This window comes from Parabacteroides sp. CH2-D42-20 (assembly GCF_003670185.1).
Classification (GTDB): domain Bacteria; phylum Bacteroidota; class Bacteroidia; order Bacteroidales; family Tannerellaceae; genus Parabacteroides; species Parabacteroides distasonis.
This window is the reverse complement of record NZ_RAYG01000038.1, coordinates 1-46,812: the sequence shown is the minus strand read 5'-3', so window position 1 is coordinate 46,812 and position 46,812 is coordinate 1. Positions and strand designations below refer to the sequence as shown.

Sequence of the window (46,812 nt, the reverse complement as noted above, 5' to 3'; positions counted from 1 at the left end):
TTAGTCCTATCTGAACTCAATCCATCTTAATGTCTTTTATCAAGAATAAGGAAGTTGAACGAATAAATATAAGAATATGGAAATAAAGACGATAATCTCAAGTATCTGCTTGTTACTGCTGGCGGTCTCGTGCTCAATGGATGATGATGCGCTGAGGGATATAGAGAAAGGACATTCGGGGAGTGTTGTGATAGAGGAGGGAGAGGTTGCCCTTTCTATGAAAGTTTCTCTTTTTTCTTTGGAGACAAAATCCTTGTCTGGCGCAGGGACATTGCCTGCTTCCATGGACGAGGCAAAGATTGATAATTGTACATTGATTTTTTTTGAGGGTGGGCAAGTCAATTCGATAATGGAAGGGCTGTTTGTAAATAGCGAGAATTATATCGTTAAAAAGAAAAACGGCACGGAAGATGACTGGGCAAAAGTAATCGTGAAAGTGAAAAAGCCTAGCCCTTACTCCGTAATGGTAATCGCTAATAGCTCTAAATCGTTTGCGGGTTGTCAATCGGAAAGTGATATAAACGATATAATACAGGATAATAAGGATGCTTTAGTTAAAGTAGGGAAAATGAATATCAATTTTGATTCCAACTTTGCCGGTTATGCGACAATTAGGGAAGCATTGGAAAAACCTTTAGAAGTTGGTCCAGTCCCTCTTTCTCAGCTAACCGCTCGTATAGAACTTGCGGAATTTAATGTTTCTGGTTTTCAAGGAGCATCTGTTCAAGAGAAGATTACTGTTACAGGAGTGGATCTGTTGAACTTGAATCCTGAGAGTTATACGACAAATGAGCAAACTCATAAAAATGCGACTTATTTGCAGGAGAATAAGACGTGTAATGTGGAGGTATATGATGGAGTATCGGAGCTTCCGTCAACTTATTCTTTTGTAGAGAATAAAAATGTATTGTCTTTTTACTCGTTCCGGAATCTGGCGGCAGCAGAAAGTGATCAAGTGAAAATACAAGTCCGGTTTAAGGTCGGAAATAGCGAGGAAAGAACGACAAGGCAGTTTGTGATCAATAAGGAGGGGAATATTTTGCATGGTGTAAAATCCGGATATGTTTATCGCTTGGTTGTCAATATGACTATTATTGGAGATAAGGTCGAGACAGAACTACTTTGCTATACAAGAGATTGGTTGAATAATACCATATCCATTCCTATGGAAGATAATTAAAGTGTAAACGGGTAAAATAAAAATACAAGATTATGAAAATAAGGAATATATTATCAGTGCTGTTTGTCGGACTGCTTTTCACGAGCTGTAACTCGGAAGAAGAAGTTCAGCGAGGAAATGAGGACGGGCGGGATATCTCATTCTCTATGACTCTTACTTTGGGAGAAGTGACAGCGATGACGAAAGCTGGAGGGGATATCGCTGAAGGGTATACATATTCGACGGAGGATGAGGTAAAAGTGAATAATGTTGTGGTCGCTATATTCAATGAGGCGAATGGAACTGTGGGTGAGTGCTTGGAGTACAAGTCTGTAGCGTTTGACGGGGGAATTTCCAATTCTACCGTAACGATTGATGGAAAAACATTGATTGCTTATAAAATTGATAATATACAAGCAAAGACAGGTAAGGTTCGTATCGTAGCGATTGCGAATTCAACGCATTATGAGGACTTGGCTAGATTGGAAACGACTACTTATGAGAACCTGAAAGGTTTGTCGGAAACCGTTTCAGGTGGAACTTTTGATGCTTCAAATTTGGTAAAGGTCGGAGAGTTGCCTTCGTATGAGCTGAATACGACTGTGACAAGTATACGTGTTCCGATGACGCAATTAGCGGCACGCATCGATATGAAGTTTACGGTAGATGAAGAGCCGGAGACTATTTCTGGGACAAGTAATACAAAAGTAACCAACCAATGGTTCTATTCCGTAACTAAACTTACGGTCAATAATATTAATCAGAAATCAGATTTGCTTTTGCTTGATCGAAATAACCGATATGATAATGCTCTCTCTACAGGTAAAGTGGTTACCTTGCAAAACGGGGTTGCACTACCTTTCTATACCTATGAGAAGTTGAATACGACAACAAGCCCATTGTCTATATATGTGACGGGTGATTTACAAAAGATACAAGTTACGACAACTTTTAATGAGGATATGACCATTCAAAACGTAACAAAAGGGGATATAATCGAGGAAGAAAAAGACCGTTCATATAAATATGAGGATTTTAATCCGACAAAAGAGCTTGAAGGATGTACGACAAATGGTATCATACATGGTAATAGATATGAGCTTACAGGTAAAATATCCATGAAGACACAACGAATCAACTTTACGGTATCTACAACACCGTGGGAAGGCGTGGAAAAGTTTGTCGTGGATGTGGTTATTGCAGATTTGAAGTATTTGTTCGTGAGGGAGACTAAGGTGGTGATGGCGAATATCAGTGAGTATAAGATTGAGTTTGCTTCTAGCTCGAATATTACGATTGATCAACCATCTTATGCGACTTATGAAAAGTATGAGTTAAAAGGAAATGTTATTACTAAAGGTACAGGATACTATGATAATAGAGATAAGCAGTATCCGTCTATAATAGGAGATTTAGGAAAGAGTGGATATATCAAAATTACGAGTAAATTACCAGAGAATTATTTCCCAAAGCAATTTGTTTTTGGAGTTCATAATGCAGAGGGTTTGAAAGTATTAGGAATTGCAGTGGATCAGTATCCGCCTCAATATCTGACAGGACAAAAATCAGAAGGTGGTAATCATGATTCAAGTGCAGACTATTCTAAAAATCCTAATTTATTTACAATTACAACTATTGCTGCAGGAGATTGGATTATTGGTGATCCTTCTCATATCGTAAATGGAAAAGTGGAGACAAAGAATGATGAACTTTCTAATAATATGATCTCTCCTCGTTTTATTGCGGCATCAAGGTATGCGGCAGTTTCGGCAGGTACGTATACATGGCAAATGGCACATGATAGATGTCTTACATATTGGGAGACTTTAGATCCGAAGAAGACAGGGAAGAGCGCGACTTATCCTCCCGGCAAATGGAGAATGCCGACATTAGCAGAACTTAAATTTATGGATGTAATACAAGAAGCTTCTCCTGCAATCGATTATTTGTTTAATCAAAGTAGTCAATATTGGGGAGCAAGAAAGCCTTGGTATTATGATTTTGGGAAAAATACATCTAATAGCGCTAGTAATGCAAATACAGTACTTAGCGGTAATGGTGGAGCTCGCTGTGTTTATGATATATACTAATTTAATATAACTCTAATTATGATAAAAAGATTATATACTCTATTTTCTGTATTGCTGTTGCTCGCTTCATGTGCGACAGAGGAAATAGAACAAATAGAAATTCAGCCGACAGATGGATCAATGGTTTCTCTTTCATTCTCTGTAGATGCTCCGAATGCTCTTGAGATTACGAAAGCGACCGGGGATGTGGAGAAAGGCGTTGAGTCCTTATATCTATATACGTTTAAGGAGAACGGAGAGTTTATATCTCCAGTCGTAAAGGCAGAGGTTTCTGGCAATGGATATACGGCTACTATCTCAAAAGAAACCCGTACCATCCATTTTGTCGCCAATGACGGAACGTTAACCCCTTCCCAAGAAAGCGGAATGGCCTCGTTAGCGACAGATAAGCAAATCTTTTGGGGAAAGAGAACTTTTAGTGAAATTCCTGCGAAAAATATAAGCAATAATCTAGAAGATGCTGGTAACAACAATGTTGAACTACTACGAAACTGGGCCAAAATAACGCTGAATCTCTCATCGGAGGCAGCTGTGAAATTGAAAAATGTTTCTTATCTCATTTATAATGAATCACAGTTGGCATCTATCGGTTATAAAGATGCGGGAAAGTTGAATATTCCAAATCAAGATTTTTATGCGCCCCAGAATGAGCCAGATGCTAGTAAATATGCGAAGTCGGGTGAATCTGTGTATACTTTTGAACATTACAACCAAGATAAGAAAGCGACTTTTGTTATTATTAAGGCGCAATTTGCTGGTAACGATACCTATACATATTATAAGATTGACCTTGCCGTAAAGGATGAGAATGATAAGGTAACTCGTGTTTATGATGTCGTTCGTAATTATGCCTTTAATATAACGGTCAAGAGCGTTTCCAGAAAAGGAGCTACGTGGGCTGAGGTTATAGATGAAAATGTGATAGCGGATAATAATATCACGGCCTCGGCTATTATGGAAAAGTATCCGAATATAACTTATGATGGCGAGGCCTTGAATGTTACAAAGACGACATTCGTTTTTACGGGGGCTTCTAACACATTGTCGATGACTGCGACATATGCGGGAGCAGGGCAGTTGAGTGTGGTTCCGGATGAGGGAATGTCGGATGTCGTAGATGGCAACTTAAGTTATCCTTCTTGGATACCTTCTGGCAATCAGACGATAACGATTACAGCCAATATAAAGCCGGCTCCTGGCTCCGGTGAGAAAATAGCGTATTTCTACGTGGTAGGAGGTAATTTGCAGCGTAAGATTAAATTGGTCTTACGTCCCCCTTATGACTTTATAAATCCGAGATTTGAAAATGTGAAAGTTGGTACTGGAACAAATGAGATCAGTGCCGGTCAGCAAGAAGATGTTTATCTGAAATTTTCGATACCGGAAGATGTTGATGAGTCTTTATTCCCAATAGAATATAAGATATACACTAAAAAACTGTATGCGGTAGAATCTGGTGTTCGTTTGGAAACAACTGGAAAAGGTGATTGGTATTATGTCTATACGGATCAAGTGTTTAATACCGACGAGAAGATTATCCGATTTAAGACGAATACATCGAATGAAGCGGAGAGTGACGTGATTTTGAAGTCTGAGTTGTTTGACCCGGTTACTGATTTGACATATACTAGAATCAGTCCTAGATCTATTACGGGAACAATCAAATTTGGTACAACAAGCAATAATTGGAATATTCGTAAGGGTGAGTCCGTAAGCTATACGGCAGGATCTAAGGTGGGAACATTCATAGTTGGAGATAATGGAGCCTATTCTTTGGAGATACCTAGGAATTACAGTGGAAATATAGCTTTTTCTTATACGGTTAATGGAATGATATTTGAGGGATCTGGATCTGTGGATCAACAGTCCTCCGGTTTGGATATCATACTCTCTGCAAATGGCATGAGTCTGATTACAGGAAAAATGTATTATGAAGGTTCTTATGGAAATGGGACAATAGAAATACCAGAGTCTGGAGAAATTTCTGTAAGTAATAATAACGTGAGAGTAATGATAACAGGGAAGGGTGGATATGTTTTGTTCTACAACAATACATTTAACTCAAATACTAATTTTAATTTGACTTATGATCCCGGTTCTGGCTGGAGTGAAAGAAAGAAAACAATGAATATTAATACCTTAAAAACTAATACTAAGATTATTCTAGAGAGATAATAGGGTCCCATCCATCATGTGAATGACGGATTCGGGGAGCGTGTAGCACACAATGGATTGAATTAGTTTTACACGTAGGCTACACCTCCTCCCCGGCCTTTACATCATATACCATTTGCGCATTAGCGATGAAGATGCCCAAAAGCTATCTGTTTCTCCTATTGGGGGAGATTTGCATGGTAAAAAAGTAAGTTAACTCCGTTGGGCGTTGAAGTTAACTTACTTCGGCATTTTAATTAACTAACTTGTCTGATAAAGCTAGTTGCGATCATTGGTACGAATTTGAAGGGCGATGGTCTTATTGGATGTGGCGAAAGATGGATAATGAAAAGTACTGGCTTGACGATTCAAGAGATAGAGAATTTGTAAAAAATTGCGCAACCCTTTGTTTATTAAAAAAAAGGCTCTATCTTTGCAGCCCGAATAAGTATGCGAATAATAATAAATAATATAGAAAGATGAAAAGAACATTCCAACCTTCCAACAGAAAAAGAAAGAACAAGCATGGCTTCCGTTCTAGAATGGCTACCGCTAATGGCCGTAGAGTATTAGCTTCTCGTCGTGCTAAAGGCAGAGCTAAATTAACGGTATCTGACGAATACAACGGATAATTAGTCACGTTCTAAAGATTTATAAAGAAAGTAGAGGTTTTTTCCTAAAAAGCCTTTACTTTCTTTGTTTTTGTAGTATTGTTCTGGTGGGTATTGGTCTATATGCCGTTTTTTTTCTACTTTTGAACCGCCTACAAATACATACGTGAAATGAGTAACTTTTTTGTAAAACTGATAAAGAATCCGTTTGTCATCAATCTCTTGTTGGTGATAGTCGTGTCGTGCGGCGTTGTTTATGGCGTACTGGCGTGGCTGGATTCTTATACCCGCCATAATCAAGCGGTGGTCGTCCCGGACGTGAAAGGAATGAAGCTAGAGGACGCCGCCGAGTTTTTCGGGAATAATAAGCTACGCTATAACGTGATCGATTCCGTATTCTCGAAAGATGTGGCTCCGGGCTCCATCGTGGAGTTGGTTCCCGGTGTCGGATCGAAGGTGAAAGAGGGGCGGATCGTCTTTGTTACGATTAACGCGTTGACCTCCCAGATGGCCGTGATACCGGAGGTGGAAGACTTATCTTTCCGTCAGGCGTATGCCTTGCTGCGGGCCCGTGGCTTCTCGTCGGTCGAGATAGAGTATGTGCCGGGCGATTATAAAGATTTGGCGATGGGGGTGGAGTTAAACGGGCGTACCTTGCTCAAAGGGGAACATGTACCGTTGACCGCTCATCTGGTATTGAAAGTAAGCAGTGGCGATCCGAATATGCTTCCCGACTCATTGGCTTTGGATAGTATTCCGGTAGAACCATTGGATAGTGATATAGAAAACTGGTTTTAAGGGAATGGACGAGTTTTTGGACGATATGGATGATGAACAGGTAGACGACCTGTTGATGCCGGAAGAAGACGAAACATCGTCGAGCCAGATGTATGAGCATTTCCGCTTCGTAGCGGACAAGGGGCAATCCCTGCTCCGGGTGGATAAGTTCTTGGTAGACCGTATGATGGGCGCTACCCGTAATCGCATCCAATTGGCGGCTGAGGCGGGTTGCATCTTGGTGAACGATAAGCCGGTGAAAAGTAATTACCGGGTGAAACCTTTGGATGTGGTTTCTATCGTGATGGATCGCCCACGCCGGGAACTGGAGATTATCCCCGAAGATATCCCTTTGAATATAGTATATGAGGACGATGATTTGCTGGTGGTGAATAAGCCGGCAGGCTTGGTCGTACATCCCGGTCATGGTAATTATACCGGTACGTTGGTGAATGCCTTGGCTTATTATTTGAAGGATGATCCCTATTATGATCCTTCCGATCCTCGTTTAGGCTTGGTACACCGTATCGATAAGGATACGTCGGGCTTATTGGTGGTGGCTAAACGCCCGGAGGCCAAGAGTAACCTAAGCCTGCAGTTCTTCAACAAGACAACCAAACGTAAATACCGTGCCTTGGTATGGGGCATCGTTCAAGAGGATGAGGGGCGTATCGAGGGAAATATCGGTCGTGATCCTCGTGACCGTATGCAAATGACCGTCTTCCCGGAAGGCGATCAAGGCAAGACTGCCGTCACCCATTACACCGTATTGGAACGTTTGGGCTACGTGAGTTTGGTGGAGTGCCGTCTGGAGACGGGGCGCACGCACCAGATCCGTGTACATATGAAATATATCGGTCATACGCTTTTCAACGATGAGCGGTATGGCGGACATGATATCTTGAAAGGAACAACTTTTACTAAATATAAACAGTTCGTGCAAAACTGTTTCGCTATTTGTCCACGTCAGGCCTTGCATGCTAAGACGTTGGGGTTCGTTCATCCTACTACGGGAGAGGAGATGTTTTTCGATTCCGAGATTCCTTCCGATATGCAGCAGCTGATCGACAGATGGCGTGTATACGCGAACACTAAAGAACTATAAAAATGAAAAAGAACATCGCTATCGTAGCAGGGGGAGATTCCTCCGAGATCGTTATTTCATTAAAAAGTGCGGACGGAATCTACTCTTTTATTGATAAAGACAAATATAATTTATATATTGCCATCGTTAAGAGGGATGAGTGGGCGGTTATACTTCCTAGCGGGGAACATACACCAATTGATAAGAATGATTTTAGCTTCAAGGAGAATGGCGTGACGAGGCATTTTGACTTCGCTTATATAACGATACACGGTACTCCGGGCGAGGACGGACGTTTACAAGGATATTTCGATATGATCGGTATGCCTTACTCGTCTTGCGGGATGCTGGTGAGCGCTTTGACATTCAATAAATACGTATGCAATCATTACTTGAAAGACTTTGGTGTAAAAATTGCCGCATCCATTCATTTATTCAAGGGAGAGACTATTACGGACGAAGAAGTCGTGACTCGTTTGGGTTTGCCTATTTTCGTGAAACCAAACGATGGGGGTAGTAGTTTCGGCGTGACGAAGGTGAAAGAGCTCTCCGCTATCCAACCCGCTATCGCTAAGGCGTTTGGGGAAGGACGTGAGGTGATTCTCGAGCGCTTTATCGATGGAACGGAAGTAACATGCGGTTGCTATAAGGTGGAGGGTAAAGAGGTTGTCTTTCCTTTGACCGAGGTGGTTACGGATAACGAATTCTTCGATTTCGACGCAAAGTATAACGGACAGGTGGACGAGATCACTCCGGCCCGTATCTCCGCCGAGTTGACGGAGTTGATACAGCGCAAGACATCAAGGATCTACGATATATTGGGCGCCAAAGGACTGATTCGTGTGGATTATATTATTCCGGCAGACGGGGAGCCTGTCTTACTGGAAATAAACACGACACCGGGAATGACGGCTACCAGCTTTATCCCACAGCAAGTACGTGCGGCGGGATTGGATATAAAGGATGTCATGACAGACATTATTGAAGACGAACTCAAAAACAGAAAAACAAAATGAATAGATATGGATACAGAAACAGTTTCCCCTAATTTCGACGACATCCGTCCGCTGAACAACAGTGAGGTGAAGGACGCGATTGAAAAATTGGTCGCCAATGAGGATTTCGAGCGGGCTTTACGTTACATAAAGCCGAATTTGAATTGGGAGGAATTCTCAGTTGCCATGCGTGCTTGCAAGACGAAGGAGGAGTTTAAATCTACTCTGGCCTATGATGCTGTAATGACGGTGGCGAAAAATACTACTTTCTCGCTTACTATCTCAGGGCGTAGCCGTCTGCCGAAAGATAAGGCGGCCTGTACGTTTATCTCGAACCATAGGGATATCGTATTGGATGCCTCCTTCTTGAATGTCATGTTATATGATGTGGGGTATGGTATGACGCAGGTCGCTATCGGCGACAATCTTTTAATCCGTCCGTGGATCGAGACATTGGTACGCTTGAACAATAGTTTTATTGTGAAGCGTGGCGTTTCTGTTCGTCAGATGTTGGAGGTCAGCAAGACGCTTTCCGCCTATATCCATCATGCGATCAAGAATGTGAACGAGTCTGTATGGATCGCCCAGCGTGAGGGACGTGCTAAGGATTCGGACGATCGTACGCAGGGCAGCGTATTAAAAATGTTGAGTATCGGCGGTGATAAGGATAATCTGTTGTTGAATTTGATGGATTTGAATATCGTGCCGGTCGCTATCTCCTACGAGTTTGATCCTTGCGATTTCTTGAAGGCGAAAGAATTTCAGATGAAGCGGGATGATCCGGATTTCGTGAAATGCCAGCGGGATGATCTATTGAGCATGGAAACGGGTATCTTGAACAATAAGGGTCGTGTCCACTTTACGATTACTTCCCCGATCAATGATTCCTTGGCTAAACTGGACAAGGATATGGAGAAGAATGAGCTGGTAAGCGCTATCGCATCCGTTATCGACCGGGAGATCTATAAGAACTATCGTTTCTATCCTTGTAATTACGTAGCTTATGATTGGCTGAACGGTACTCGCCGTTTCCACGAGCATTACGGACCGAAGGATAAGAAGCAGTTCGAGGAGTATATACAAGGACAGTTGGACAAGATCGTCCTTCCGAATAAGGATGAGGCGTTCTTACGTAAGAAACTATTGGAGATGTACTCCAATCCGTTGAAGAACTATTTGACAACTTTATAAGTTCCAATTGATTTTGATAGAGAGGTGTTGTAAAAGAGCGGAAGAAGCCTTTTACAACACCTTTTTGGTTAACCGACGTATCTACGTTCATAAATACCTGCATGAATGTATGTTTCTTAACATACGCTTTCGGTGACATATTGTAATCCCCTATTTCGTATCTTTGGCATATACGGTAAGAAACGCTTACAGTATGCTAATCATTTAAATCAGTAGCAGTATGAAACCGGAAGATTACATCACCCGTGAGGAGAAGTATGGTGCCCACAACTATCATCCCCTGCCGGTCGTTCTCAGAAGAGGCGAAGGCGTGTTCGTGTGGGACGTGGAAGGAAAACGTTATTTTGATTTCTTGTCCGGATATTCGGCGTTAAGCCAAGGACATTGCCATCCTAAGATCGTAAAGGCCCTGATGGAGCAAGCGGAGAGGCTTACGCTCGTGTCTCGTGCCTTTCATGCTGATATACTTGGTGAATACATGGAATTTACTTGCAAATTCTTCGGCTATGACAAACTTCTGCCGATGAATACGGGAGCCGAGGCGGTAGAGACGGCCTTGAAGCTTTGCCGTCGGTGGGGATATCGTCGGAAAGGGGTTGCCCCGGAACGTGCGAAGATCGTGGTTTGTAGCGAGAATTTCCATGGACGTACGATTACGATTATTTCCATGAGTACGGACCCTAGCTCATACGCCGATTTCGGCCCTTATACACCCGGGTTTATAAAGATACCCTATAATAATGTGGATGCGTTGGCCGAGGCCCTGAAAGATCCTGATGTAGTAGGCTTCTTGGTGGAACCGATCCAAGGTGAGGCTGGGGTAGTGGTGCCCGACGATGGTTATCTGCGGGCTTGCTATGATCTTTGTCATCAAAAGAATGTGTTGTTTATCGCGGACGAGATACAGACGGGTATCGGCCGTACCGGTAAGTTATTGGCTTGCGATTACGAGGGGATTCGTCCGGACATCTTGATCTTGGGAAAGGCGTTGTCCGGTGGGGTCAGTCCGGTCTCGGCGGTATTGGCGGACGATGAGATCATGCTTACGATCGCTCCGGGAGAGCACGGTTCTACGTATGGTGGAAATCCGTTGGCGGCGAAAGTCGCTATCGCAGCCTTGGAGGTGGTACGTGACGAGCATTTGTCGGAGAATGCGTTTAAGATGGGTGAGCTGTTCCGTGGTGAGATGGAGCGGATTAATAATCCTATGATAAAGAAAGTACGGGGTAAGGGCTTGCTGAACGCTGTCGTGACGGAACCTAAAGATGGGAAGACGGCATGGGACATCTGTTTGGCGTTGAAGGAAAACGGTTTGATAGCCAAGCCTACCCACGATCATATCATCCGCTTCACGCCTCCTTTGGTGATTACGGAGGAGCAAATGATGGAAGCGATTGGCATTATACGAGATACGTTCGCTAAATTCTAGTGTATGAAGATAAATGTAATAGGTGTTCCCTTGAATCTGGGATGTGACCGGGCTGGCGTAGAGCGTGCCCCGAACCACCTTCGGGAACGGGGATTGATGGGGGTGATCCGGAAGAACGGGCATAAAGCCTTTGACTTGGGTAATTTGTATGTACCCCCTGTTAGCGAGGCGGATAAGTTCGTACGGGGTAACAGCATGAAATATCTGGATGCGATCGTGGAGGTAAATACGAATCTGGCGGAGTTGGTTTATGATACATTGCGTGGAGGAGCGTTCCCCTTGGTGATTGGCGGGGATCATTCGCTGGGTTTAGGTAGCGCCTCGGGCGTGGGTAAATGTTATGATGATTTCGGTATTATCTGGCTGGACGCTCATGGGGATATCAATACCAGCGAGACTTCTCCCAGTGGTAATATCCACGGGATGCCTTTGAGTGCGTTGATGGGGATGGGAAGCGAGGAACTGGTGAATATCTACGCTCCCGGGAATAAGGTGAATCCGCAGAACGTATTCTTGGTCGGGACCCGCAGTCTGGATGAGGGCGAGTGGGATTTGATCGAGCGGGAGAAGCTGAGTGTCTATACGATGGAGACGATCCATCTGAAAGGCATCGGCTTCGTAGCTGAGGATATCAAGCGGAAATTGAAGGAACGGAAGATCCGCAACGTGCATTTCAGCATAGACGTGGATAGCATAGACCCCCGTTTCGCTCCGGGCACGGGAACCCGTGTGTGTGAGGGACTGATGCCGGATGAGTTTAATAACTTCGTGGATCATATGTTGTCTACGAATCTGGTTAAGTCGATGGATTTGGTAGAGCTGAATCCGGAACTGGACGTGAACGAGCAGACCACAAACCTTTGTCTGCAGATCATTGATTATATTACCGCCCGTCTATAAGGAATCTAAATTCCATGGTTTATGATAAGAGTGTGAAAAGGAAGTCCCCTTGTCCCGGTTCAGACCGGATACGAGGGGACTTGAAAATACGATATGTCTATTGGTTTATTTCATTCTTCGGATATTGGCGTAATTGAAGCTATCGCTCAAGAAATCGTCCTCGCTGAATTTATAGCCTTGCGGTCCCCAGTTGCCCATAGCGAGCATGGCGATCATCTTCATCGGGTTGAAACCGCTCATATCGCCGCCGGCGGCCGCTAGAGGAACGGACTCCATCAGCTTGCGCATGGAATGTGGATAATTCTCGTTGATCACCATGTTGCGGTATAAGGCAAGGATTCCATCTCCTTGCTCCTTACGGTTCCAAGTCAGTATATATGTACCGTCGTTGGCTTCCGCCTTCGCTTGGAGATCGGGCAGTTTGGCGGAGTTGGCGTCCGCTATGATAAAGGTTACGAAACCTTCCTTGTCCACTTTAGGCATTTCTTTGTCGTAAATAGAGGCATACGAGTAGGTCTCGGCTGACCCAAGGCATATGGACCAGTATCGTACATCGGCGGTGGCGTATTCGCTTACGCTTTTAGGAGCCGTAGGAGGGATGAAACGGAAAGTTGCTACCTCCCCTTCGTTCAGTTTGATGCGGGCGAATAGGTATTCTGCCGGGCTGTTCGGGTACATTAGGCTCAGCGGGGCACGCATGAACGGGAGTTGCGGCAGGTCGGCGGAGAAATCCATCGGCGGCAAGTTCAACGATTCGTGGATGTTGCAGACCTCACGCTTCGGGAAATCCACTTCCTCACCTGTAGTCACATCGAAAGCTTGGATAGCAGGCATGTCCACGCCGCCATACTCATCGCCGCTATATTGTTTCGCCAAGTAAAGACGCATGAAAATGGAGACCATATTGACATCTTCCGGAAACTCGCATATGTTCTTCATCGAGGCACGTGCGCTGGCGGGGGTGTTAGCGGGAATGATGTAAATCGTATAGCCATTTGCTCCGTAGTCGTCTGTTTCCTTTACATAGGGGTTGATGGAGCTGTCATCGGGTTGGATATTTACGTCTTCAATGCTGGATACGTCTATTTGGGTCTCGTCGTTATAAACCGTGAAATTGAAGAAGCGTGACTTCGGGAACTTTCCAGTCAGACGAAGGCCGATGTTTGGATTATCTTTGTAAGAATAGGTGTATTCCCAATAATCGGCATAGATATCAGGAAAGGCCAGTAGGGTTTGATTGTCGCCCCGGAGCGTCTTGCCCCATTGTTCCTTGGGTTCCGGGTTGTTGATTTGAGGGGTATTCTCATCATCGTCGTCGCAAGCGGTGAACATACCCATAGTAAGGGCTACCAACATTAAGTAAAAAATCTTCTTCATGATTCTGTTCGTTAATTAATCTGTTTGTTATTAAAATGAGAGCGCAAAAGTATCTCATTTCCAATTAGGGTTGAGCTATTGGAAATGAAATACCTTGGATAAGACCACAGAATCCTAGGAATGGAACAGCTAGAAGGGATATCCGATGGCGAAATGGTAGCCCATGCCGTCCTTGAATTTTGGGATATTGTAATAGCCTTTCTTTCCGGTATCGTAAGGGAGATGCAGACCGATACCCACGTCGAAACGGATGACGATAAAGGTGAGGTCGTAACGCAGGCCGAAGCCGGTTCCCAAGGCTAGATCCTTCAGGAAGCTACCCCATTTCAGTTGTCCGCCGGGACGATCCGGATCGTTTCGGATCAACCAGATGTTGCCGCTGTCGAGGAAGGTAGCCCCATGCAGGTCGCCAAGGATCGGGAAGCGGTATTCGAGGTTGGCCTCGAATTTAAGATCACCCGTACGGTCGATGTAAGCGTATTTATTGTTGTCGCTGTTCTGGTAGTAGCGTCCGGGACCGATGCTGCGGATCGTAAAAGCACGGATGCTATTCGCTCCGCCGATGTAGAATTGCTCGTTATAAGGGGAGGTACGGGCGTTGCCGTAGCTATAAATAGCGCCGGCCATTAATCGGCCTACGAGATATTGCTTATGCCCGAGGGCGTAATTATAACGTATCTCGGCGGTTCCCTTGATGAATTGGGCGAAGGGGTTGCCGAGTAATTCCTTATCCTCTTTATTGAATTTCTTCCCGGCTAACGCATAAATCCCATCCAAGACAAGACCCGCTTGGGTAACGGATGCCTGCCACCAAAGATGGTTCCGGCGACTGGTAATCGGGGAATCATCATAGGTATAGGTATAGTTCATGGCCGGGATGAATTGATTTTGCAAACTCTTTTTTAGGGCCTTATTCACGTTGGTAATGCTGTCGAACTCGTGCGTGGTATGCTGGAGCAAGTTGAACGTCAGCTTGAAAGGGGTGATGGAATGATGAGACGTGGCGGTAGGCTGGAACTCATACGAGGCGTCACCACCGAATGCCAGCAACTTGAAGAAACGGGCCCGGTTCATCTGGTCCGCATAGAGGCGGAAGGTGGTACTGGCCGGGAAATTCATGTCCCGTTTGCTGAATGTAGGGAACAATACCCGTGGGAAAGTCAGCGTGGTAGTCAAGCCTAACTCATAACTGTTGATCTTGGAGTTGCTACCATCCAGCTTGTTGCCGGTCTGCCATTCGTAAGAGCCGCGGAGTTTCACGCCGAAGGTCTCGCCCCCTCCGAAGACATTCCGTTTGGTCACGCTGAAAATGGCGCCCGGACCCACTTGGTCGTTGCTCTTGGCGGTAACGTTCAACTCGAGCTCGCCGTCCAATGGAAGATCGTAGACCGTATTGATCCGCAGATCCAGCGTATCTTGACGGCGCATGGTATCACGGGGGGAATATTGCAACTCGGCATAACGGAAGATACCCAAGCGGGACAGGGCCGTTTGCGTCCGTTCCTGCGCCCGCTGGTTATAAAGTTCCCCCGGCTTGAAATATAAACGGTTGTAAATGACCGAGGGGCGAACCCTTAGCTTACCCTCATAATGGATCGTAAGGTCCTTATAGCGGATCGAGTCCGTGGGAGTCTCATTCTGATAGCCGTTTAGCCAGACGGATATATTCCCGAGTTTCCAAGGGCGGAGGGCCGAGGGGGGCAGGCTTTCCTTCGGGGCCACCCGTAAGGCCACTTTCCCGGGGTTCAACAAGGTATCCGCTTGATAGGTGATGAAATCGGGACGGAAATAGTAATATCCGTTGTTACGGAGCAAGGACGAGATGCGTTCCCGCTCGGCTTGCAATTGGACGACATTGAAATTCTCTCCTTTGTGGAGGATACGATCGCCGATCGTGGCATCGATCAATGAGTCGGCACGGTGACGGATATGGACGTATTGGATGCTGTCCAGCGTATACGGATCGTTCATGGTGACACTGTATTCCAGCTTCGCCTTCCGGGGATTCTTGGGATCGGGTATGACCTCGAAAGAAGTCTCTCCGTTGAAATAACCGTATTCGTTCAATAGGTTCCGGGCTACCTTGACGCGGACATCCGGGTTCACGGTGGTGATCAGCACCGGTTTCGACGCTAGTTTGTTGAAGATCCACTTGCCGACCTTCCCTTTCTTGTTCACGAAAGCGTTGTAGACCCACAGGCCGAAAGGAAAAGGCACCCGGATCGAGGAGCTTCCCAGCAAGGCGTTGTTGGGAGGATAGGCTAGGGCGGCCTCGACCTCTTCCAAGGCGGCTTCGCCGGGTTTGGTCTTATCCTCGTTCTTCACCTCTATTTTCTTGATACCGGTATATAGGACCGCTCCCTCGGGAAGGTTCTTCGTGGTGGAGCAAGAGGAGAGAAGAAGTACGGATAGGAGGATGCTCCCGGTGGCGATGTGCCATCCCCCGCTCGGGTTAGACGCTCTCCCTCGCCCGAGGGAGACATCCTCCCCTGCCCGAGGGAGACACTCTCCCCTGCCCGAGGGAGACATCCTCCCCCGCCCGAGGGAGTCGTCCCACCTAAAATATATTAAAATGCTTTTCATTCCTTTTCATCATTTATGGGTTTCACTTTCGTTTTCTTGAAGTTGAATAACTCCCTGAGGTGCATCATTTTCTTGCGGAGCACGATACCGGCTCCGGTCTCCGTGATCTCGCCTTCCAGCAGGCTCTCGTAGTTCTTGTCGTGGAAGAGCTTGACGTAGCGGGAACCGCTGCTGTCCAGCCGGTATTCGACGGATACGTTGTCGATGAACGGCTGCGCCTGCCCGTTGTTAATGTTCTCGCCGGTAGAGATACGGCCGCCTAGAACCACACGGATACGGTCATTATAGAATCGCTTGGCGAAGCGGAAGGAGTAGTCGGTACGGGTACCGCCTCCGGCGTCGCCATTATCGTCGTATGTCTCCATGCCGAAACTGATATCCACGGACTTCAAGGCGCTTCCGGCGATGTTGTTGATCTCGCTTTGCAAGAAGCTGGTCAAGGCGTCTCTCATATTCATGTTCACTTTGCCGCCACCACCGCCACCGCCGAGGTACATACCGGTCACGAGCATGCTGACTGCCAGCTTCGCCCGTTCCTCCGGACCTTTCGAGGTTAGTTCCTCTTGCATCGCCATGTCTTCCGGGGCGGTGAGGGTAAATTGCAACCCTAGGTTCTCCAGTTGTTGGGTCAGTTCGATGCCTACGTCGAAATTCACCAAGCGGGGCGATGATTGCCCGGTTAGGGTGACGGACGTACGGACTCGCTCGGTAGCCGTAAGGTTCAAGGTCGGGTCCATGGGGTTGCCCGTCCATTGCACGTAGCTACCCTCCTGTACGTTGAACTCCTTCAGCGGGATGACCGGGATGGAGTACTTGATGGTTCCGCCCGTCAGCGTGTAGCGTCCGTTCAAGAACATATCGCCTTGCGGGGTATACTGGAAGGAAAGGTCGCCGCCACCCTCCAAATTGATATGGTTGGACTGGTCGGGACTTAAATCCACGTTCGCTTGTACGGCGGGATCGATGTGGATCGTCATCAACATGTCCATGCCTCCCATCGGCAACGGGGGTTTACGAGGCATGCGCCGACGTAAGGTATCCGTGAAAGAGGTGAAGGTTACCATGTCCGACATACGGTCTTGCACGGTCAACGGGGAGTCTTTCAGCACGTAGGTGATATTCGTCCCGCCCAATAACTGCAAGTCCCCTCGCATGGTCAAGGCATCCAACGGCCCGCGTACGGTAGAATTCAGGTTGACGAACAGCTTTCCGTAGACAAGGCTTTCCTCGTTTTTCTTAACGTTCAGCAGTTGCAAGTTATTCGCCGTTAGTTTAAGATTGGCGGTCATGCGGGATAAATCGTTGAAATCCACTTCTCCGTTGATGATAAACGGATTCTTGTTGTATGCGTAAATACCATATTGGTTGAACAAGATTCGGTTGTTCTTTATCTCTATCTTCTTATCGTCGAAACGGAAGGTAGAACCTGCGGCGCCTACATAAACGGAAGCGGTATCGAGAATCAGATATCCCTCGGCCATGGGTTTATCGCTTTGTCCGCTGATAGCGAGTGTACCATCGAGGTCTCCGCCCATTTTCGCCATATCATCCGGGATGAACGGGTTGGCGATATCCAAGGGGAAGTGCATGAACTCGATATTACCGCTGATATGGTCGGTCTCGCCCATCTGGTATAAGGCGGTAATGGCACTCACCTCTTTCCGGTCCCGGAAAAGGTGCATATCCACTTGATGGTTCCCCTGCTCTAAAGGTAGATAGACTGCGTTGAACATGAGTTCGCCGACCCGCTCGTTCTCATAATACAGATCATCAATGTTCATATCCGCCACGACCATGAAGGCCGAGTCGGAAGGAGCGTACTGGAAATCGGCGTTCAATATACCTTTCATCGGCGGGATATAACTGAATGCGTTGGAGATAACCCCAAGGTCGATCTGGTTCAACTCGGCGTGGACTTCCTCCATCTCGTCACTTTCCGCTTGGGAGTGTATCCAGAGGGCGGCGTTATTATCTCCGCTGAGTCGTAGGTTCGCCTCGATATCCTTCATGCTGCGTACCACGACGTAATTATCCGGATTCAGCTTGAAAGGGCGGAACGCTATGATCGGGTCATCGGGGAAGAGATGGAACTTGACCCCGTTCTGTATCTTATCGGCCCGGATTCCGAGCAACAAGCCGGTCTCGCCTTTCCCGTCCTTGAAATAGAGGCGGGCGTCGCCGAAGCCATAACGTATTTGCCCGTCCAGCCCGGCGCTGAAAGGTTGTTGCTGCCTGTATTTATTCTTGATCACTTGGGCGCTATAGAGTAGTCCGAGCGAATCTTGGTGCATCTCCGCCCGGATGGTATCGATCTGCATCGTATCCCGTGCCAGATCGTAAATGGAGGCATCCATGCGTATACCCGTTTCCGGTGAGGTATAGGCGTTCATGGCGATGCTCTTGAAATCTACGTAATAGGTTTGGAGATAGTTGTAGATCGGATTGTCCTGTCCTGCCCGTACCTCGAGGTACATATCGGGGAGGAGCGGGCGAAGGATCTCCAGATTGACAGTCGAGTCCCGTTCCAATTGGAGGGTGATATCGTTCGATACCTTAGTCAACTTATCCGTGATGTGGTGTATGCAATCATTACCCGTGAGGATGATCCCTAAATCCCCGGCGTGGAAAGACACACGGGTGGTATCGATATCCGTCCGGGCATGCAAGGTCAGCGTTTTCGGCTTGAAACTTTGTTTTGGGGTGACGACCTCCCAGTTTCCTAACGTAACGTCGATCGTGTTATCTTCATCCAGATTACTTTCTGCCTCGGCGAAGAGCTGGAAAGAGGTGGCGAAGGGATTTGCCATTAAGTGCATACCCTGTAAATCCATGTTCTCTACATCCGCTATCAACATCGCTTTCACCTCGTGCTTGTGGAGGGTCGCGTTTAAGGAGACATCCATTTTCGCCAACGGGTATTTGCTAAGCAGATTCACTTTCAGTAAGTTCTTTTCCAGAGAGCCATCGATGGATACGTCTGATACCGATGAGGCGCCGTAGCGTATATCCGATATCTTACCGTCCAGTTTGGCCCATGTACGTTCAGAGAAAGGATCTGTGCCCCGGCCTTCTGCTTTAACAGAGGCGGTCAGCCAAAATAGAGAGTCTTTGGGCATGAAATGAGTAGGTTCCAGACTGTCTATCCGTAAATTAGCCTCATAAGCCAGTTTTACCGGATTATAGCGGGCGGTCAGACCTAATTTACCTTTATCTTGAGTAAGAACAAGCTCGGTGCGGTATTCTTGATTTGCGACTGTAGCTTCCCCCTTCAACTGAATTCCTGCCGGAATGGCAAATTGATCCCGTTGGGAGGCGGGAAGCATCGCCAGCAAAAAGTCCAGATTACCGGATCGAGCCTTTAACTGAATCTCACCGGTTCGCCGGATGCTATCCGTCACGGACTCCATGCTACCCGTGACGTTCATCTGAAACGCTCCCGGCAGCATGATATCGCCTTGTGTGATACGTATACTGGAGAGGTTGCCTTCTACGCCAGCCGTAATAGCGAGAGGCTTGTCCGGGTAGGCTTTCTTGAAATCCTCCGGAAGAGAACCTGCCGCTATCAATAAATCCTCTTTCCCCAACGAGGCGTTTAACAGGGCTTTCATGCTACCTTGCGGATGATCCTCGAGGGAGCTCCAAGGGATAGTCGCTGTCAATCTCACTTCGGAATTTGGTGTCTGGAGAAGTAGGTCCGGTACGTCTATCTGTTCATGGTCACTCCGGACATTTCCTGCCAATGCCGAAACCTTGAGGCCGGAACGTTCTTCCACGAAGAATTCCTTGATGTGGGCGTTTATTTCTTTTCCTTGATATAAGATGGAATCGATAGAAGTGTTCAGGTTCGTTAAACTGATATGGGAGAAATCGAGTCCTTGCTCGGGTGCCGCGTAATTCCCGTCATAAGCGAATGTAGAATTCGTTATGTCAAAGTTTCTCGCCTTATATTGTTCCGCTCCAAGATCTACGAGGCCGTTATTTAGCCCGGCTTTATTTACGAAAGCCGTAAGGCGTAAGGAATCCGAGGGCATTTGTAGGGCGAAGGCTACCCGGTCCAAACTAATTTTATCCAGCTTGAGTACCCAGTTCAGAGGTGTGGAAGTCGTGTCTTCTTTCGAGGTTGAATCATTTAATAGAAGGGTAATGGCGGTATCGGATAAATCTACGGTATTAAATGTAGCTTTCTCCTCGGACAGGTCTATACGATCGGCGTGCAGGTAAAGCTTTCCCAAGAATCCTTTGATTTCCATACCTTCAATCATAGTCCCGGTGTTAACCTTTACGTTCCGGAGGTCGATCGCCTCTACCAATACTTGCTTCCGCAAAAGAGGAAGGGCACGAACCCGTACCGTCAAGCTCTGTAAACTCAACAAGGTATCGGCGGGAGGATTTACGACCTCGACACCCTTAACCGTAAGGTCTAACGGGAAAGATAGCCTAATCTGCTCGATCCCGATTTGCATACCAGTCGCTTTTCCTGCGTATTCGGTCGCTTTCCGTACCGCGAAGTTTTGGAAAGAAGGTATATATAGTAATATAGAGAGTAACAATACCAATGCGATCGGTATTAGGCATATCACTCCTATCCGTTTAATCCATACTCTCATGTTGATACGTTTCTCTTTTTCTTATTTGTTTATTTGCCTGTTTTTATGACGATCGCTCCGTTTGCGCCTCTTACCCCGTATTCACCGGCGTCTTTCAATACTCTTAATTCCGAGACATCTTCCACGGGCATCGTGTTTAGAACAGATAGGTCCATCGGTATACCGTCTACCACTACTAGCGGGTCACTAGGACTGTTTAGGGAAACGCTCGCACGGATACGTACGGAACCATCGGCGAATGTTATGCCACTCATCCTTCGTAGCAGGCAATAGAGATCACGGCATCCGGTTTTCTGTATCTCTTCTTTATTCATAACGCTTGAGCTTACTATTTTGTTTCGTTCCCTTTCCATAATTTCTTTCAGGGCCTCATCCGGTTCAAAACTACGCTTTGCGTTGAATGTGCTATTCTCTAAAGTAATGGTTATATAATTGTATCCGTTGACCGGGACTTTGACTACATTTCTTGTTTTCTTAATAGTGACGAACAAGGTATCATTCAGGTTAGCCCCCGGGATGGTGAATACGCCATGTTTGTTCGTTTTCACGGTGATCGGATTCTGACTGCCTAGTGTGACCGGATAGCGTTTGATTATTTTATCGCTGATGTCACGCAATACACCGACTAAAGTATCATTTTGTGCCAAAAGTATTTGACTGCTGAATGATAAGATGATGATTGAAAGATAATGTATTGTTTTCATAGCTCAATCTTTTTAGCTGAACATAACACAAAGATAATATAATATTTCTTAAAGGCAGAGTTTTAGGGCAAATTCGTAATAGGTATTATTTTTACGTTTCTATGTGGTCTCATTTGTCGCTAAAATGAGATTACTATAAATGGAAATCATTACATTTGCCAAAATAAAATGAACGGTATGGAATTAGATTTAGCCTATTTGTGTAAGGAGGTTCGAGAAATAGCTCGTGCTTCTGCGACATTCTTAAAAGAAGAACGCCGAAAGTTTGACCGGAACTTAGTGGAGGAAAAAAGTGCTCATAACTATGTATCTTATGTGGATAAAGAATCGGAACGACAGATCATAGAGGCTTTGTCTACTTTGCTACCCGAGGCTGGTTTTATCGCGGAGGAAGGCTCTGGAAGTTTGACCGATGAGGAATATTGTTGGGTAATTGATCCATTGGACGGTACTTCAAACTATATTCATGATATCGCACCTTATTGCGTGAGTATCGCTTTAAGAAATCGGAAGGAGTTATTGTTAGGAGTAGTCTATGAGGTGTGTAGGGACGAGTGTTTCTATGCCGTGAAAGGCGGTAAGGCTTACTTGGATGGGAATGAGATATATGTATCGGATGTATCAGTATTGGATAAGGCATTTATCGCATTGGGTTTCCCTTATAACTCTGATGCTTATCGTCCGGTAGCCGCTCATTTGGTTGATAGGTTGTATGGTTTTGCGGGAGGTACCCGTTTGATGGGATCTGCCGCCGCTGAACTGTGTTATGTGGCAGCAGGACGTTTTGATGCCCGCATAGAGGCCTTTTTAGGCCCTTGGGACGTAGCTGCTGGTGCCTTGATTTTATTGCAGGCCGGAGGAAAAATATCGGATTTCAATGGAGGAGAGAACTGGGCTTCGGGTGAACAGGTAGTTGCCAGCAATGGCAAGGTTCACTCTCTTGTGTTGTCTTTGTTGCCCTAATACTAGAGTAATCCTGCGTATTCTAGTGCTTCTGTGTGTATTTAAAAGGTAAAAGAGTTTAAACTTACTTCTTATTTGCGGGGTGTTTGATCCGTTTTGATTTTCAAAACAGATGGAGGAATGCAAATACCCGTAAATCCTCGTGTGTGTCTAATTCAGTAAAAATCAAGACTTTTAGGATTAGAGATTTTACTTACATTTGTGGAAAATAAAAATGTTACAGAGTATGAAAAACAATCTATACGTCTTTTTTCTGTTCTTTATTACTGGACTAATGTCATGTAGCCATCACTCAGGTCTATATGAACATGCGGAAAAGATAATGTCCCAACATCCCGATAGCGTTTTAACATTGCTATCAACAATACAAGATGTAAATGATCTTTCAGAAAAGGATCGTGCTATGTACTACCTACTTTTGACAGAAGCAGAAAATAAGACTTATGTCAAGCCTACTTCAGATTCATTGATTACAATAGCAGTTGAATTTTTTGATAAAACGGAAGATTGGGAAAGAAAAGCAAAAGCTTGGTATTATAAGGGAAGGGTAAATCAAGATTTAGGTGATGTGCTACATGCGCAAGATTATTATTTAAAAGTATTGCAGGAGGAGGATAAGATTGATGATAATGCTTTGTTAGGGCGTATTAACAATAGCATGGGAATGTTATATACCTACCAAGAGGTTTATGAAAGAGCTATTCCATATCAACAAAAAGCTTTAGAATACTTTGAAATAATGAATGATTCTATTGGACAATCATTTGTGTTAAGGGATATTGGACGTAATTTAACCGCATTAAATAAAATAGATAGTGCCATTATCTATTATGAGAAAGCTCTTTATAAATGTAACTTGAAAAATAAACCTTCAATATATAGGGAATTAGCCAATTTGTATATAGATATTGAAGATTATCCAAGAGGTTTTGATTATATTAAAATGGCATTGAGTTTTCCTCTGAAAAGTCCCTTATTGGAATCTTCTTATTTTGTTTTGGGAAAGTTTTATCAGAAAACGAATCAAATAGATTCTGCATATTACTATTTGAGATGTAGTGCAAAGAGTTCTAGGTTGCAAACACAGGCTGCTTCTTATTATCATTTGGCTCAGTTAGAGTTGTTCAATAGGAATTGGGAACGTTATGCAAGTAATCAAGTGAAATATGAGGTATTACGTGATTCGATAAGTTTAGTGAAGCAAACAGAGTCGATTAGGAGAATGGAAAATCTTTATGACTATCATAAGGCAGAAGCTAAACTTTTACATGCTGATATTTTGTTAAATAGATTAAAAGTTAGGAATTTGTCAATGTATTTGTTTGTGATTGTCTGTATTGTTGCGGTTGTTGTTATATCTATTTTAGGATATGTGCAAATAAAAAGAAAGAAATTACGATTACAAGAACATCGAGATATGTTAATCGCTTTAGAAAAAAAGCATAAAGAGGATCTGACTCGTATTAGTGAAAATGAAAAACTTATTGAGGAATTAGAGCGGTTGCTACAAGAATCATCTGTCGCTTATAATGAAAAAGAAAAAGAACTTATGACTTTGCAAAAACTAAAATTAGAGGTTGAAAATCAAAGTTTGAAATATGTTAAAACTGAAAGCCAATTATTAGTAGATAAGTTTCGGATGTCAGATATCTACTATAAGTTTCATATAAAAGAAGATTGGAGGCCCAAGGATGAAGATTGGAATGAACTGTTTACTGCTTTGGATGAGACTTATGATAAATTTACACGTCGTTTGATGAGTGTGTTTTCAAGGCTGACAACTACAGAATTGCGTGTTTGTTGTTTAGTCAAGGCTAATGTACCTCCTGTTACTATTGCAATGTTGATTGTGACAACCCCAACAAATGTGTCAATGATAAGAAAACGTCTTTATGAGAAAGTATACCCTCAAGAAAAAGGATCTTCTGAAAAGTTTGATCGGTTCATTAGAGAGTATTTATAGCAGTTGTGCATATTTTGTGCAATATGGATGATTGAATTAACGCTGATCTCGTTGTATGTTTGTTACACAATTAATACACAATGTTATGAGAAATGTGAGTAGATTTACTTTTTGTGCAATTTTATTTGCTTTGTTTTTAATTCAACCAGTGTTGGGCGATATCATTCCAACAGAAGGTGCTTGGGATGATGAATATTATCGTTCCGTTAACACAAACCGTCCTCCAGTAGTATCAATCGAAGGAGACATCCTTTCCTTGAGCTTTGAAGATGCTTTATCAAACTTGACCGTATGTGTCATGAATGATAAAGGAGTGAAAGTCTATGAAGATGTTGTTTCTTCAGAGGCAGGTGGAACTTATTCTTTCTCTTTAGCGGGAGAAGCAAATGGCCAGTATCAGGTTGTGTTGTTACATCGGTTGGGACACTTGACCGGTAGCTTTACCTTGGAATAAAAAATTAAGAGGTTTTGTAAGAAGAAAGAGCTGTTAAGCTTCTCGGTAAAATGGGAAGCACAGCTCTTTTTTATTTGGACAACTGTACCAAATACGAATCTTTACTTGAAAACGTATCTATGTATATGTTTTACCGCTAAACGTATCATTAATCAGCCGGGAGTCATTCTGTTTATTGTATATTTCTTGAAAATAGGCTCCATTGTAGCCTGCTTTACTATCCATAGAAATTGCGATTAGTATTAATAGAAATTCAAAATGCTATGGATACTAATCGGAGCTTGGATAGATACGATTTTATTGTATGTTGATTATTAGGTGTATAGGTAATAGTTTGGAAATATTAGACTTATTGTGCTTTTTAAGAGATCAAATTTGGTGTGGTTGGGCTATTTTTATTTCCAAATGGTGTTATTTCATGACTATATTATAACTTGAAAAATTCATAGTTATGAAATTCACAACTCATAACTATGTTTTGAAAAAAACATAACTATGAAATTTTATAGGATTTAGCTGTTAAAATCAATATGGATTTCCCCCTTGTCTAAGAAATGACAGAACAATACTATTATATATGCCGTTTATTCTGTATTTTTGCCAGAAAAATTAGCAGACATGGCTGAAAGCAAAGTTGAACACCTATTGGATAGCATTCATTTTCCGGAAGACCTGAGACATTTGTCACAGGATAAGTTGGAGCAGGTATGTGCCGATTTGCGTCAATATATTATCGATGTTTTGTCTGAGAATCCCGGTCACCTAGGTGCAAGCCTTGGTACGGTAGAGCTGACAGTCGCCCTTCATTATGTATTCAATACCCCCTATGACCGTATTGTCTGGGATGTCGGGCATCAAGCTTACGGACATAAAATACTTACAGGAAGGAAAGATATTTTCCATACGCTCCGTAAGTTTAAAGGAATTAGCGGCTTCCCTAATCCTGCGGAAAGTGAGTATGACGCTTTTATCGCCGGACACGCCTCAAATTCAATCTCTGCGGCGATGGGTATGTCGGTAGCCTCGGCCTTGAAGAAGGAACTGGATCGCCATGTGATCGCCGTGATCGGGGATGGCGCTATGACCGGAGGACTCGCCTTCGAGGGGTTGAATAATGCGTCTGCCAACCCTAATAATTTGTTGATTATCCTGAATGATAACGATATGGCGATAGATCATAGCGTAGGTGGTCTTAGCCAGTATTTAGTGGATATAACGACGAGTCAAGCCTATAATAAAATGAGATACGATGTGTATCGAGGCTTAAAGAAGATCAAGCTCATCAATAACGATCGCCGGGAAAACATCTTACGTTTTAACAATAGCCTTAAAGCATTGCTTACCCAGCAACATAATTTATTTGAAGGCTTCAGCATCCGTTACTTTGGTCCGGTGGATGGGCATGATGTAAATTATCTGGTGAAGGTATTGAATGATATAAAAGATATGCAAGGCCCTAAGCTGTTGCATATCAAAACGAAAAAAGGAAAAGGCTTTAAACCTGCGGAAGAGTCCGCTACGGAATGGCATGCTCCCGGAAAGTTCAATAAGGAAACCGGCCAGCGTATTATCGTTCGTAAATTAGATGAACCTCAATTATATCAAGACGTGTTCGGTCATACATTGGTAGAGCTTGCGGAGAAAGATGAGCGTATTGTAGGCGTAACTCCGGCTATGCCTTCCGGCTGCTCGATGACTTATATGATGAAAGCCTTCCCGGATCGTGCGTTTGATGTGGGAATTGCGGAAGGACATTCCGTAACTTTCTCTGCCGGATTAGCTAAGGAGGGAATGATACCTTTCTGCAACGTGTATTCTTCGTTTATGCAGCGTGCGTATGATATGGTTATCCATGATGTAGCTTTGCAAAAACTACATATGGTGATCTGTCTGGATCGTGCGGGATTAGTGGGAGAGGATGGAGCTACACATCATGGCGTGTTTGATTTAGCATATCTTCGTCCGATACCGAATTTGGTAATCGCTTCCCCATTGAATGAGTTGGATTTACGGAATTTGATGTATACAGGCTATGCCGCTTTTGATGGCCCGTTCGTAATCCGTTACCCTAGAGGTAAGGGGGAGATGAAAGATTGGCGTAACGAGATGCAAGTATTGCCTATAGGAAAAGGGAAAAAGTTGCGTGACGGGGATGATATCGCCGTACTTTCTATCGGACCGATCGGAAACGAGGTGATCAAAGCCATCGAGATGGTGAAAGAAGCGGGGGTATCGATAGCCCACTACGATATGATCTACTTGAAACCGTTGGATGAGGAGCTGTTGCATGAGATCGGGCAGAAATATAACCGTATTATTACGGTAGAGAATGGAGTGATAAAAGGAGGTTTTGGTAGCGCTGTCCTTGAGTTTATGGCAGACAATGGCTATACGCCTCATGTAAAGCGTATCGGAGTGCCGGATGCGTTTATCGAGCATGGTTCTATACCGGAACTGTATCAATTATGTGGTATGGATGCCGAGAGCATTGCGAAACAGTTGAAAAAGGAGAATTGATTATTGTCAATTAATAAAATATGAAAATTGTCATAGCCGGTGCGGGAGAAGTAGGTACACATTTAGCGAAAATGTTATCTCAAGAGAATCAGGACATCATTTTGATGGATCCGAATGAGGAACGGCTGAATTTCTCAAAATCTAGCATGGAGATTCTCCCTATGGTCGGGAATCCGACCTCGCTTAGAGATTTGGAGGAGGCGGGGATCAAGAAAGCGGACTTGTTCGTAAGTGTTACTCCCGAGGAGACTACCAATGTGACGGCTTGTATGTTGGCTCATAATCTAGGAGCGCATCGTACGTTGGCCCGAATCAATAATTACGAATATTTATTGCCTAAAAATAAAGAGCTGTTCGAGAAACTGGGAATCAACTCGATGATTTATCCTGAGATGTTGGCGGCTAAGGAGATCGTGACAGCTGTACGCCGTCCGTGGACACGCCAATATTGGGAGCTGTTTGGTGGAGCTTTAATTCTGATAGGTGTTAAAGTTCGGGATAATTCCCGTTTGGTGAACCGGGTATTGGCCGAATTGCTAAATGAGCAGAAGCTATATCATATTGTCGCTATTAAGCGAAAGAACGAGACGATAATCCCCCGTGGTACGGACCGGATAGAGTCTGGTGACATCGTATTCTTTACGACGACCCGATCTCATATAGAGGATGTGCGCTTACTGGCCGGAAAGAAAGATCCGGAAGTAAAGAAGGTTATTATTATGGGAGGAAGCCGTATCGCTATCCGTGCTTGCCAATATTTACCTAATAACATCCGGGTAAAAGTAATTGAGGCTAATAAAGAGAAAAGTCATCGAATCGCTGAGGTAGTGCCTAGTAATGTCTTGATTATAAACGGAGATGGCCGTGATACTGATTTGTTGATGCAAGAAGGCATCAAGGATGCACAGACTTTTATAGCTTTGACGGAAAATTCCAGCACGAATATATTGGCATGTCTGGCCGCTAAGCGTTTAGGTGTGTTTAAGACAATCGCTAAGATTGAGAATATCGATTATATCCAATTGGCGGAAAGTATGGACATCGGTTCGGTTATCAACAAAAAGCTGATAGCGGCCAGCCATATCTATCAATTTCTTCTGGATGCGGATGTCTCTAACGTGAAATGTTTGACCTTTGCGAATGCGGATGTAGCGGAGTTGGTGGCTCGACCGGATTCAAAGATTACCAAGAAACAAGTCAAGGATCTCCGTCTGCCGAAAGATATGACTCTCGGTGGGTTGATTCGTGACGGTGAACCTATGATGATCAAGGGTGATACTCAGATACAGGCATACGATCATGTTGTCGTATTCTGCTTGGATACGGCTATGCGTAAGCTGGAGGACTACTTTAACTAGTTGATAGTTATGTTGAACGTACGTTTTATAGTGAAGATGCTAGGGGTGATGTTCATCCTTGAGACTTTTTTTATGCTGGCTGCTACTGTCGTAGCCTTCCTTTATCGGGGGAGTGATGTCTATCCGCTTCTTATTTCAAGCGGAATCTTATTCGGGACCGGTTTTTTGTTCTACTCTATGGGCTTTAAGGCGAATGAACACTCGGCCGGCCGGCGGGAAGGAATGTTGATCGTGACATTGACTTGGATTTTATTCTCTTTATTTGGAATGTTACCATTCTATATTGGAGGATATATAGATAATGTGACCGATGCCTTTTTCGAGACCATGTCCGGATTTACGACTACCGGCTCTACTATTTTAACGAATATAGAGGCGTTGCCTAAAGGTATCTTATTCTGGCGGAGTCTTACACAGTGGCAGGGAGGTATCGGTATGGTCGTATTCACCGTGGCTTTGATGCCTATTTTCGGAGGTGGTGCCTCGCAGATGTTTGATGCCGAAACGCCCGGTATAACCCATGAACGTTTTCGTCCTCGTATTACGCAAGTCGCTAAACGCCTGTGGGGGGTGTATGTTTTTCTGACACTTTTTTTAGTCGGCCTTTTATGGGCTGGTCCGATGAATTTGTATGATGCGGTAAATCATGCGTTCACGGCTATATCTACTGGTGGATATTCAACCAAAAACGCAAGTATCGCTTATTGGAATTCCTCTTATATAGAGTATGTAATAACTATTTTCATGTTTATCGGAGCTACCAATATGACATTGGTTTATTTCTGTTTTAATGGAAATGTGAAGAAATTGATTAAAGATGAGGAGTTCCGCTGGTTTTTCTTTTTTGTTTTAAGTGCTATTATCGTTGTCATGGTGTGGATCTTGTACCTTGGATTCGCCTCGGATGTAGAGAATGCGTTCCGTAAGGCGGCTTTCCAAGTGGTGACCTTGGTTTCTACCTGTGGATTCGCTACGGATGACTATATTCCTTGGGGACCGTTTTTCTGGTTTATCGCATTGATCTTGATGTTTATTTGTGGATGCGCCGGATCTACTTGCGGTGGCTTGAAGATGGGACGCTTCGTTATTTTAACGAAGAATCTCTCCAATGAATTTAAGAAACAGACACATCCCCATGCGGTGATTCCAGTACGAATGAACGGACATGTCGTATCTGGTGATATCGTACACCGTGTGTTAGCTTTTGTGTTCGCTTATATTACGTTAATCGTGGTGAGTTGTTTGGCTTTATCTTTGGATGGGATGGGATTTTCGGAGGCGATTGGTGCCGCTGTTTCTGCTATAAGTAACGTAGGGCCCGGCTTGGGAACGCTTGGTCCGGTAAGTAATTTTGCGGATGTCCCCACGGTGTCGAAATGGTTTCTGTCTTTTTTGATGTTAACAGGGCGTCTGGAGATATTTACGGTATTAACGATATTAGTCCCCGGTTTTTGGAAACAGTAAAATTATTGAAAATGAAAAGTATACAGGTCATTGCTAGTCTGCTGTGTGGTATTCTGTATTGTGGGATTTCTTTAAATGCCCAGAATGTATTGAAAGCAACGGGTTGGATGCCAGAGCACACATTTACTTCCGGAATAGAAGGTCCGGCTGTAGATAGCGAAGGAAATTTATATGCCGTAAATTATAAGAAAGAAGGGACGATCGGTATTGTACGCCCAGATGGTAGCCATGGCTGTTTTCTCGTTTTGCCGGAAGGATCTACCGGGAATAGTATCCGCTTCGGGAAAGACGGAAATATGTACGTGGCGGATTATACAGGGCATAATATCTTAAAAGTGGATATGAAATCTAAGAAGATCAGCGTATTCGCTCATGAGCCAAAGATGAATCAACCAAACGATATTGTATTTGCCCCCAATGGAAATATGTATGCGAGTGACCCGGATTGGCCGAATCAAAAAGGCCAACTTTGGTTGATTACCCCGGATGCGAAAGTCTCCTTATTGGAGACGAATATGGGAACGACTAATGGCATCGCTGTGAGTGAGGATGGTAAACGCTTGTACGTTAATGAATCTGCCCAATTAAAAGTCTGGGTATATGATATATGCCTGGATGGTACTTTAAGGAATAAACGTCTATTTCATACTTTTGAGGGGTACGGTATGGATGGTATGAAGTGTGACGAGAAAGGAAATCTTTATATTTGCCGTTATGATAAGGGTACTATAGCTTTGTTAAATCCGCAAGGAGATTTAGTTGAAGAGATTCAATTGACAGGAAAACAGCCGTCTAACTTAACATTTGGAGGACCTGATCATCGTCAATGTTATGTGACATTGCAGGATCGGGGTTGTTTTGAAACCTTTAAGGTTCCTTATCCGGGAAAAGAATGGTAACCCGATATACGTTTTTGATTAATTTTGCGTTATAATAGGTACGGAATATTAAAAAGATATATAGATGATAGAATATATAAAGGGTGAAATCGTGGAACTTACACCTACACGTATGATTTTGGAGTGTGGTGGTATAGGCTACGAGCTGAATATATCCTTGAATACATATAGTGCGTTTGGGAACAAGACTACCGGAAAAATATATATATATGAGGTAATCCGGGAAGATGCTCATTTACTATTTGGCTTTGCCGAGAAAATCGAAAGGGAGTTGTTCCTTTTGCTTACTTCCGTTTCCGGCGTGGGACCGAATACCGCACGCATGATCCTTTCTTCTCTACCGCCATCCGAATTGGTTCAAGTGATCGGTTCGAAGAATGAGGCCGCATTGACTGCCGTGAAAGGGATTGGTTTGAAGACGGCCCAGCGTATCTTGGTAGATTTGAAAAATAAGGTGAAACCTATGGAGAGTATGGCCGGAAACTTGCCGGAGGCATCAATCTCTAATGGAGCGGTAACCGAGGAGGCCGTAGCCGCATTGGTTATGTTGGGTTTCCAGAAAGCGGCTTCGCAAAAAGCGGTATCCGCTATTTTGAAAGGCTCGCCCACTTTAGCTGTGGAACAAGTAATTAAAACTGCGCTTAGAATGCTTTGATAATTGACAATTGAGGATTAACGATTAACAATTGACAATTAAATGAGAAAATGAGAAAACGAATACTGAAATATTCCATATGGATCGTTGTATTATTGTTTGGTGTCGGCTTGTATTCGCTGAATGCTGATTACCTTGCGTATACATCATCTTTGCCGGAATTGGAGTTGCTGGAAGCTCCGGAGGATACGATTCCTCCCCGTTATCCGGTAGCTAAAACTACACCGGAGGAATATCAAGATATCGTGAAACAATCACCTGCCGATTTGCGTGATCCGGAGAATGTCAAGACTACGATTGAGTATGATTTAAAGACGAATACGTATATTGTTCGTACGAAATTAGGCGATATGGAGATTGGTACGCCGATGAGTTTAACCCCAGCGGAATACCAAGATTATTCTATGCAACAATCACTTCGTTCCTATTTCCGCCAAAAGAACGAGGAAGAATTCCAAAAAGCTACGAATAAACAGTTTAACTTAACCGATATGCAGTTTAATATCGGTGCGGCGGAACGTATTTTCGGCCCCGGTGGAGTACGTGTAAGAACACAAGGTTCGGCCGAGATCACGATGGGATTGAAGACGAATAAGAATAATGATCCTTCTCTTCCGGAGCGTTCCCGTAAACGTACTTTCTTCAATTTTGACGAGAGTGTGCAGTTGAATGTACAAGCCTCGGTGGGTAGCAAGGTGAATTTCGGAATGAATTACAATACCGAGACCTCTTTTGATTTCGATTCCAAAAAATTGAAGTTGGCGTATACAGGCGAGGAGGATGAGATTATCAAGTCGTTAGAAGCCGGTAACGTGAGCATGAATACCAGCAATTCCTTGATTAATGGAGGTGCGGCTTTATTTGGTATGAAAGCGGATTTACAATTTGGTAAGTTGCGAGTGAACGCCTTGTTTGCCCAGCAGGAATCTGAATCCAAGACGGTTAGCTCAAAAGGGGGCGTGCAGACGAAGCCCTTCGAGATCAAGGTGGATGAATACGACGAGAACCGTCACTTCTTCTTGGGCCATTATTTCTATGATAACTACGATAAGTTTATGGAGTCTTTGCCTACCGTCACCTCCGGTATAGAGATCTCTAAGATAGAAGTGTGGGTAACCAATAAACGCGGTAATTATGACCAGTCCCGTAATATCGTAGCTTTCACCGATTTGGGAGAAAATGAATCTCGTAATATCGGTAATACTGCGTTGGTGATGCCTTCCGGAACGGACAGACGTCCGAATAATTCCGCAAACAATTTATATACGACTTTAACCACTCAATTTACGGATGCCCGAAAGATAAGTATGGTTAATGATGCGTTGAAAGGCTCCATGGAGGGAGGACGGGATTTTGAAAAAATCGAGAGTGCCCGTTTGCTAGAGTCATCTGAGTATACATTAAACAAGAAATTGGGTTATATTTCTTTGAGGACTCAGTTACAGGCTGATGAGGTATTGGGTGTCGCTTTTAGTTTTATCTATAATGGCAAGACCTATCAAGTCGGTGAGTTCTCTACGGATAATAAAGAGAATACGAGCGACTGTATTTATGTGAAGTTGCTAAAGGGTATCACGATGTCGCCGGATATGATGTTCTGGGACTTGATGATGAAGAACGTATACTCATTGGGTGCTTATTCGGTGCAGAAAGAGAAGTTTAAGTTGAACGTTACCTACCAGAGCGATTCTACCGGTACGTATGTAAACTATCTTCCGGAAGGTAATTGTGCGAATCAAATCTTGATTCGGGTATTAGGGCTGGATCGCTTGGATACCTATGACAATCCGAATCCGGATGGTTTCTTCGATTTTATTGACGGTTATACGATACAGGCGGAGACCGGTAAGATTATATTCCCTTGTGTACAACCTTTCGGCTCGAAATTACGGGAAAAGGTAGGTAATGCCTATGCCAGTAAATATGTATTCCAAGAGTTGTATGACTCGACATTAACCGTTGCCCGCCAGATCGCCGAGAAAAATAAATTTCTTTTAAGTGGTGAGTATAAAGCCTCGTCGGGTTCGGAGATCGACTTGGGAGCTACTAACGTGGCCCGTGGATCCGTACGTGTCACGGCAGGAGGAGCTACACTGACCGAGAATGTGGATTATACGGTAGATTACAGTTTAGGACGTGTGACGATCTTGAATGAGAGCATCATATCGAGTGGGACACCCGTTAGCGTATCTCTGGAGAACCAGTCTACTTTTAATATGCAGCGAAAGACGATGATCGGGTTAGACTTGAATTACCAGTTCAATAAGGACTTCATGGTCGGTGCCACGGTTATGCATATGTCGGAAATGCCTCTTACGGTAAAAACCACTTTGGGGGATGAGTCTATAAAGAATACTTTATGGGGCTTGAATACCTCTTATAAAGCGGAGAGCCAGTGGTTGACAAATGTATTTGATAAGTTACCCTTGTTGACATTGACCAAACCTAGCCAAATCTCATTCAATGCGGAATTCGCTCATTTAATAGCGGGACATTATGAGAATCAATATACGGGTGGTTACTCTTATTTGGATGACTTCGAGTCTACACAAAGTGGTATGGATCTTTTGAACCCGTATGCTTGGAACTTGGCGAGTACCCCCTATGAAGATTCGAATCCTAAATTTCCGGAAGCGGAGAAGGTGAACGATATCGCTTATGGTAAAAACAGAGCTTTGTTGGCTTGGTATACGGTAGACGGAATCTTCACTCGGAAGAGTTCCTCTTCCCGCCCTCGACATCTTACGAATGATGATTTATCGAATCATTACACCCGTGGAGTCAGTTATAAAGAGATCTTCCCGAATAAAGAGTTGGGAACCAATGATAATACGACTTTGCCTGTATTAAACCTCGCTTTTTACCCGAATGAGCGTGGTCCGTATAACCTAGATGCGGAAAATGTAAACTCGGACGGTACGTTGGGTAATCCGGAAAAACGTTGGGGCGGTGTAATGCGTAAGATCGAGCCTAGCGATTTGGAATCTGCCAATTATGAATATATCGAATTCTGGCTTTTAGACCCGTATCTTGAGGACGAGACAGCCGAGGGTGGTGACCTATACTTTAACTTGGGTGAGATTTCCGAGGATATCTTGAAAGATGAGCGGAAATTCTTTGAGAATGGTATGCCTGTGGACGGTGATATGTCGAAAGTTGATACGACTGTTTGGGGTAAGGTGCCTCGCACGCAAAGTACGGGATATGCGTTTGATGCCCAAAATCGTGAGCTGCAAGATGTCGGTTTGAACGGTCTTTCTACGGAGGAAGAGCAAATTTTCCCTACGTATGCGGATTATTTGAATAAATTGAGGGCGAAACTATCCGGCGAGACAATCTCTAAGATGATGGATGATCCGTTTTCTCCTTTTAACGATCCTGCCGGGGATAATTATCACTATTTCCGTGGGGATGATTACGATGCTAAGGAGTTGGATATCTTATCTCGCTATAAACGATATAACGGTACAGAGGGAAACTCACAAGAATCCGATCAAAGATATGCTACAGCCGGAAAGAGTACACCGGACGTAGAAGATATTAATGGCGATAATACGTTGAATGAGACAGAGAAATATTTTGAGTACAAGATATCTCTCCGCCCAAAAGACTTACAGGTTGGTGTAAACAATATTGTCGATGAGCGTACTCCGGAAGTAACCTTAATGAATGGTGATAAGGAGAAAGTAAAATGGTATCTATTTAAGATCCCTATTAAAGATTATGAGAAGAGGGTTGGAGCGATCCGGGATTTCAAGACAGTCCGTTTCATGCGTATGTATATGACAGGATTCCGTAAGTCTACGGTTCTGCGTTTCGGTACCTTGGAATTGGTTCGTGGTGATTGGCGTACTTATACGCAGGATTTGTCAAATCCTCTTATTCCGCCAAAGTCTGATGGACAGATCGTCGTATCTTCTGTAAATATAGAGGAGAACGGGCAGCGTCAGCCGGTCAACTATGTGTTGCCTCCGGGTATCAGCCGTATGTTCGATTCCAGTCAGCCTCAGTTGCTTCAACAGAACGAGCAGGCATTGTCTATGAAGATAACGGATTTATCTCCTGCGGATGCACGTGCGGTTTATAAATCTACCGCTTATGACCTTCGCCGGTATAAACGATTACAAATGTTCGCTCATGCGGAAGCGCCGATTGATGAGAGCAAGACTTTGTCGAATGGTGATTTCTCTGTATTTATTCGTTTAGGTTCTGACTATAAGAATAATTATTATGAGTATGAGGTGCCTTTGGATCTGACTCCCCATAGTACTATTCTTTATAATACGAACAATAGCGCGGATCAAGAAAAAGTATGGCCTCTAAATAATACCTTGAATTTTAAACTGGAGACTCTAACCGACTTGAAGTTGGAGCGAAATAAATTGAAACGTCAAGGGCAGGGGAATATAAGCTACCAAAAGGTTTATTCGAAAAATGATCCGGATAATACCCGTAATAAAATCAGTATCATCGGTAACCCTAGCTTAGCGGAGGTGAAAGTGATCATGATCGGCGTACGTAATAATACGGGTGATATCAAGAGCGGTGAGGTCTGGGTAAACGAACTTCGTATGACCGATTTTGACGAGAAAGGCGGTTGGGCTGCGAATGCGAATCTGAACGTCGCTTTATCCGATTTGGGTACGGTCAATGTAAGTGGACGAATGGAAACCGCCGGTTTTGGTGCGTTGGATCAGTCGCTGGCCGAACGTCGGATGGATGATTATTCGCAATATAGTGTGGCGACCTCGATTGAGTTGGGTAAGTTGTTCCCTGAGAAAGCAAAGGTTAGCATACCTTTTTACTATGCTTATTCGAAAGAGACTACAACTCCTGAGTATGATCCGTTGAATGAGGATATTAAGCTTTCGGACGCTTTGGATGCGGTAGAGACCCAAGCCGAGAAAGACTCCATCAAGAGTTATTCTTTGGATCAGACCACTATTAAGAGCGTCTCTTTCAATAACGTAAAGGTAGATATCCGTAGCAAGAACCCGATGCCGTATGATCCGGCTAACTTCTCGTTAGGTTACTCTTATAGCCAGAACAGTAAGAAGAATCCGGAGACCGAATATGAGACAACCAAGGATTACCGGGGTAATTTCGCTTATAATTATACGCCTTACGTGAAACCGTTCCGACCCTTCGAGAAGTTGAAGAAGAATAATGGATATACGAAATATATCAAGCAATTCGGACTGAATTACGTCCCGTCGAATATTAGTTTCCAGACGGCGATGATGCGGAATTACTATGAGATTAAGCTAAGGGATTTGACAAGTTCTACGGATGGAGGTAACCAGTTGCTCTCATTCAGTCACAATTTCTTGTGGGACCGTGCCTTCAGTTTGCGTTGGGACTTTACGAATAATCTGAGCATGACGTTTACTTCCGGTACGAATGCCCGCATCGAGGAACCGGATGTTCAAGTGAATAAGAAATTGAATCCGGATGATTATCAGGTATGGAAGGATTCCGTGAAGCAAAGTATCCGTGATTTGGGTACTCCTTTGAAATATGACCAAACGTTTAATGTCACTTGGAATATGCCATTGCAATTCATACCGGCATTAGACTGGGTAAATAGTTCATTGACTTATAATGCCACGTACAACTGGGATCGTGGAGCCAATGTCGCTAGTATTGAGTTGGAACAGGGTAATATAATAAAGAACCAACGTCAATTTGACTGGCAGGGTAGTTTCAATTTGCAGTCATTGTACAATAAGAATAAATATCTGAAGAAGATCAACCAGAAATTTATGGCCTCTTCCCGGGTAAGCGCTCGTCAACCGGAGAAAAAGAAGAAAGAGGTGAAACTAGAGAAAGAGATTCAATTGAGCCCGGATAGTGGAACGATCGTGCAGCATGGAATGTTTACGAAGAAGGTTCGTATCACGGCACGTGGAGCGGATGGGAAGGTCTATTCAATTAAATATAAGCCGATCAATTATGCCCAAGTCATGATCTTGAATAAAGATACGGCTCATTTGAAGCTGACAATTGTGCCTGGTCCTCAGCCTTTGGAGGGAACCTTAACAAAAGTCGCTGAATATAGTAGCCGTTTCTTGATGATGGTACGTCGGGTAAACATACAATATTCGTTGGTAGACGGTATGATGTTGAGTGGTTACGCTCCGGAGGTTGGTGATATGTTCGGACAACGGCGTACAGGAACTTTGGCTCCGGGACTCGGTTTTGCTTTTGGAGCGGTAAGAAGGAGCTTTATCGACGAGGCGGACGAGAGGGGCTGGTTGGTAAAGAATGAGAATATGACGACGCCCGCCATGATCAATAGCGCGAAGAATCTTACGATCCGTGCGAATCTAGAACCTATAGCCGGCTTGAAGATTGATTTGAACGCAAACCGGGTAGATACCCGTAGTACCGATATCTATTATATGCAAGACGGTATGCCCGAGCAGATGGGAGGTAGCTTTACGATGACGACGATTGCCTTGGGTAGCGCTTTCGGTGGTAGCGGAAACGCTAATAACGGTTATTCCTCGAAAGCGTTCGATAAATTTATCGCTCACCGTAGCGTGATCGCCCAGCGCTTGGCGGATACATATTCCGGTACGGTTTATCCGAGTTCCGGTTTTATGGCGGGGCATGCTTTAGCCGGAAAACCTTATGATCCAGCCGTAGGGGGAGGTGTAAGTCTGAATTCCATGGAGGTATTGGTGCCTGCTTTCTTGGCGGCTTATACGGGTAAGGATCCGAATAAGGTAGGCTTGTCAGCCTTCCCGTCCATTAAGAGCCTGCTACCGAACTGGCGTGTTACGTATGATGGCTTGATCCGTATACCGGTTATCCGCAAATACTTTAAGAACATGATGTTGAGTCATCAATATCGTTGTTCCTATAGCGTGGGTGCGTTTTCCTCCTTCTTGGATTGGGTAGATGCCGGGCAGGATGGTTTGGGATATATCCGTGATATCCAAACCGGTAATCCTACGCCCTCGTCTCCTTATGATATAGCGGCCGTGAGTATCACGGAAGGATTCAGCCCGTTGTTTGGTGTAGACGCTACTTTATTGAATAATATAACCGGTAAGTTTGAGTTGCGCAAGACTCGTAACTTAAGCCTGAATATTTCCTCTTACCAATTGGTGGAAGCGCTTTCCAACGAATTCGTGATAGGAGTAGGATATAAGTTGACTGAGTTTAACAAGGTGTTGAAAATGAAAAAGACACGGGACTTCAGTAATGATCTTACGATCCGCTTAGATTTCTCTTACCGTAAAATGCAATCGTTGATCCGTAAGATAGAGGATCAGTTTACGCAGGCTACCAGCGGGAATATCGCCAAGACCATCCAGTTCTCTGCGGATTACGGATTAAGTCGTGCCCTGACATTGAGAGCGTTCTATGATTTACAGATCAATGAGCCGATCGTGTCCACATCTTCTTACCCGACATCGAACTCGAACTATGGTATTAGTTTACGGTTCTCCTTAGCGCAATAAAAAGAGTATAGTCTATTTACAGGACTTCTTGGTCTGTTTTTAAATACCTGTCTAGCGGTATGGAATAAACCTTTATATTTGTGCGAAATATAATTTGGATATGAAGAATACTTACAAATTGATATTATTTCTTCTCTTGATAACCCATGCCTCTTTCGGCCAAGACGTGAAAGGGTATATTAAGGATGCGGAGAGCAAGGAAGCTTTAGCCGGGGTAAACGTTTTTTATAAGGACAAAGGGGGTACAAGAGGAACTGTGTCTGATATAAACGGTTATTATGAGCTGAAAGTGACGGATGGCGACGCTGTATTGACTTTTAGCTATCTGGGATATGAAACGTTGAGCGTTCCCGTGAAAGTCGATCCGGGAGAGTTCTTGACGCATGACGTATCCTTGCGAACAAACTCAAACATGATGGACGAGGTCGTCGTGAGCGTCGGGCGTTATGAGCAAAAACTAAGCGATATTACCGTCTCTATGGAATTACTGAAAGCGAAAGATATCACTCGTCAGTCTCCGAAAGATTTAACGGATGTATTGAAGAATATCTCCGGTGTGGACGTAACGGACCGGCAACCTTCCGTACGCGGTGGTACGGGATGGACCTATGGCGTGGGTAGCCGTTGCTTGATTCTGGTGGACGGAATGTCGGTGCTAACTCCGGGTTCCGGCGAGATAAACTGGAATATGATCCCGATGGAGAACGTCGATCAAGTAGAGGTACTGAAAGGGGCCTCTTCCGTATTATATGGCTCTTCTGCCTTGAATGGTTTGATTCACGTGAAAACGAAACGCCCCGGATTGGATCCGGTAACACAGGTGAACGTACAAGGAGGATTGTATGGGAAGCCGCGCCAAGACGGGACGCCTTTATATGGAGGCTTGGATCTCTCTCATTCCTGTAGGATCAAGAATTTTGATTTGACAGTGGGGGCTAATACATTCTTGGACGACGGGTATCGGCAGGATAATTACAATCGCCGTGTCCGGGTCGGTGGGAATCTTACGTATCACGATCCCCGGGTACAAGGGTTGAACTATGGCGTGAACGTGAATTATTTGTATAACGATTATACCGGTTTCTTTATCTGGCGTTCTCCGGAGGAGCCCTATATTCAATCTCCGCTGGCGAATATGGGACGCCGTGAGAATACATTTTATATAGATCCCTTCTTGAATTATACGAATTCGGAAAAAGGGACGACTCATCGTTTCAAGGGGCGTTTCTTCCATCGGGGAAGCCGTATCATCACGCATACCACGGATAAGTCTCTTTTTGACATAACGAATAATATGGGTTTTGATATCTCATCTGTTCCGGAGATTATCAATATGGCGCAAAACTGGCAAACCGAGTTATTGCCGACCTTCTTACCGTATTTGCCGGAGGTGATGAACGGGAAGGTGAGCGGATTGATGGGTGAATTGGGCAAGCTGGGAAATCATTTTTTCCCGACAGCTACCTCGGCGGATTATATGGACTTGATTTCTTGGGTGATGGGACGTACTCCGCTACCCGATAAGAATAACGTAGGGGCTTGGTTGGTAGATGCCATGAAACCGATGGAGAAAAAAGCGCCGGAGGCTACGGATCATACCTATTCCTATAATCTGGATTACCAATTCAGCAAGAAGTTCGAACATTCACAACTCACGGTTGGAGGTACTTATGAGCGTATTCATGCGGATTCGAAAGTGACCGGGCAGCATAGTAGCGATAATGTGGCTACCTTCCTGCAATATGATCATAAGTTTATTGATCGTTTGAACGTCTCGGTCGGTGTTCGTCTGGAGTATTACCGGGTCGATGATTTCTACCGGGAAGCGGAGACGAAGATTTTCGGGGCGAAGGTTCCGGTAAAACCTGTTTTCCGTGGAGGCTTGAATTATGAGTTGGGTGAGTATAGTTTTATCCGGGCATCTTTCGGACAGGGATACCGTTATCCATCCGTTACGGAGAAGTTTATCCTGAAGGATATCGGAGGTGTGGGAGCTTTCCCGAACGCTGAATTGAAAGCGGAGCAAGGTTATAATGCCGAACTTGGTTTCAAGCAAGGCTATAAGTTCGGCAATTTGAAGGGCTTTATCGATGTGGCCGGCTTTTATACCCGTTACAAGGATATGATCGAGTTCCGTTTCGGCCTGTTTAATAATAAGACCTTCGATTATATCGATGGGCTTTCCAAGTTGTTCAATGCGTTCTCTAGCGGCGACGGCTTAGGAATCGGCGCTCAGTTCACGAACGTAGGCCGGGCGGAGATTTATGGGGTAGACTTGTCTACCTCGGGTGTGTATGAGTTTAACCGTGATACTCGTCTGGCATATACTTTGGGGTATGTTTATACGAATCCGATCGATATGGACGTGGATTCACGGAATGCGGAGGAGGAAGCGAATGATGACTTAATGGCGATGCGTTCGAAATCGAATGACAGCAAGTATTTAAAATATCGCCAGAAACATTCCGTAAAGGGGGTATTTGATCTGGAATGGAAACGGTTTAATATCGGAACGAATATGTCATGGAAAAGCAAGACATTGGCGGTCGATTATTTTATGGTCGATGAGCGTACGAAAGCGGAGCCTAACCTGATGGATTATATGCGTTCGATGCTATTCGGAAACTTACATGATTATTGGGCAGAGAACAATAAAGGATATTTCGTCATGGATATGCGTGTCGGGATGAAAGTGACGAAGAATATCCATGTACAAGGACTGGTGAACAACCTCTTAAACAAGCGCTATAGCGCCCGTCCGATGGATGTCGGCGCACCCCGGACTTTCATTCTGCAAGTAGGAGCCAATTTCTGACAATTCACCCGGTTGTAGAGACGGAGCGTGCTCCGTCTCATCCCCCGTCTCTACAACATATGATAACTTTTCAACTCATTTCGTAAACGAATCGCTTGATTGTCCGTCACCTTATCCATCAGTTTCCAGAACCTTTCGCTATGGTTCATCTCTATCGTATGGCAAAGCTCATGCAATAATACATAATTCACCAAATGCCAAGGAAGAAGCATTAATGATTGCGAGAGATTAATGCTCTTCTTCATTGTACAACTTCCCCAATGCGTTTTGCTATTATTGATTTTCACCCCGGTCAACATAAATCCATGTTGCCTTGCCAATAGCGTGATACGTTCCGGCAACAACCGTTTCGCCTCGTGGCGGAGCGCCTTCTCCAGCATGGATTTCAGTAAGGATTGCACCTCTTCCTCCTCGAAACGAGTCTCATTCGGACAAGCGATATGCAGTACTCCATCCTCCAATCTCATGTAGAAATTACTTCGCTCGGTGCGGAAGATATGCAAGCGGAATGTCGTAGCCTGTAACTCCGATCTTTCGTCGAGCAGGGGCCGGGCCGGATGCTTCTGGAGCGCTTTTATCAGCCGGGCTTTGTTCTCCATGATAAAAGCGATCATACGTTTCTCGTCTCCCCCGGGTGGCATCGTGGCGGTTATCTTTCCTTTTGATATCTTGAGCGTGTATCGAGTGGCCCGGGGAGTGGTACGGAGCGTTATGACTCCCAAATCCTTGTCTTGTATATTCTTTTCCATTCCTGCCACAAAAGTAATACATTGAGAGAAACAATAATACGATGGAATTGATTATCTTCGCGATCGTAAAGGTTAAAAACATAATCAATATAATAAATTAGCAATCATGAGCAAAAAAGCACTTTTAATTATCTGTGATGGTTGGGGAATTGGTGACAAAGGTAAAGACGACGTGATCTTTAACACGCCGACTCCATATTGGGACGAGTTATTGAAAACTTATCCAGCCTCACAGTTACAGGCTTCTGGCGAGAACGTTGGTTTGCCTGACGGACAAATGGGTAACTCTGAGGTGGGCCACTTGAACATCGGTGCTGGCCGTATCGTTTACCAAGATTTGGTGAAGATCAACATCGCTTGCCGCGAGAATACGATCATGGAGAACCCGGAGATCAAACGTGCTTATAGCTACGCGAAAGAGAATAATAAGCAGATCCACTTCATGGGCTTGGTTTCTGATGGTGGCGTGCATAGCTCTTTGGAGCATTTAATGAAACTGACGGATATCGCCAAGGAATACGGAATCAGCAAGGCTTATGTACATTGCTTCATGGATGGCCGTGATACGGACCCTAAGAGTGGTAAAGGCTTTATCGAGACGTTGGAGAATCATCTGAAGACTACCGGCGGTAAGATCGCTTCTATCATCGGACGTTATTACGCTATGGACCGTGACAAACGTTGGGAACGTGTGAAAGAGGCTTACGACTTATTGGTCGAAGGTAAGGGTAAGCAAGCCGAGTGCATGGTAAAAGCGATGGAAGAGTCGTATGCCGAGGGTGTAACGGACGAGTTCATCAAGCCGATCGTTCACGCTGAGAACGGAAAGCCGGTTGCTGTTATCGAGGAAGGCGATGTCGTGATCTTCTTCAACTATCGTAACGACCGTGCGAAAGAGCTTACGGTTGTATTGACTCAGCAAGATATGCCGGAGGCTGGTATGCATACGATCCCGGGCTTGCAATATTTCTGTATGACTCCGTATGACGCTAGCTTCAAGGGTGTTCATATCTTGTTCGACAAAGAGAACGTAAATAATACGCTGGGTGAGTTCTTGGCAAACGTAGGTAAGACTCAGTTGCATATCGCCGAGACAGAGAAATACGCTCACGTGACTTTCTTCTTCAACGGTGGCCGCGAGACTCCGTTCGATAGCGAGGAGCGTATCTTGGTCCCTTCTCCTAAAGTGGCTACTTACGACTTAAAACCGGAAATGAGCGCTTTCGAGGTGAAAGATAAATTGGTGGACGCTATCAATACGAAGAAATTCGATTTCATCGTAGTGAACTACGCCAACGGTGATATGGTAGGCCATACGGGTATCTACAAAGCGATCGAGAAAGCGGTCGTAACGATCGACGCTTGCTTGCACGATACGGTTGAGGCCGCTAAAGCCAACGACTATGAGGTAATCATCATCGCTGACCATGGTAATGCGGATCACGCCTTGAACGAGGATGGCACTCCGAATACGGCTCACTCCTTGAACCCTGTTCCATTCGTTTATGTGACAGCCAACAAGGACGCTAAAGTAGAGGATGGTATCTTGGCCGATGTGGCTCCTTCAATCCTTCACATCTTGGGCTTGAAACAGCCGAAGGAGATGACTGGCAAGTCATTGATTAAATAAGAGCTAGGCGCATCTTATGATCCAGATAGATGACACTTTAGTAAGTCTTGACGTTATTGAGCGTTATTTTTTATGTGATCTTTCCAAATGTAAGGGGGAGTGCTGCGTGGAAGGAGATTCCGGCGCTCCATTAGAGGATTCGGAGTTGGCGAAGCTCCAGAAAGTATTACCCATCATTTGGGATGATTTATCCCCGAAAGCTCAAGAGGTCATTCATAAGCAAGGCGTAGCTTATATCGATGAGGAAGGCGATACGGTTACCTCTATCGTGAACGGCAAAGATTGTGTCTTTACCTGTTACGACGCCGATGGTACTTGTAAATGCGCTATCGAGAAAGCATACCGGGAAGGTAAGACAGATTTCTATAAGCCTGTTTCTTGCCATCTTTACCCGATACGTGTCACTCAGTATCGGGATTTCAAGGCCGTGAACTATCATCGCTGGAGCGTTTGTAAGGCAGCGGAGATCTTAGGAAAGAAAGAGCAATTGCCGGTTTATAAGTTCCTCAAGGAGCCCTTGATCCGTAAGTTCGGCCAGGCTTGGTATAAGGCCTTGGAAGAGTGTGCGGAGGAATGGAAGAAGCAGCGTGAGGAGTAGCTTTTAGATCGTTTATAAATATAAAAAATCCCTTCAGTCTCTCCCATTGATAACTATACGTTAAAAACGGATGGAGGCTGAAGGGATTTTGTTTTATAGTCGCTCTATTTCCTCAAGGGAAAGGCCGGTGCATTTTTGGATGATAAGAGGGGTTATTCCCTCGGCTTTCATATTACGTGCCGTAGATTCTTTCCCTTTTTGCAGTCCTTTTTGCAGTCCCTCTTGCAATCCTTCTTGTAATCCTTTTTCCATGCCTTCTTCCATCCCTTTTTTCATGCCTTTCTCAACGGCGAAATCCAAGGTGTTATAATAATCATTATACATCTTCCACTCCGCCTCGTACTGCGCTCGTTGTTTGGGGGTGAGGTTCGCCATGGATCCGATGCGTTCCAACCGCTCGAATATGGCCTTGCGTGCCTTGAAAGGCATTCTGTCTAATGTGTCCATATGCTTTAGTACATAAATCCAACGTTCAAAATCTGTCTCGCATTCTTCCTCCTCTTTGTTGAATCGAGGAAGCTCAATATAGATTTGGCGGAACTTGGGGTTGAATACCTGTCCGGTCTCCCGGTCCGCCAATATGATGTCCCTTCGGAATTTTCCCTCCTTCCCGTTTTTGTCTGACCCGTTCTCTTCGTCCAGCGTGAAGTTCAAGAAGAATACTCCGTACACGGCCGCTAGCTCATAGTCCCATGTTCCCTTTATACCCTGTTCCACCACCGAGTGCGAGAGGTAGTATAAGGCCCTGTCCTTGAAGTGGGGCTGTTCCCTGTTCTGCATCTCGATTATGATCCGTTCGCCCTTGTCGGTCTCGCAATGGATATCGAAGATGACCTTCCTTCCTTGCTCTGTCTCGGGCAATCGCTCATTGTTCATGATCCTCAGCTCCGTGATCGTATGCTCCCCTTCGAGGAGGTCGTTCAGGAACTCGATTAGTATGTCCTTGTCCATTTCCCTACCGAATATGTGCTTGAAGCCGAAATCGGTGAAGGGGTTGATAAATTTTCCCATAGTGTTTATAGGTTTTAGTGATTAATAGGATATAGATGGCTCTTTTCCATCTTTGGCGATAAAGATACGATTTTTATTATATGGGGCATTCATTTAGGCTTTAAAAAACACGTACGTCTTTTTTCGGAAACACCTTGTGTAGTTTGAGTGAAGACGAGATATAGTGAACGCATAAAGGATACAGCCTTAAAGCTAAAGGTGGGTTAATGAGGCTTTCCGCGTCAAATGTAAGCCATAGCTTATTTGAAAATACGGGAAACATGTGCCTGTACAGGCCCTGATAACCAAGAAACGGACACTTTCATTGGTTGTTGAAGTGAATAACTAACGGCTTGGGAAGTGAATAACTAATCACTTGGAAAGCCTTTTTATACCGGAACCAACAAGGTCTTCTCAGCAACTTTTGGAGTGTGGTTCAGTTATCCTTCGGGGCTTTTCTATGTCGATTATTCTGTTATAGCCCTTGCGGATGGATGGTAAGCGAAGCAGCGATAATCATGACAGTTTGCGCGAAACAAGGCTGTTTGTTTGACATACCTCTTCTTTGGAGAAGTCTAACCAGAGAGAAGAAATAGGTGAAAAGGGCCTTTTTGTCTCTTATTTATA

The 46,812-nt window shown here is 44.5% G+C and carries 28 protein-coding genes; 22 read left to right on the top strand and 6 right to left on the bottom strand.

From position 1 onward, the window contains the following. The first annotated feature begins 76 nt into the window (after nucleotides 1-76). The 10 genes from D7V92_RS19415 (at nucleotide 77) to rocF (ending at nucleotide 12,390) form a co-directional block, all read left to right on the top strand. On the top strand, nucleotides 77-1,180 hold the full coding sequence (locus D7V92_RS19415; RefSeq protein ID WP_005866603.1) for a hypothetical protein: 1,104 nt from the start codon (nucleotides 77-79) through the stop codon (nucleotides 1,178-1,180). Nucleotides 1,181-1,212: 32 nt separating this feature from the next. Continuing rightward, nucleotides 1,213-3,249: a fimbrial protein gene (locus D7V92_RS19410; protein ID WP_121773566.1), complete on the top strand. Its 2,037-nt coding sequence runs from the start codon at nucleotides 1,213-1,215 to the stop codon at nucleotides 3,247-3,249. 18 nt (nucleotides 3,250-3,267) lie between these two features. Beyond that, nucleotides 3,268-5,424, top strand: a complete 2,157-nt coding sequence (locus D7V92_RS19405; RefSeq protein WP_233572880.1) for a hypothetical protein — start codon at nucleotides 3,268-3,270, stop codon at nucleotides 5,422-5,424. Nucleotides 5,425-5,882: 458 nt separating this feature from the next. After that, nucleotides 5,883-6,035 carry a 50S ribosomal protein L34 gene (gene rpmH / locus D7V92_RS19400; protein WP_005633099.1) on the top strand — a complete coding sequence of 51 codons (153 nt, stop codon included), beginning with the start codon at nucleotides 5,883-5,885 and terminating at the stop codon, nucleotides 6,033-6,035. A gap of 150 nt (nucleotides 6,036-6,185) precedes the next feature. Then, nucleotides 6,186-6,812: a PASTA domain-containing protein gene (locus D7V92_RS19395; RefSeq protein ID WP_005861027.1), complete on the top strand. Its 627-nt coding sequence runs from the start codon at nucleotides 6,186-6,188 to the stop codon at nucleotides 6,810-6,812. Nucleotides 6,813-6,816: 4 nt separating this feature from the next. Next, a complete protein-coding gene (locus D7V92_RS19390) occupies nucleotides 6,817-7,896 on the top strand; it encodes an RluA family pseudouridine synthase (RefSeq protein WP_005861030.1) in 1,080 nt (359 codons plus the stop codon). 2 nt (nucleotides 7,897-7,898) lie between these two features. Next, nucleotides 7,899-8,891: a D-alanine--D-alanine ligase gene (locus D7V92_RS19385; protein WP_121773565.1), complete on the top strand. Its 993-nt coding sequence runs from the start codon at nucleotides 7,899-7,901 to the stop codon at nucleotides 8,889-8,891. 6 nt (nucleotides 8,892-8,897) lie between these two features. Further along, nucleotides 8,898-10,061, top strand: coding sequence for a 1-acyl-sn-glycerol-3-phosphate acyltransferase (locus D7V92_RS19380; RefSeq protein ID WP_121773564.1), 1,164 nt, complete (start codon nucleotides 8,898-8,900; stop codon nucleotides 10,059-10,061). Between the two features lie 220 nt (nucleotides 10,062-10,281). After that, nucleotides 10,282-11,490 (top strand): ornithine--oxo-acid transaminase, encoded by a 1,209-nt coding sequence (gene rocD, locus D7V92_RS19375; protein ID WP_121773563.1) that lies wholly within the window; start codon nucleotides 10,282-10,284, stop codon nucleotides 11,488-11,490. 3 nt (nucleotides 11,491-11,493) lie between these two features. Then, the gene (gene rocF / locus D7V92_RS19370) at nucleotides 11,494-12,390 is read left to right on the top strand and encodes an arginase (protein ID WP_005861034.1); all 897 of its coding nucleotides are present in this window, start codon (nucleotides 11,494-11,496) and stop codon (nucleotides 12,388-12,390) included. A gap of 105 nt (nucleotides 12,391-12,495) precedes the next feature. On the opposite strand, the gene D7V92_RS19365 is transcribed toward rocF, so the two are convergent. From D7V92_RS19365 to D7V92_RS19350, 4 genes are all read right to left on the bottom strand, one after another. After that, complete coding sequence (locus tag D7V92_RS19365; protein WP_044544947.1) at nucleotides 12,496-13,767, bottom strand: hypothetical protein; 1,272 nt, start codon at nucleotides 13,765-13,767, stop codon at nucleotides 12,496-12,498. A 129-nt stretch (nucleotides 13,768-13,896) separates the two neighbouring features. Next, on the bottom strand, nucleotides 13,897-16,350 hold the full coding sequence (locus D7V92_RS19360; protein ID WP_121773562.1) for a BamA/TamA family outer membrane protein: 2,454 nt from the start codon (nucleotides 16,348-16,350) through the stop codon (nucleotides 13,897-13,899). After that, nucleotides 16,347-20,957 carry a translocation/assembly module TamB domain-containing protein gene (locus D7V92_RS19355; protein ID WP_121773561.1) on the bottom strand — a complete coding sequence of 1,537 codons (4,611 nt, stop codon included), beginning with the start codon at nucleotides 20,955-20,957 and terminating at the stop codon, nucleotides 16,347-16,349. The genes D7V92_RS19360 and D7V92_RS19355 overlap by 4 nt, the downstream gene beginning before the upstream one ends. 29 nt (nucleotides 20,958-20,986) lie before the next feature. Continuing rightward, nucleotides 20,987-21,661 (bottom strand): TonB-dependent receptor, encoded by a 675-nt coding sequence (locus D7V92_RS19350; RefSeq protein ID WP_036630911.1) that lies wholly within the window; start codon nucleotides 21,659-21,661, stop codon nucleotides 20,987-20,989. 177 nt (nucleotides 21,662-21,838) lie between these two features. Between D7V92_RS19350 and D7V92_RS19345 the strand changes: the two genes are divergently transcribed. The 10 genes from D7V92_RS19345 to D7V92_RS19300 all read left to right on the top strand — a co-directional run bounded on the left by D7V92_RS19345 (nucleotide 21,839) and on the right by D7V92_RS19300 (nucleotide 42,218). Then, nucleotides 21,839-22,624, top strand: a complete 786-nt coding sequence (locus D7V92_RS19345) for an inositol monophosphatase family protein (RefSeq protein ID WP_121773568.1) — start codon at nucleotides 21,839-21,841, stop codon at nucleotides 22,622-22,624. A gap of 226 nt (nucleotides 22,625-22,850) precedes the next feature. After that, a complete protein-coding gene (locus D7V92_RS19340; RefSeq protein WP_121773567.1) occupies nucleotides 22,851-24,587 on the top strand; it encodes a tetratricopeptide repeat protein in 1,737 nt (578 codons plus the stop codon). 85 nt (nucleotides 24,588-24,672) lie between these two features. Continuing rightward, nucleotides 24,673-25,041 carry a DUF3244 domain-containing protein gene (locus D7V92_RS19335; RefSeq protein WP_057328023.1) on the top strand — a complete coding sequence of 123 codons (369 nt, stop codon included), beginning with the start codon at nucleotides 24,673-24,675 and terminating at the stop codon, nucleotides 25,039-25,041. Nucleotides 25,042-25,659: 618 nt separating this feature from the next. After that, complete coding sequence (dxs, locus tag D7V92_RS19330) at nucleotides 25,660-27,558, top strand: 1-deoxy-D-xylulose-5-phosphate synthase (RefSeq protein ID WP_036615350.1); 1,899 nt, start codon at nucleotides 25,660-25,662, stop codon at nucleotides 27,556-27,558. A gap of 20 nt (nucleotides 27,559-27,578) precedes the next feature. Continuing rightward, nucleotides 27,579-28,916, top strand: a complete 1,338-nt coding sequence (gene trkA / locus D7V92_RS19325; protein ID WP_005861043.1) for a Trk system potassium transporter TrkA — start codon at nucleotides 27,579-27,581, stop codon at nucleotides 28,914-28,916. Nucleotides 28,917-28,925: 9 nt separating this feature from the next. Beyond that, nucleotides 28,926-30,380, top strand: coding sequence for a TrkH family potassium uptake protein (locus D7V92_RS19320; protein WP_005861045.1), 1,455 nt, complete (start codon nucleotides 28,926-28,928; stop codon nucleotides 30,378-30,380). Nucleotides 30,381-30,391: 11 nt separating this feature from the next. Next, nucleotides 30,392-31,279: an SMP-30/gluconolactonase/LRE family protein gene (locus D7V92_RS19315; RefSeq protein WP_121773560.1), complete on the top strand. Its 888-nt coding sequence runs from the start codon at nucleotides 30,392-30,394 to the stop codon at nucleotides 31,277-31,279. Between the two features lie 64 nt (nucleotides 31,280-31,343). Then, nucleotides 31,344-31,934 carry a Holliday junction branch migration protein RuvA gene (gene ruvA / locus D7V92_RS19310; protein WP_008773941.1) on the top strand — a complete coding sequence of 197 codons (591 nt, stop codon included), beginning with the start codon at nucleotides 31,344-31,346 and terminating at the stop codon, nucleotides 31,932-31,934. Between the two features lie 50 nt (nucleotides 31,935-31,984). Beyond that, on the top strand, nucleotides 31,985-39,403 hold the full coding sequence (gene sprA, locus D7V92_RS19305; protein ID WP_121773559.1) for a cell surface protein SprA: 7,419 nt from the start codon (nucleotides 31,985-31,987) through the stop codon (nucleotides 39,401-39,403). A 100-nt stretch (nucleotides 39,404-39,503) separates the two neighbouring features. Beyond that, nucleotides 39,504-42,218 carry a TonB-dependent receptor gene (locus tag D7V92_RS19300; protein ID WP_121773558.1) on the top strand — a complete coding sequence of 905 codons (2,715 nt, stop codon included), beginning with the start codon at nucleotides 39,504-39,506 and terminating at the stop codon, nucleotides 42,216-42,218. 50 nt (nucleotides 42,219-42,268) lie between these two features. Here D7V92_RS19300 and D7V92_RS19295 read toward each other — a convergent pair whose 3' ends face one another. Next, a complete protein-coding gene (locus tag D7V92_RS19295; RefSeq protein WP_121773557.1) occupies nucleotides 42,269-42,967 on the bottom strand; it encodes a M48 family metallopeptidase in 699 nt (232 codons plus the stop codon). A 106-nt stretch (nucleotides 42,968-43,073) separates the two neighbouring features. On the opposite strand from D7V92_RS19295, the gene gpmI reads away from it, so the two are divergent. Continuing rightward, a complete protein-coding gene (gene gpmI / locus D7V92_RS19290; RefSeq protein WP_121773556.1) occupies nucleotides 43,074-44,597 on the top strand; it encodes a 2,3-bisphosphoglycerate-independent phosphoglycerate mutase in 1,524 nt (507 codons plus the stop codon). 16 nt (nucleotides 44,598-44,613) lie between these two features. Then, nucleotides 44,614-45,195 (top strand): DUF3109 family protein, encoded by a 582-nt coding sequence (locus D7V92_RS19285; RefSeq protein WP_005861059.1) that lies wholly within the window; start codon nucleotides 44,614-44,616, stop codon nucleotides 45,193-45,195. Between the two features lie 93 nt (nucleotides 45,196-45,288). Here D7V92_RS19285 and D7V92_RS19280 read toward each other — a convergent pair whose 3' ends face one another. Further along, the gene (locus D7V92_RS19280; RefSeq protein ID WP_121773555.1) at nucleotides 45,289-46,206 is read right to left on the bottom strand and encodes an Rpn family recombination-promoting nuclease/putative transposase; all 918 of its coding nucleotides are present in this window, start codon (nucleotides 46,204-46,206) and stop codon (nucleotides 45,289-45,291) included. Nucleotides 46,207-46,812: the final 606 nt, after the last annotated feature.

Bases quoted from the DNA above. Each gene is read 5' to 3' on its own strand.
- D7V92_RS19415 (WP_005866603.1), top strand. From the start codon at position 77: ATGGAAATAAAGACGATAATCTCAAGTATCTGCTTGTTACTGCTGGCG.
- D7V92_RS19410 (WP_121773566.1), top strand. From the start codon at position 1,213: ATGAAAATAAGGAATATATTATCAGTGCTGTTTGTCGGACTGCTTTTC.
- D7V92_RS19405 (WP_233572880.1), top strand. From the start codon at position 3,268: ATGATAAAAAGATTATATACTCTATTTTCTGTATTGCTGTTGCTCGCT.
- rpmH (WP_005633099.1), top strand. From the start codon at position 5,883: ATGAAAAGAACATTCCAACCTTCCAACAGAAAAAGAAAGAACAAGCAT.
- D7V92_RS19395 (WP_005861027.1), top strand. From the start codon at position 6,186: ATGAGTAACTTTTTTGTAAAACTGATAAAGAATCCGTTTGTCATCAAT.
- D7V92_RS19390 (WP_005861030.1), top strand. From the start codon at position 6,817: ATGGACGAGTTTTTGGACGATATGGATGATGAACAGGTAGACGACCTG.
- D7V92_RS19385 (WP_121773565.1), top strand. From the start codon at position 7,899: ATGAAAAAGAACATCGCTATCGTAGCAGGGGGAGATTCCTCCGAGATC.
- D7V92_RS19380 (WP_121773564.1), top strand. From the start codon at position 8,898: ATGGATACAGAAACAGTTTCCCCTAATTTCGACGACATCCGTCCGCTG.
- rocD (WP_121773563.1), top strand. From the start codon at position 10,282: ATGAAACCGGAAGATTACATCACCCGTGAGGAGAAGTATGGTGCCCAC.
- rocF (WP_005861034.1), top strand. From the start codon at position 11,494: ATGAAGATAAATGTAATAGGTGTTCCCTTGAATCTGGGATGTGACCGG.
- D7V92_RS19365 (WP_044544947.1), bottom strand. From the start codon at position 13,767: ATGAAGAAGATTTTTTACTTAATGTTGGTAGCCCTTACTATGGGTATG.
- D7V92_RS19360 (WP_121773562.1), bottom strand. From the start codon at position 16,350: ATGAAAAGCATTTTAATATATTTTAGGTGGGACGACTCCCTCGGGCGG.
- D7V92_RS19355 (WP_121773561.1), bottom strand. From the start codon at position 20,957: ATGAGAGTATGGATTAAACGGATAGGAGTGATATGCCTAATACCGATC.
- D7V92_RS19350 (WP_036630911.1), bottom strand. From the start codon at position 21,661: ATGAAAACAATACATTATCTTTCAATCATCATCTTATCATTCAGCAGT.
- D7V92_RS19345 (WP_121773568.1), top strand. From the start codon at position 21,839: ATGGAATTAGATTTAGCCTATTTGTGTAAGGAGGTTCGAGAAATAGCT.
- D7V92_RS19340 (WP_121773567.1), top strand. From the start codon at position 22,851: ATGAAAAACAATCTATACGTCTTTTTTCTGTTCTTTATTACTGGACTA.
- D7V92_RS19335 (WP_057328023.1), top strand. From the start codon at position 24,673: ATGAGAAATGTGAGTAGATTTACTTTTTGTGCAATTTTATTTGCTTTG.
- dxs (WP_036615350.1), top strand. From the start codon at position 25,660: ATGGCTGAAAGCAAAGTTGAACACCTATTGGATAGCATTCATTTTCCG.
- trkA (WP_005861043.1), top strand. From the start codon at position 27,579: ATGAAAATTGTCATAGCCGGTGCGGGAGAAGTAGGTACACATTTAGCG.
- D7V92_RS19320 (WP_005861045.1), top strand. From the start codon at position 28,926: ATGTTGAACGTACGTTTTATAGTGAAGATGCTAGGGGTGATGTTCATC.
- D7V92_RS19315 (WP_121773560.1), top strand. From the start codon at position 30,392: ATGAAAAGTATACAGGTCATTGCTAGTCTGCTGTGTGGTATTCTGTAT.
- ruvA (WP_008773941.1), top strand. From the start codon at position 31,344: ATGATAGAATATATAAAGGGTGAAATCGTGGAACTTACACCTACACGT.
- sprA (WP_121773559.1), top strand. From the start codon at position 31,985: ATGAGAAAACGAATACTGAAATATTCCATATGGATCGTTGTATTATTG.
- D7V92_RS19300 (WP_121773558.1), top strand. From the start codon at position 39,504: ATGAAGAATACTTACAAATTGATATTATTTCTTCTCTTGATAACCCAT.
- D7V92_RS19295 (WP_121773557.1), bottom strand. From the start codon at position 42,967: ATGGAAAAGAATATACAAGACAAGGATTTGGGAGTCATAACGCTCCGT.
- gpmI (WP_121773556.1), top strand. From the start codon at position 43,074: ATGAGCAAAAAAGCACTTTTAATTATCTGTGATGGTTGGGGAATTGGT.
- D7V92_RS19285 (WP_005861059.1), top strand. From the start codon at position 44,614: ATGATCCAGATAGATGACACTTTAGTAAGTCTTGACGTTATTGAGCGT.
- D7V92_RS19280 (WP_121773555.1), bottom strand. From the start codon at position 46,206: ATGGGAAAATTTATCAACCCCTTCACCGATTTCGGCTTCAAGCACATA.